The sequence below is a fragment of the Microbulbifer okhotskensis genome, assembly GCF_023895975.1.
Lineage (GTDB): Bacteria > Pseudomonadota > Gammaproteobacteria > Pseudomonadales > Cellvibrionaceae > Microbulbifer > Microbulbifer okhotskensis.
The window spans coordinates 1-57,671 of record NZ_JALBWM010000017.1; the positions used below are offsets into that span (position 1 = coordinate 1).

The window sequence follows — 57,671 nt, forward strand, 5'->3', positions numbered from 1 at the left end:
CCGCACCACAAATGACACCGCAAAACATGATAAGTAAAATATCGGGCAGGGCGTGCAACTTGCGCCGATCAACTCGAGGATCGTCCATGTCGTCAAAGTGATGTAAAAGGCTAACGCTATCCATTTTGTCTAAAAAACACTCTATGCTTCAAAAAAGATGGCTAGTCTAGGTCTATTTTGTTCGTTTTTACGCCGATTCATATGGGACAGCCCTGGTACTGAAACCCAACTAATTACCGTCCGGAAAAGCCTCAAACTCAGCTTTTTTGGATTTAAACCAAAGCTGCATCGCCTCAGGGTCTTTCATTAGGCTTTGCATTTTTTTCATCGCTTGAACGTGTTGGGCATCATTCTTTTGGTACATTTCTATTCCATGCTTCTTGCTAAGTTCTGCGATTTCCTCGAAATTACTTGCGCGAAATTCCAAATCACAAGCTCCTCCCAACTGCTTACAGGTCATCATTTTCATGATATCTCACACTCTTTTCAAATTGATAAATATAGGCCAGCTTGCCCACCCACCACCATCTCAAAACCCAAAACACAGATTGTTTTAATTTCTCCGCTAGCTTCTAACAATTCAAACTAAAAAGAAATACAAAGATGTCACAATGGCGCAGAATGATCTGCGTATTCATTGGGTAGATTTAACGTGCCGTTAAACAGGGGCACGATTGCCTCTTGAGAAAGTAACTGGCGGGCATACGGAAGTATAATTTCGCTTTCCTCCTCCTCAGTATAGAAATAAGCCCAGGGGAGAAGCTTACCCCTAGACCTGAATTCTTTAAACCTCCACCGCAACCCTCTGCAACTGACCTGCTTCTGGTAGGGCCCACTCTATTGGCTTTTCTCCGCGCTGCTGTAGCCAGTGATTGGCTTGGGAGAAAGGACGGGTGCCGAAGAACCCACGGTGGGCAGATAGAGGCGACGGGTGTGGGGCGCGCAATACCCGGTGCTTGTTACGGTCAATAAAACCACCCTTCTTCTGTGCGTAACTGCCCCAGAGGACAAATACTAGCCCCTCCCGCTGTTCCGCCAATTTGTGGATGGCCGTATCGGTAAATTGTTCCCAGCCTCGCTTCTGGTGCGCACCGGCCTTGCTATCTTCTACCGTGAGAGTCGCATTGAGCAACAGTACGCCCTGCTCAGCCCATGGCTGCAAACAACCGTGGTGAGCAGGGGGGATACCCATATCGGTATGCAATTCTTTATAAATATTTTGCAGGGACGGCGGAACGCGTACACCAGGCATGACGGAAAAACACAGTCCATGAGCCTGACCCATGCCATGGTATGGGTCCTGTCCTAGGATAACGACTTTTACTTGGTCAAACGGTGTGGAATTAAAAGCATTAAAAATCTGTCCGCTGGGTGGATATATCTTCTTACCCGCAACCTTCTCTCCCTTTAAAAACTGACGTAACTGCGCCATATAGGGCTGGTCAAATTCCTCAGCCAAGACATCGTACCAGGTTGGATGAATCTTAATTTTGTCCGGAACCGGCATTATTAAACCTTCAGTATCTTTTTAACGTGTTGTTGCAATTCGGGCACCATCTCTTGCTCAAACCAGGGCCTGCGGCGCAGCCATAAGGTATTGCGCGGACTGGGATGCGGTAGGGGAAAGTACCCGGCTGGCATAACGTCGCGGTAGTGGCGTACGTTCTCAGTAATGCTGCCATACCAGTGTGGTAGGTAGTGGCGCTGGGCGTATTGTCCCACCAACAGCGTCAGTTGCAAATTGGGAAGTTGCGCCAACAGGCGCTGGTGCCAAGTGGCGGCACACTCCGGGCGTGGCGGCAGGTCGCCCCCCTTGCCTCGACCGGGATAGCAAAAGCCCATGGGGATAATGGCAATCTGGGATTCGTCGTAGAAAGTGCCCCTATCAATCGAAAGCCAATTGCGCAGTCGATCCCCTGAGGGGTCATCCCAGGGAATCCCGGTGGCATGGACTTTGGTACCCGGTGCCTGGCCGATTATCAATAGGCGTGCCGACTCCGCAGCAGCTAAGACTGGGTTGGGACCTAGAGGGAGCTGCTCCTCGCAGAGACGACATGCGCGTATCTCTTCCAGTAACGCCGGTAACTTCTCAATTACCACCTACCGGGCCCCCTCAGGAAAAGCCAGTTGCAGCAGAAGCGCACGGCGGTCCTGAGGGTCTTGGATGCGACTGATATTGTCATTGTCGAACACGATGAAAATACCCTTCTCGCCGACAACCAAGCCGTCGCCCTTGCCCCCAGTCCGGGCTACCTCATACCCAAGCTCAGACGAATTCTCATGTTCCCTATAATCCAAGCACCACTCCGCTTTCAGACTAGGTAGAGCCCTTCGGCACACCGCGTAGGCATTGGGTTCCAGGGTGAACAAGGCTCCATCATAATAATCGAGGCCCGATAGGTTTTCCGGCTCCCCACGAAAGTCCAGCTCTGAAACTGAAGGGGGGGTAAATATCTGTATCTCCCCCTTAGGGCCGAGCTTTATCAGACCTCGGGGCTCACGCTCCAGAGCCACCCAAAAACTATCACCAACTTTTGCCAATCCGACGCCAGAGAGATTGTACCCCTGCAGGTAGCCCTGAGCCTTCGCAATGGGTGACCACATAACGTCCAACCAACGGCCTCGGCCTTGCATATCCACTTCAGCAATGCGGTTGTAGCGTTCACTCAAGATGTAGATAGCATTATCTCCACAGCTTATAGCTTCAAAATCCATTGCTGCTGCCGGCCGGGTTAAATCCAGGAGAAACTGCCAAAAATTCGTAGGCCTGCCCTTCTTTGGGACCGCTAGCCCCAAAATTTTCACATAAGTCTCTAGCTCAGCACGCCGCCCCTCCAACACAATCTTATAAATCTCTTTTGAGTCTTTATCGGAAACCGTCAGCAGGTTACCAGCGCAGAAACTCAACCCAGAGATACTCAATCCCGCACTGGCAGCCACCCAGTAATGCGTGACTTTTTTTGCAGGAATAATTTCAGCCGCCCCCCCTATGGATGACAGTAGTGCACCGGCAACACCCAAGAAAAAACGCTTAATCACGGCCAATCCAATTAATCGCGGCATTATTTATCCGTTGAAACCCTGAAGCTTCCATCCGGTTCTCGTGTCTCGATTCGACTGCCCAAGCAATCGCAGCACGATAAGTAAATACGGGTAAACGCATTGCCCTTTGCGTGTCAGACTGCAATATGAGATACACCAAAGCGCGCTGGAGCAAAGCATAGTCGCCTTGATCACTATCGGCCATTTTGGCCCCACCGCTAAAAAACATGACGTCCAGCGTTACTGCGGTTGAAACCTCAAGTTACTTATAGCCGTGGGAGCAATTGGAGGTAAGAGGTTTGACGCAGGAACCCACCAGGCCGGTCCACTTAAGTGTTACCGGCAAAGGACCCCCACTATCAGTCAGGTACTGACATACTTGTTCTGTGGTGCGAGTATCGCTATTCAGGTTAGCAGGCTACAGGTGGTACTGGATTGACGCCGGACTACAATTAGCGATCAATTTTTCTTAGGAAATCATCAGTTGAGCTTGTCGGTGTCCGCCGGCATAGCCAAGTGCAGCAACAGTGCGCGCCTGTCTTCTGGAGACTGGTCACGACCGACATTATTGTTGTCGAGCACCACAAATATCCCTGCATCACTGACTGCCAGGCCCTCGCCTTTGCCATAGCGGGTCTCCTGATAAACATACTCAGGGGACTCTTCTATGGCGCGGTATGTAAGGCACCATTCCGCCTCGAGGCTCGGCAGAGTACGGCGACACACAGCAGAGGCATTGCGTTCGAGAGTAAACAGGGCGCCATCGTGGTAGTCCAGCCCTGCCACGTCTTTAGAATCGCGACGGAAATCCAGCCCTCCCACTAGAGGAACCGGGAACACCTCTGCTTCGCCGGCTGCACTCAACCTCAGCAAACCGCGAGGCTCTCGCTCCATAGCCACCCAAAACTCATCGCCGGCCGCTACAAGCCCTTCGCTTGAGGCGTTCGGCTTTTGCAAGTAGCCCTGCAACTTGGCAGCGGGGGACCACAAATACTGGTGCCACTCCGCTTTACCACCCTGACCAATGCGAATAATGCGGTTGTAATGTTCACTGACTACATAGATCGAGCCGCCTGCACAGGTGATACCTTCAAAGTCGAGAGCATCATCGGGCCTAAACCATTCGACAATGGCTAACCACCAGCTATCGGGGTTCTGCTCTGGGGCACCCAGATCAGCCAGTTGCAGATATGGCACCAATTCAGCCTTATCAGAATCCAGTTTGAGCAGGTAAATTTCTTCAGAATTTTTGTCCGATACCGCCAGCAACTGATTGTTACAAAAACTCAGCCCGGAGATATCCAGCCCCTCACTGTGATCCACCCAATAACTCGCCATCAACTTAGCAGGCGCGAGCTCAACAGCCAACGCCACTGGGGACAACAGTAAGGCGGCAAAACAAAAAAGAAAAATCTTATTCAACTGGAAATACAACTCTTAATCGCGGAAATTATTGAACTGCAATGGCTGCTCCAGCGCCTTTGCCCTGAGCAAGGCGATTACCTGTTGCAAGTCATCGCGCTTCTTGCCGGTAACCCGCACTTGCTCGCCCTGAATAGCGGCCTGCACCTTGAGCTTTTCATCTTTGATCAGCTTAACAATCTTTTTTGACAGTTCTTTGTCAAGACCGTTTTTCAGGGTGATTGTCGTTTTCACCTGCTTGCCAGATTGCTCCGCCTCCCCCACATCCATAGCGAGCGGATCGATATCACACTTAACCAGTGCACTGCGCAGCATATCTACCATCTGGTCGACCTGAATATCCGCCTCTGCGCGCACGATCAGGGAGAAATCGCTCATCTCTACTTCCGCATCGACACCTTTGAAGTCAAAGCGATTGGTTACGGTACGGTTCACCTGATCCACGGCATTGGTGAGTTGGTGTTTATCCACTTCAGATACAATATCAAACGAAGGCATTAATTTATCTGCTCCTATTTCCAGATTTCCGGAGTAATCTCCGTGTTGTGGTCGCCGTCGGCCAACCAGATATGACCATCCTGAATAGTGACACTCAGGTCCATATTCCGCTCGGCCATGGCCGCCAGCTGCTCGGTGGCATCGGCGGCTAAATAATAGACGGTAAGATTATCAAAACGCTTTAACTGACTCTCTTGTTTCTGCCACCAGATTGGCGCAGCACGCCGTCCATAACTGTATACTCGCACTCGCTCCGATCGATTACAGGCTTTGCGAATGCGCTCCTCGGTGGGCAGCCCCACTTCGATCCAAAGGTCTATCTCACCGCTGAGGCTCTTCTGCCAGAGATCTGCTTCTTCATCAGAAGACAGCCCCCGAGTGAACTCCAGTGTATCGGATGCATTGTGCGCAAATGCCAAAAGGCGCACCATCATGCGCTCATCCGTTTCCGAAGGATGCCGCGCCAGAGTAAGTGTGTGCTCGACATAGTAATCCCGATCCATATCGGAAATCTGCAATTTGGCTTTAAAGATTGTTGCTTTTAGGGCCATTTTGGCTCCATGGTGATGCCTTCTCCAGCGCTAGGAGTCAGGCGGACTATTCTTGATGGGTTCGCGTGAGAATAAGGATATTCCGCATGACCTCTGCGCCCCTCTTGGGCCGGCCCCTCCGGCAGAGCGCCCTGTTACTGGTACTGGTATTCACCCTTAGCGGCTGTGGTGTCAATAATATCCCAGCCTATGATGAGCAGGTAAATGCCACCTGGGCCCAGGTACAAAACCAATACCAGCGCCGCGCCGACCTAGTTCCCAATTTGGTGCAAACCGTGAAAGCTTACACCTCCCACGAGCGCGAAACTCTGGAGGCTGTCACCGAGGCCAGGGCCAAAGTCAACTCTATGCAAGTTGATGGCAACCTTCTCAACGATCCAGCCAAGCTCAAGCAGTTCGCAGCGGCGCAGGGTCAACTGTCCAGTGCCCTGTCTCGACTGATGCTGGTAGTGGAACGCTATCCCGACTTAAAAGCAAACCAGAACTTCCTTACATTACAGTCGCAGCTGGAGGGTACCGAAAACCGCATCAGTGTCGCGCGCCGGGATTATATCCAGGCTGTGCAACGCTACAACCGGGAAATCCGAACTTTTCCCGGCAAGATATGGCACTCACTGCTCTATCGAGATATGCCGCTGCGAGACACCTTTGAAGCCACCAGCGAAGATGCCGACAAAGCACCCGAGGTTAACTTCCAATAGACAGGCGCTGACGACAATAAAATGAACCGCTCCAGTCTTGCCATGCTCTCTCTGATCGCCCTGCTCTGTACCTGGGGGGGTTCAGCTGAAGTACAGTTTCCTCCACTGTCCGGCCCAGTGGTGGATCAAGCAAAATTACTAAAAGCCGACGAACGTTATCAGCTCACCGAATTGATCCAGAAGTACGAACGGGACAGTGGCCACCAGTTAGTTGTGGCAACACTAGCCGAGCTGCAGGGTATCACTATTGAGGAGTATGCCAACCAACTGGCCCGTCAATGGAAGTTGGGGAAAAAAGACAAGGATAATGGGGTACTTTTTGTTATCGCGCCCAATGAAAAAAAAATCCGTATCGAAGTGGGATATGGCTTGGAAGGCGCCCTCACCGACGCCCTCGCAGCCAATATCATACAAACCAAAGTACTGCCGGAATTCCGTAATGGAAATTTTTCCGGAGGAATTAATGCCGGCGTGAACTCAATCATCGCTGCCACTAAAAAAGAATATGTCGCAGAACCCGTAGAAACCAAACAAGAGCAGCGCATCTCACTTTTGATTGGCATAGCGCTGCTGTTATTCATGCTTCACCTATTTGGCAGCGCCGTACTAGGATCACCGGTGAATGGTCGTATCTACAAGCGTGGTCGCTATGGTGGCTATTACGGAGGCGGTGGTTTTGGCGGCGGTATCTCTAGAGGGGGGGCAGGAGGAGGATTTAGCGGTGGCGGGGGTGGTTTTGGCGGAGGAGGCGCATCGGGAGGATGGTAATGCTCACCAATACTTATCAACGCCAAGTAGCCGAGGCTATCAAAGAGGTGGAATCCCACACCGATGCGGAAGTCATCGCAGTAGTCGCTCGCGAGGCGGATAACTATCTGTATATATCCACTCTCTGGGCGGCATTCATAACCCTGCTATTATCTCCATTAATTGATTTTTTACCTTTTTGGCTGAATCTACAACAGGTAATTACTTTGCAGTGGGTTCTATTTATTGCGCTAGCTGTTATCTTCCGCTGGCGGCCAATCACCATGCATTTAGTTCCGAAAAAAATAAAATTCTGGCGTGCTTCGAATCTTGCTAGACGACATTTTCTCGAACAAGACTTGCATAGCACTAAAGATCGGCTTGGCCTGCTGATATTCGTGTCAGAGTCCGAACACTATGTGGAAATATTGGCAGATCGCGGCATCTCCAAACTCATTACCAATGATAATTGGCAGAGAGTTATAGAGAGCTTCGTGCGAGAAATTAAACGAGGGAAATCCGGCGAAGCACTACTCTCCTGCATTGAGCAATGTGGCGATTTACTCCAACAGGCCATCCCCACCAGCACCATTAAGGATGAGCTTTCAAATCATTTAATTATCATTAATTAATGAGTCACTGAGTCAGGCGGGATCTGTTAAACATTCAACTTATCATTCGGATTGGGCAATGGATGTATTTATTCGGACCCGACATTTAAAAATACTACCCAGGTGGTTCAGAATGATGACTTTCTCGGTACAAGGCTCAGAAACCCATTAAACTGTAAATTATTACTTAAATACAAAACATACACCCTACTTATGGCCGATAGATCCGCGCCTCCACCACTAAACTGCAAAATCTTAATCAGCTCAACTCTGGTTTTACTACTTACCCTAGCCTCATCAATAAGCAACTCTGACGCTATCAGTTTAAGTGGCGCTGAAACAGCAGCCAATATTGCAGAAATTAAAATACAGAAAAATACCCTCCATATAAAATTCGAAATATCTGCAACTGATGCACATTTATTCTGGCCTGAAATCGTGCAGACAACAGACATTTACCTGCTGGCAAGTTCAGCCAACAAACAGCAGATCAGTGGGTTTCAGGTTTATTCCGCCAAACACCGCATTAAGCCCAGTAATGTGTCGATTCGAATAGCGCAGAGAAAACCCAGAATATCCCCTTTTGCCGGGCAAACCGACCCTCGTACGGGAATGAAAATCCCCAGCTTCCCTGCTGATAAAAAGATTCTTTTAACACAGCTCCAGTACCCTATTGGAAAAACAAAAGAAATAAAAATTAAGCCACTTATGGGAAAAGATGGTTTTGCATCCGCCAAGATTGGCTTTATCAGTTACCATGGGCAAACGCCAGTAAGTGAATTCCACTACCTGTCCCAACCAGAGACAATAATGATTGACTGGAAAGACCCCTGGAATACACACTTTAAAAACCCCAAAATCAGCCCCTACAATCGTCATCCCTTAATGTCCTTCCTATACGTAGAGCCACGTCAGATACGCCACGAAGTATTAATGCGAACAAAGGATCTAATGGAATGGACCAATCACCCTTTCGATGCCTGGCAACCGTTAACGCCGGAGCGTAAAAAGTTTCTACATCACACGGTCCGCAGCTACTTACTTAACAGGAATCCAACCACCATAGATCAAGCCCGCTCACTACCAAACAGTGTAGAAACACTCTTTCTCAAGACCAACGGTTCCGGGTATTCACAAATATCTGAGGATGAAGCTATTGAAATGGGCTCAGTGATGATTGGATACCGAGAGAAATTTTCAATCAAAGAACTCCCACAAAGTGTTACAGTAGACTGGAATATTTTTACCGACAGCATAAACTCAGTACCCACTTTGATCCAAGACCCCGCCGGCCCCTTCCCGACCCATGTTATTCCCGCCTTCCCGGATATCCAATGGCATAATTACCTATACGATTATCGACCACCAAACAGTGATCCACTCGTGATAGAAACTCCCAGCTTGGCAATACCCATGGCTATCTTATTTTCGTTTCTAATTATTACGATAATCGTACTGACGCTTTCCACAAAGCACTCACAGCTAAGTCGCAAAACTTCGACCATCATTTATACCACAATAATCATTTCAGCCAGTGGATTGTACTTTAACCTTCCTGAAGAGTATCGGATAAACCTTCCGGGAACCGCGAAAAAAAGTGATCTGGGCCAAGTGACTGAGCAATTGTTGTTGAAAATTGCTGCTGCATTTAAAGAGCCTTTGCCAGTGGACCTGGAGTTAAAATTAAAGAATCTAATTTTCATGGATGGATTCGACAACACCTATTCCAACTTGACACAAATCTACCAACCTAAAACCACTACCGGAAGCTTGGGCTCGGTCAGCGCAATCACTAATCTCAGAGTGGAATACTCCAGTCAAATCAACCTGAATGGAAATAAAGGTTTTCGCTTGATCACAAGCTGGCAAGCCGTAATAGAGGATCAAAGCTGGGGACACTTCGAGCAAAGGCCGCAAAAGACCCGTGCCCATATTGAAATTATCCAATCTGACAACCACTGGAAAATAGCCAGATTTACGCCCTTATCTGTGAGATAAGAAAATGAAAAGAAACTTAAAAATTATAGAAAACAGCCCCTTTTTACTGGCAGACTCCCTCAACCCGCCCCATATGCCAAGAGCTCCCAGGTTCAAAGTAACTTGGTGCACTATGTAGACTTTCAGAAAATGGAGCTAGACGCATATCGGCTGCGTAATATTACAGAAGATGCCACCTTTCCATGAAAGAATATCGTAGAATATCCAGAGTTCACCTTCTGGATATTCTGCCAAAACCAGCATCTATGCGAGCGTTTTTCAACCGCCTGTTAGATCTTCTTACCTTTAGAAATAACGGTCACGATGGCCGAAATCTCGAAACCATTTCGGTCACCTATATGAAACATCTTTAGTGGGGATCGAAGCTAAGGGCTGCAACCATTAAGGAAAATCTATTCCAGCTACCACCGCCAAGTCACGGCAATATAAGGCCCGTGCTGGGTTATATCATAAGCAAAGCGTCCATCAGAAAGTCGATCGGAATAGTCAATACTGTAATACAGATAACCAAAGCGTAGTGAGGTGGTATCCCAGACACGCCAGTCAAATCCGGCCAACAGATTCCATTGTAAATCGTTACCGCCAGCGCCGAAGCCACCCACTTCGCTGCGCGCAGCGAAGGTTAAGCAATCATTAATTTCAATGGCACCGCGCGCTGCCAGGGTGGGTTCCCACCAGCTCTGCTCACCTCCGAGGCGATTTCTGATTTCCGAGCCTAGGCCAACGTTAATTCCGGCTCTCGCTTTTACTTCTTGCTTTAACCGATTCCAGCGCAGCCCTGCTCCGGCGTCGAAGAAATAACGGCGACCACTCTTCTCCAGGCTTCCTTCAAAAATCCGGTAACCTGCCAGGGCATTAATCCAGCCCTGCCGAGTATCCACTTCCACACCAATATCTATATCGATATCCAATTGTGGGTTTCTCGGCGGTTTAACGATGGCGCCTTTATCGAGCCTGAGATGCACATAGTAGAAATCTGCCACCAGACCAAAGCGCCCTTTCCAGGCTTCCAGGCGCGCAGAGAAAGCAACATTGAGTAATTCCAGGGTCTTACTCAGGTTCAGGTCCACATCCACGGCGGTACCGGCAACGGTCGAGGTTCCCTGGGTGCGAAGAGGAAGAAAAAGATAAGGGGTGACCAGGAAGCGCCAGTCGTCGGGCGGGCTGATAGCTGGAGGGGCTTCTGTCGCCTGTGCACTGAGATTGCAGGAAGAGAAAACTAAGAGCGCCAACGCAGTAATTAGCACTCTACTTTTTCTTTGCAGCTGCCCTCTTCTCATATCCGTATACACCGAGTGGCTGAAAGCTCTAAAGAGCATTATCCAATAAGGATAGATAGGCCTGGGCAATGTTTCAGTGAGTAAAGGATGGAGGGGGAGAGATTTGAAAAGGAGGTTGTTGCCGGGCAGGTAATACTACCCGGCAACACAAGACAATTAGTCGTTCGCTTCAGGGCGCATATGCGGAAACAGCAGCACGTCGCGAATAGATGGGGAGTTGGTAAACAGCATTACCAAGCGGTCGATACCGATACCTTCACCGGCGGTGGGCGGCAGGCCGTATTCCAGCGCGCGGATATAGTCGGCGTCGTAGTGCATGGCTTCGTCATCACCAGCATCTTTTTCAGCGACCTGGGCCTTAAAGCGCTCAGCTTGGTCTTCGGCGTCATTCAGCTCGGAGAAACCGTTGGCAATCTCGCGGCCGCCGACAAAGAATTCAAAACGGTCGGTAACAAACGGATTATTATCGTTGCGGCGCGCCAGCGGAGAGACTTCGGTCGGGTACTCGGTGATAAAGGTCGGCTGGTCGAGGCGGTGCTCTACCGTCTTCTCGAAGATCTCGATCTGTACCTTGCCCAGACCCCAGCTGTCTTTCAGCGGTATACCCAACTTTTCTGCAACGGCACGGGCGGATTCGATCGTGTCGATATCACCCGCAGTCAGTTCCGGGTTGTACTGCAGAATGGAATCGAACACCGACAGGCGAATAAATGGCTGGGAAAAGTCGTAACTGCTGTCCTGGTATGCCACGGCGGTAGAGCCCAGTACGTCCTCACAGATACCGCGCAGCATCTTCTCTGTGAGATCCATCAGGTCGTTGTAATCCGCGTACGCCTGGTAGAACTCAAGCATGGTGAACTCGGGGTTGTGACGAGTGGACAGGCCTTCATTACGGAAATTACGGTTAATTTCGTAAACCCGCTCAAAACCACCCACGACCAGGCGTTTCAGGTACAGCTCGGGGGCGATACGCAGATACATATCGATATCCAGCGCGTTGTGGTGCGTCACGAACGGGCGCGCGCTGGCACCGCCGGGGATAACCTGCAGCATGGGCGTTTCCACTTCCATAAACTGCTGGCCATTCAGGAAATCGCGGATGTACTCGATAACTTTGGAGCGAATACGGAACACTTCGCGCGCTTCCGGCGTGGCGATCAGGTCCACGTAGCGCTGGCGGTAGCGCAGTTCTTGGTCGGCAATGCCGTGGAATTTTTCCGGCAGCGGGCGCAGCGCTTTGGTGAGCAGGGAATACTCTTCACAATTGACGTAGAGGTCACCCTTGCCAGACTTGTGTAAGGTGCCTTTAACGCCGACGATATCGCCGATATCCCAGGCACCGAAGCGTTCTTTAATATCTTTCTGTACTGCCTTATCGGCGTAAAGCTGGATGCGGTCAGACACATCCTGGATCACCATAAAGGGGCCGCGTTTCGCCAGGATACGCCCCGCTACACACGCCCGTTTTCCCAGCTCCTCCAGCTCCTCTTTCTGTTTATCGCCGAACTCAGCTTGCAGGTCGGCAGCGAGGTTTTCGCGGCGAAAACTGTTGGGGAAAGCATTGCCCTTCTCGCGCAGAGCAGAAAGCTTGGTGCGGCGCTCAGCGATCAGTTTGTTTTCGTCTTGCTGGATATCAGTCATGGTGATCTATCAGTTTTGTGATTGATATTGCCCCCCATCCCGTTAACGGAAGACGGAGGGCGCGGTGGGAGTGGAGACTTTAAATCAGAGACCGGCTTTGAGGCTGGCTTCGATAAACTGGTCTAGGTCTCCATCCAGTACTGCCTGGCAGTTGCTGGTCTGGACATTGGTGCGCAGGTCCTTGATACGCTGGTCGTCCAACACGTAGGAGCGGATTTGGCTGCCCCAGCCGATATCGGCCTTGCTATCTTCCATGGCCTGCTTCTCTGCGTTGCGTTTAAGCATTTCCTGCTCGTACATTTTTGCGCGCAACATTTTCCAGGCCTTATCGCGGTTTTGGTGTTGGGAGCGCTCACTCTGGCACTGCACCACAATATTGGTTTCCAAGTGGGTCAAGCGTACTGCAGAGTCGGTTTTATTGACGTGCTGGCCGCCGGCGCCGGAGGCGCGGTAGGTATCTTCGCGTACCTGGGATTTATCGATATCAATTTCAATATTGTCATCGATTTCCGGCGAGACAAATACCGAGCTGAAGGAGGTGTGACGGCGATTACCGGAATCAAACGGCGATTTGCGTACCAGCCGATGCACACCTGTCTCTGTGCGCAACCAGCCAAAGGCGTAATCTCCGGAAAAATGCACTGTGGCACTCTTAATACCGGCGACCTCACCCGCAGAGACCTCTTCTAAGGTGGTTTTAAAGCCGCGAGATTCACCCCAGCGCAGGTACATGCGCAATATCATTTCCGCCCAGTCCTGGGCCTCGGTGCCACCGGAGCCCGCTTGGATATCCAAGTAAGCATTGTTTTCATCGGTCTCGCCGGAGAACATGCGGCGGAACTCCAGAACTCCCAATTGCTGCTGGAGCCCCTCTATCTCTGTGGAGACTTCTTCAACGGAGTCCTCATCATTTTCCTCTACCGCCATCTCCAGCAGCTCGCGACAATCAGAGATGCCGGCATCGAGGTTTTCAATGGTGGTGACAACAGTTTCCAGCGAAGAGCGCTCGCGCCCCAATTCCTGTGCACGACTGGGGTCATCCCAGACGCTCGGCTCCGCCAGTTCCAGCTCGACTTCAGTCAGTCGTTCTTTCTTGCTGGCATAGTCAAAGGTACCCCCTAAGAACGTCGGTGCGCTCTTCGAGGTCTTTCAGTTGATTGAGAAGGGGGTTAATTTCCATGAATTCTCGGTGTCCGGACAAAATAAAAATCGGCGCGTATTCTACCGCAGCGCGCGGGGGTCCTTCCAGTCAGATAGGGGCCGATATAGCGGTAAATTCTGCACTAGGCCTTCTGCCCAGATAGTTTTTCCAGGATTGCGCAATCCGGGGACTCATTACCCGCACAGCTGTCGGCAAATGTCTGCAGAGTGGCGCGCATGCCCAGCAGGGTTTGCAACTGCTCTTCAAGCCGGGACAGCTTGTCACTCACCAGGGCCTTGGTCTCCCAACTGCGACGGTCCGGATTATCTCGCAATTCCAACAGAGCCCGAACCTCCCCTGTGGCAAAGCCGCAGGCCCGTGAATGGCTCACAAAGCACAGGGCCTCCACATCAGCAGGGCTGTAGTTGCGGTATCCATTGACCGCACGGGATGGCACCACTAAACCAATACTCTCGTAATGACGCAGGGCTTTGGCACTAAGGCCCGAGCTCTGCGCTGCCTGGGAAATATTCACACCCGCCCTCTTCAGCGATCAATCGGCGTTCCTAGGCACTATTGTCCCGGCACGCCGAAAACTGATATTGCACCTTTTCGGCAGGGTTGTACCCCAACTCCAAGGCAGCGTCTAGCGCATCCATGCCAACCAGGTGCATCAGTATGTCTCCTGTGGGAGCGCCACATACCGAGGCAAACATTCGGTCGGTACGCACGCCGCAACGGGACTCCTGCACCGCTACACCGCTTCCCCGTAACTTAGCCAGACTCTGTGGCAAAGTCATACCGCCGCCTTCACACTGCTTACTGCCACTACTGCGGTATACCCATACCATCTCCCCTGGGGGCGGGGGTGGCGTGGCAGTGGCTTCGGGTCCAACGGCGCCCGGTATATTCTCGACCTCGTTTTTCACTGCCGGCTCCTCCCTGGACTGACCGCAAGCAGCCACCGTGACAATCAATATCAATGCCCATAATAGGCAAAACAACCGTTTCTTTAGCATCGAGCTTTCTCCATAAAGCAACCATTTCCCGATTCAGGATAGCGCCAGCCAGGCGCCTACCGACAGCATCAATGTACCTGAAATACGGTTAATCAGGCGTACATTCTCAGCGCGCTCCAGCAGGCGGCTGAGCGCTTGGCCACCACCGGCGTAAATCAGTAGGCACAAGGCTTCCAAAAATAGTAAAACTGAGAGCAATATGGTGAACTGAGGGGCCAGGGGCAAGCTGTCATCAATAAAGGGCGGCAGTAGCGCGACAAAAAACGCCCAACCTTTGGGGTTGGCTATAGCGGTTACAAAACCCTGAACTGCCAGCGTGCGCGGCGACGGCAAAGTAAAACTGGACGACTGGCTCTGATCGAGGACCGCGAGCTGGCCGCGAGAGCGCCACATCTGCACCCCCATCCAGGCCAAATAGACAGCCCCACAGTATTTAAACAACTGAAACAGGGTCGGATACTTCACCATAACGACTGCGGCACCGAGTGTCGCGGCGAGCGCGACTAGGGCAACGCCAATCAGCTCACCCACCATCATCCACAGGGTGTGGCGTACCCCTATCGTAATCCCCAAACTCAGGGCCAGCATCATACACAACCCCGGTGTCACCGAGGCAAAGAAACTCGCGGGTACAAAAAGAGCAAGCGCCGATAATTCCATCGCAATTCCTAAGGTCTGATGATACTAATGATGAGTACCGCTGTGGTTCCCGTAATGACTGACCAGCATCCCCGCCAACATCAAACCACAGCCGATCAATTCCGTGGTATTGAGCATTTCATTGAGGAACAGCCAACCCGCGGCCAGGGCGAATACTGCTTCGAGGCTCATAATCACGGTGGCGTGGGAGGGTGCGGCGTAACGCTGGGCCAGCAATTGGAAGGTAAACGCCAGTGCGGTGGAGAAAATCATCATATAGGTAATGGGCCAGGCCGCATCAATCGCTGACTGCAATGTCGCCTCCTCGGTAAATACCGAGGCCACTGCGGATAACAGGCCACATATAAGGAACTGTATGCAGGCGAGTCGCAATGCATCGTAACGCTTCACCAACCGATCGGCGGTAAGCACCTGAATAGCAAAAACAAACGCACTGGCAAATACCATCAGGTCACCAACCAGCTGAGACTCCTCGCTAAAGTCTGCCAGCCAGTAGAGACCGAACAGAGCGAGGCCAATACCCACCCAGGTCCATCGATTGGTTTTATACCCCAAGGACAGACCAATCACCGGCACCAGTAACAGATAGAATCCGGTAATAAACCCGGCACGGCCAGCGGTGGTATACAGCAGACTCACCTGCTGCAGCGCCGATCCGAGAAACAGCCAAAAACCCAGCAAAGCACCACCGGGCAGACAGGCGCGCCAAACGTGAGTAACCTGCCGACCCTTCCCTTCACCGGGCTGGGCATCGCGACGGGAGGACAACCAATACACGATGGGGACCAGAATTAAACCACCGAGAATAAAGCGCCACGCGTTAAATGCCAGCGGCTCAATATCGGCCATGGCAATTTTTTGCGGCACAAATGCCACGCCCCAGAAAAGCGCGGCCAGTAACAACAGAATTTCAGCCTGAACCTGTTTACGTTTCACCAATTTCTACTTCCCACCAAGTTATTTAGCAGCTGCGCACAAGCTTCCTGCATTTCGCCACTGCCGGACAAAAAGTATCCCTATATCGCTTCCAGCAGACTCACCATTAACTGCAGGGATTCCCGCCCACGAAACTCATTCACATCGAGTTTAAAAGCCAGGCGCACCTTTTCTACGGGCTGAGGCCACTGCTCGATATCCACATTGAATGCGATGGCATCGAGGGGCGACTGCGGTGCCTGCGGCGAAGCCACCACCATTTTCAAGTGACGCTCACCGACAATACGCTGCTGTAGCAGTAAAAATTCACCGTCGAATATCGGTTCCGGGAAAGCCTGCCCCCAGGGTGCACAGGCCCGCAACATCGCTGCGGTCTGCAGGGTGTAGTCCGCAGTTTCCAGCTCACCATCGGAGTCGATAACCGCATGCAACTGATTTTCATCTAAGCGATTGCGCACCACCTGTTCAAAAGCCGCACGGAATCCGTCCAGATTTTCTTGTGGCAAGCTCAAACCTGCCGCCATCGCGTGTCCACCAAACTTGCTGATCAAGCCCGGATGGGCAGCCGCCACATCACTCAGTGCGTCGCGGATATGCAAACCGGGGATAGAGCGCGCAGACCCTTTAACCAAGCCATTGTCACCCTCGGCAAATGCGATAACCGGGCGGTGGAATTTTTCTTTAATACGACTGGCCAGAATTCCCACTACGCCCTGATGCCAGTTGGCATCGTAGAGACACAAACTCCAGGGAATCTCCCCCTCCAGGTGCAATTGATCCAGGGCCGCCAGCGCTTCGCGCTGCATCCCCTGCTCAATGGCCTTGCGATCCCGATTAAGAGCATCCAGCTCCCCCGCCAGTTCCCGCGCCTCACTGGGATCACGGGTGAGCAAGCAGCGAATACCAGTTCCAATATCATCGAGTCGCCCCGCAGCATTAATACGCGGTCCCAGGATAAATCCGATATCAGTGGTGGAAAGCCTGCGCTGGTCCCGCCCGGCGACCTCCATCAGCGCGGCAATTCCCGGTCGACAACGGCCAGCACGAATACGCGCGATGCCCTGGTGAACCAGAATACGGTTGTTGTGGTCCAGCGGGACCAAATCTGCCACCGTACCCAAAGCAACTAGATCGAGATACTCGGCCATATTCGGCGGCGAAATACCGCTCTGCTCAAACCAACCACTCTGCTGCAAAGCCGTGCGCAGGTGGCTCAGCAGATAAAAAATCACCCCCACACCAGCGAGATTTTTACTGGGGAAATCGCAACCCGCTTGGTTTGGGTTAACGATGGCATCCGCCTCCGGCAGCTCGCTACCGGGCAGGTGGTGGTCGGTAACAATTACCGTCATTCCGGCGGCTTTGGCTGCTGCCACCCCCTCGATGCTGCTGATGCCGTTGTCGACAGTAACCAGCACATCCGGGCGGTAGTTCTTGGCCACCTCGACAATTTCGGGAGTGAGACCGTAGCCGAAATCGAAGCGATTCGGCACCAAATAGTCGACCCCAGGTGCGCCCATAGCACCCAGCGCCAGTACTGCCAAGGTACTGCTGGTTGCCCCATCCGCATCAAAGTCCCCCACTATGAGGATCTTCTTCTGTTCGTGTACAGCATCTACCAACAGCGCGGCCGCTGCATCCAATCCGCGCATGGTTTGAGGCACCTGCAACCGAGAAAGGCTGTGGTCCAGCGCTTCTTCGCTGGCTATGCCCCGTCCCAACAACACACGCTGTAGTATTTTTGGCGTGTCAGAAGCAAAACGGCCAGTGGAGTAATCCACTGGCCGTCGCTGAATTTTTGTACTCAATGTGATTCTCAGCTAAATAAATATTTTCCGGCAGTCGACTGCCAGCTAACTGCCAGCGGACAACATCGTCGCCATATAGTCGTGTACCTGGGACAATTCGTTGGGCAGTATCTTACACCGCTCCTCGCGCTGCCAAAGGTCCTGCATATGAGCCGGCAGGGGAATCTCTTGTTTTGGTAGCGCCTGGGCTACCGCATCCGGGAATTTTGCCGGGTGCGCGGTGGATAAGCAAACCATTGGCTGCTCATCTGATCGGCGTACCTGGCGGGCGGCTTCGACACCAATGGCCGTGTGGGGGTCAAGCAGGTATTCACTAGAAGAAAAAGCCTCGCGAATCACTTCTATAGTACGACTGTCATCAATACGACAAGAGGAAAATACCTCTCTCGCTCGAGCCAGAACCGACTCACTCAGGTGCATAGGTACACTGCGATCCGCCAGCAGCTCTGCGACTGCTGCCCCATCGCGCCCATACAAATCAAATAACAAACGTTCAAAATTGCTCGACACCATAATATCCATACTGGGCGACAAGCTGTGCACCAGCGGCTTGGGTGTATGGTCGTTGCTGCTGATACAGCGGTGTAGAATATCGTTGGCGTTGGTGGCGATTATTAATTGGTCGATAGGTAACCCCATCTGCCGCGCTAGATAGCCAGCAAAAATATCGCCGAAATTGCCCGTAGGCACCGAGAAATTCACCATTTGGTTCGGGGCACCCAGGCGCAGAGCTGCGTAAAAGTAATACACAATTTGCGCCATGATACGCGCCCAGTTGATAGAGTTCACGGCCACCAAACGGCGTCCATCGGGCAGGAATGACTGATCAGCAAAGCTCGCTTTGACCATATTTTGGCAATCGTCAAAATTGCCTTCTAGTGCAATATTAAACACATTGCCAGACTGTACCGTCGTCATCTGTCGACGCTGGACTTCAGACACCCGATTGTGGGGGTGCAAAATAAAAATATCGATATTTTCGCATTGGCGACAGCCTTCAATAGCGGCGGACCCCGTGTCCCCGGAAGTGGCCCCCATGACCACCACTCTTTCACCGCGCTTTTTCAGTAGGTGATCAAAAAGCTGACCGAGGAGCTGCAAAGCAAAATCTTTAAAGGCCAGGGTGGGACCATGGAACAGCTCCAGTACCCACTCATTGGTATCGGTCTGCACCAGCGGGGCAATGGCCCTGTGGCGGAAATGTTTGTAAGAGCGCCCTATAATTTCGCGTAACTCGTCATCACTCAGATCGCCGCCGACAAACGGCTGAATAATACGAAATGCCAGCTGCTCATAATCGAGCCCAGCCATCGAGGCAATCTCTTCACGGGTAAACTTTGGCAATGTCTCGGGAACATAGAGGCCTCCGTCACTGGCTAGACCTGTAAGAACGGTATCCGCGAAGGATAGTGACGGCGCTTCGCCGCGGGTGCTGACAAATTTCACAGTATTTCTTAGCTCTTATAGCTGGCTGGGAGGAGTTGTTCACCGGGGCACCGCCTGAACGAAAATGCGACAATAAACGGTGCCAGGGAGGTTTAACCGAGACTTTCTACGCGAATTCTAACGACCTCTCCTTCGACAGTATCCAATGTTTCAATTTGGGAAACCGCTAAACGGAGGCTCGCTTCGTCGGCCCGACTGGTAAGAATCACGACGGGAACCAGCGCCTCCGCTGCAACCGGCTCATGTTGAATCAGAGCCTCAATACTAATGCCCTGATCGCTGCAGATAGTGGCAACCTGAGACATCACACCCGGCTTATCGTGAGCGGCTATACGCAGGTAATAGCTGGTAATGACATCTTCCTCAGGCAACACCTGGGTTCCCCCCTGCTCCGCCAGCGCCACGCCGGCGGCGGGTACTCTCTGCTCCGGTTTGGCTTCCAGAGTGCGCGCAACGTCGACGATATCGGCAATGACGGCCGATGCCGTAGCTTCATCGCCGGCACCCGCTCCGTAATATAAGGTCGGGCCCACTGCATCGCCTTCCACCAGCACCGCATTCATTACACCATTCACATTGGCGATCAGGCGACGCTCGGGGATCAGCGTTGGGTGTACTCGCAATTCCACACCCTTGTCGGTGCGACGAGCGATGCCCAGATGCTTAATCCGGTAACCCAGTTCCTCGGCATAGCGGATATCCTCACTACAGATACGACTGATTCCCTCCGTATAGACCTTGTCAAAAGCAAGTGGCATGGCAAACGCCAGTGACGCCATAATTACCAACTTGTGAGCAGCATCAATCCCCTCCACATCAAAAGTGGGATCCGCCTCGGCGTAACCCAAAGCTTGGGCTTGTGCCAGCGCCTGATCAAAACTGCGTCCCTTTTCCCGCATCTCGGTAAGGATATAATTTCCCGTACCGTTGATGATACCGGCTAGCCACTGCACCTGATTCCCCACCAAGCCCTCACGTAGAGACTTGATAATAGGAATGCCGCCAGCTACCGCTGCTTCGTAAGCAATAGTCACACCATGCTGCGCAGCTAGCTCAAAGAGTTCATTGCCGTGCTCGGCAATCAATGCCTTATTCGCAGTCACAATGTGTTTGCCATTTTCAATCGCTGTCCGTACCAATTCCTTCGCTACAGTCGTGCCACCGATCAGCTCCACCAGGATATCCACACTGGGATTGCTGGCGACATCGAAGATGTCCCGAGTCACGCTTAACTGGCTGGTATCGCAATTGGGGTTGTCGCGGCGCGCACCTATCTGCTCAATCACCAGAGCGCGGCCGCAGCGCGCTGCGACCTCCCGGCCGTTGCGCGCCAGTACATTGAGAGTGCCGCTGCCGACAGTCCCTAAACCACATATACCGATCCGCACTGCACGGGGTATTTTTTTTGCAGCCACCTGAGCCTCAACCTCCGCAGTCTCTTCAACTGTTGCGCTCACAATTTTCCTCCGCGCAATTACCCATGGCAGCCGGCTTTGCCGGGTATAAAACCCCAAGCCATTAGCAACGCTACTGTGGAAAACCACGCAATAAATGCATATAAAATTGACAAAAGATCAACAACTTTACCGAGCGTACCGTAAAAAAGTCAATATAATTGCGCCACGCTACCACTGCCAACCCCTCGGTGGCAGTCGAAACTCCTGTCACCCAAAAACACCTCTTGAAACGAACCCCATCCTCAGTAGATGCTATATAAGCATCTAGTAGCATCAGGTAACAACAACCTGCGAAATTGCATCCACCGCGCCTTTCCACACAATAGGGGCGCACAAAATCCAGACTCAGATAGTGGTCGAGCAATGAAGAAAACCTTAATTCTATATACCGGTGGAACTCTGGGAATGCGCCGTAGCCAATCGGGCTATGTGCCAGATCCCGACTTGGAAGGCGCTCTGGGCCGCCTCCTACAAGATGTGATCGGCCAACTCCCCCAGTACGACTTCCAGGCACTCGACCCTCTACTGGATAGCGCCAATATGCAACCACAGGACTGGTACCACATTGCCAGCCTGATACGCGACAACTATAGCCAGTACTCAGGCTTTTTGGTGTTGCACGGCACTGACACTATGGCCTATACGGCATCAGCCCTTTCCTTTGCCTTACAGGGAATCGAAAAGCCAGTCCTAGTAACCGGCTCACAAATTCCCCTGCGGGAAATGCGCAGTGATGCCTACAACAATTTGATTGCGGCGCTTTTGTTAAGCGGTTCTGACGAAATCAAAGAGATATGTTTGTATTTCAACGGCAAGTTGCTGCGCGGCAATCGCGCCGTAAAGGTGAGTTCTGGCTCTCTCAATGCTTTTGTCAGCCCCAATTATCCCTGCCTGGGAGAGGTGGGCATTCAGGTCAACATTGATCTCAAGGCCCTACTGACTCCCTCTGGCATACCAGAATTCCAGATTCCCGCCGACACCGATGGGGGCGTGGTTCTTTTGAAACTGTTCCCCGGCATTTCCCCGAACCTGATCGAAAAAATCCTGGAAAGCCACCCCAAAGGTCTGGTTATTGAAACTTATGGCACCGGCAACGCACCGACAAATAACAGCGCATTTACGGCCCAGCTGGAGAAAGCCTCACAGCTCGACACTATCTGCGTGGCCGTATCCCAATGCTTGGAACACCAAGTCGACCTGGGCAAATACGCGGCAGGATCGGCGCTACTGGATGCCGGTGTTATCGGCGGTCTGGATATGACTAGCGAAGCCTGCTTTGCAAAATTAAATCACTTACTGGCAATGGGACACCCCCCCTCAGAAATTAAATCCCTGATGGAAAATCCGCTATGTGGAGAGTGTAGCAACCCCGACCAATAATACGGGATTGGCTTGGCGAAGTACTGCAGCTTCGCCTTTCAAAAATGGATTGAATTAACAACAGGGATTATAGGGACAGCTTTCGACCCAGAAGCAAAATACTGATGAGCAACGACTTTCCACAAAACCTACGCCTTCTGTGTGGCTTCTATCCATCCATTGCCGAGGTGTGCCGGCGGATAGGGGTAAACCGTGCACAATTTAATAAATACCTCAACGGCAACACCCAGCCTTCGCAATATACTCTGGGGAAAATCTGTCACTTTTTTGGCGTTGAACCCCATGAAATTATGATGCCGCACGAACAGTTCAACCAAATTGTCCGTGTGCGCAGCAATCCGTCCTCTGACAGCGATCCAGTACGCCCATACAATCGTAACATTGATCTTCTGATACAAGAATCTCAGGGCCGGGCCGATAAATATCTGGGCTTCTATTTTGAATACCACTACTCCATGACTTTTCCCGATCATATTATTCGCAGCCTGCTGCATATTGAGTCTGATGGTGATAGTTATTATTTTCAGCGCTTTGAACGCATGCGCTACCCGGATAGGGATGAGTGGTATAAATCCCGCTACAAGGGCATGTTACTTTTTCTTGCTGACCGCATTTTTCTGATCGGTTATGAGGCGTTAACCCACAACGAAATCGCCCAAACTATTCTATACCCCACCTATAAAAGCCGTGTCAGCTACCTATCCGGATTAAAGTTGGGCGCATCGGCCAGTGACAGGCGTGAGCCTGTTTGCACAAAAGTTGTTCTCGAATCCCTAGGGAGGAAAATCAGTATTAAGAGCGCATTAAAACTATGCGGTGTCTTTGGCCCTGAGTCCGAGGAAATTAACAAAAACATTCGCGAAAATATTCGGGCCACTACCACAGAAGGGCCGCAAAGTTTCTTTGCCACACCCCTTTAATTACTCCAGACAACAATCAATTATTATACCAACTCGAGGTTTACGGGAGATTCGATCATCACTCCGCTTAACTCTACGCAAACCCAGACGATGAAGAAATGAGAAAAACATGACCAATGATTTCCACACACTCAAACCGATGCCGGTCTTCAATGCTGGCTCGGAGACTCGCCTGGAGCGCGACTTATTGGGTGAGCGCGAGGTGCCCACGGATGTCTATTTCGGTATTCAAACTCTACGCGCTTTGGAGAATTTCCAGATTACTGGTATCACGCTCAACCACTTTCCCAATCTGGTAAAAGCGCTAGCCATGGTTAAAAAAGCTGCGGCCAACGCCAATGGGCAACTCGGCTATCTCGAGCCTAAATTGCAAAGCGCCATCGCTGGCGCCTGCGACGAAATTATTGATGGAAAACTACTCGATCAGTTTCTGGTAGATATGATTCAGGGCGGTGCCGGCACCTCAACCAATATGAATGCCAACGAGGTTATTGCCAATCGTGCACTCGAATTATTGGGGCACAAAAAAGGCGAGTACAAAAAAGTACACCCCAACAACCACGTCAACCTTTCACAATCCACCAATGATGTCTATCCAACTTCGATAAACCTGGCAATTTTGCTCAGCTACAGCGACTTGGTGCAATCTATGGAGAGCCTGTGTGTCGAGTTTGACAAAAAGGCATCAGAATTCAACTCGGTCATTAAAATGGGGCGCACCCAATTACAAGATGCGGTTCCTATGACGCTCGGCCAGGAATTTGCGGCTTTTGCTGCTACTATGCGTGAGGATGTTGCTAGGGTAAAAGAGCTAGTAACTCTGTTCAAAGAAATCAATATGGGAGGCACTGCCATTGGTACGGGTATCAATACCGACCCAGAGTATCGTCAATTGGTCGTCAATGCCCTATCAAAAATTTCTTCTATTGATTTTGTCTGCGCCGAAAACCTAGTTGAAGCCACCTCTGATATGGGGGCCTTTGTTATGTTTTCCGGCGTAATGAAACGTATCGCCGTTAAAATCTCGAAAATTTGCAGCGATTTGCGTTTACTTTCCAGCGGCCCCCGCGCTGGCTTCAATGAGATTAACCTGCCACCCATGCAACCCGGTTCATCCATTATGCCCGGCAAGGTCAACCCGGTCATTCCCGAAGTGGTTAACCAAGTCGCTTATCAGGTTATTGGTAACGACCTCACCATTACCTTGGCCGCGGAATCTGGCCAGCTGCAGCTCAACGTTATGGAACCGGTAATCGCCTTTAACCTGCTTCAGTCTATGCGCCTGATGACCCAGGCCATGAACACCTTAGCCCAACGCTGCGTAAACGGAATTACTGCCAATGAAGAGCACTGTCTGCAAATGGTGGAAAATAGCATCGGCTTGATTACCGCCGTAAACCCGTTTATTGGCTACGAGAATGCGACACGCATTGCCAAGCAGGCACTCATTACCGGTGCGAGCGTCAAGCAATTGATCCTTGAGGAAGGATTACTCAACGAGGAAGAACTGAATGATATTCTCGCCCCAGAAAATATGACTCAGCCAAGAAAAGTGGCGATTAAAAACCTTGTGTAGGAATATCAACCGGCAGTAGCAATACTGCCGGTTAATCGAGCTTTAATAAGTGATTAAATTCCCAACTCACTCACCAGAGAGGCTGGCGGCAGGTAACCGGGAACTACCCGACCATCCTCCATGACAATCGTCGGTGTTCCACGAACATCAATTGCCTCGTTACCCAATTTGTACTGGGCGGCAACCGGATTCGTCTTACACACATCCAAAGGCACGTTTTCACGATTTTTCAGTGCTGTCAGGGTCTTATTGCTGTCCTCTGCGCACCAGGCCGTTGCCAGCTTACGGTACCCTAGAGAATTGAGCCCACCGCGCGGGAATGCCAGATAGCGCACTTCAATACCACGCTTGTTCAACTCTGGAACATCCTGATGAAGCTTGCGGCAATAGCCACAATCTACATCGGTGAATACGTAGACACTCGCCTTGGTTTCACCCTTGGGAGAAAAAACAATCATGTCCTCGGTATCCAGCGCACCCATTACCTTAGCACGATGGGTCGCCCTGCGTTGCTCGGAGAGATTGGCAACACCACTGCTTTTCACTTGATAGAGGTCGCCATAAACAAAATGGTTTCCGTCAGCGGAGACAAACAGTGTCGTATTACCGCCATCGACGTCCACTTCATAGAGGCCTTTGATCGGACTTTCACGAACCTCTCCATAGCTCGCCTTGGGATTACCTGCCTCAAGGCGTGTCTTGATAGTCTTCACAATATTTGCATCGACTTCGGCCAAGGCCGCAGAGCCCACCAGACTGAGTAGCGCGCCAGCGATTGCCAGTGGCTTCTTGATAAGCGTCATTACCAATTGCTCCTTAAATTCTCATTGGGCTTCGACTTAATCGTCGGCTTTGAGTTCCAGCCAGTATGGCAGCTGTTTACCGCTATGGACTTATATGGCGCGTTTTAACATATTCAGGCACCAGAGGCCACGCCAAACCCTATAGGACGTGAGCCGTGTAGCGAAATTAACCGCCTCTTGGTGTGCGATGTAGCCAGTACTGAAGATGGCACCCAAGCCCCCAGAACACCACCGGGAAACCAAGCAAGACTATAAATAATCCACAAACAAAAAGGCCGAAGCAATGCTTCGGCCTTTTTTATATCCAGAGAAAGCTTAGTTGAGCTTCTCTTTGATACGTGCAGCTTTACCTGTGAGGCTGCGCAAGTAGTACAGCTTAGCTTGGCGTACATCACCGCGACGCTTAACTTTAAGACTGTCCACAATCGGGCTGTGAGTCTGGAAAGTACGCTCAACACCAACACCGTGGGAAATTTTACGCACGGTGAAAGAGGAGTTTAGGCCGCGGTTGCGCTTGGCAATCACCACACCTTCGAACGCCTGCAGACGCTCACGGTTACCTTCCTTTACTTTTACCTGAACGATGACAGTATCGCCCGGTGCGAAAGGAGGCACTTCGCTCTTCAGCTGTTCCTGCTCCAGCTGCTGGATTATTTTATTAGTCATTTGGATTGCTCCCAAATACAGATTATGTAGCTTCTCAGCTAGTTCACCGAACTACTCTCGCCTCCCGGCGAATCCGGCATCAAATTTCTTTGAGCTTCCGCTCCTGCTGAATCTCATCCAACAGCAGCGTTTGCTCATCGCTCAACTCCAACCCTTTGAGTAAATCCGGGCGACGCTGCAGCGTGCGCGCCAGAGCCTGTTTCAGGCGCCAGCGGCGTATTCTTTCGTGGTTACCCGAAAGCAGAACTTCCGGTACCGCTACACCCCGATATTGCTCCGGTCGGGTATAGTGTGGACAGTCCAGCAAGCCAGAGGAGAAAGAGTCCTCAACCGCCGATTGGTTGTGCCCAAGCGCTCCGGGAATCAAGCGGGTAATAGTATCCACCATCACCATAGCAGCCAATTCACCACCACTTAGGACGTAATCACCAATTGACCATTCTTCGTCGATCAAAGACTCGACGATACGCTCATCTACACCTTCGTAGCGCCCCGCTAACAACACCAAGTTGTCAGTAATGGAGAGCTGTTCCACTCCACCCTGATCGAGCTGTCGTCCCTGGGGAGACATGTAGATACTGCGTACAGATTCACCACCTTCTCCAGCCCAAGTTCGAGCTGCCTCGAGGGCCTGATAAAGGGGTTCAGCCAACATCACCATTCCCGGTCCGCCGCCATAGGGACGGTCGTCAACAGTCCGGTGCCTGTCACCGGTAAAGTCCCGAGGGTTCCAGCAGCGTACTTCTAAAAGGCCATCTTTCACGGCCCTACCGCTGACACCGTACTCGGTCAATGCGGCAAACATTTCCGGAAAAATACTTACCAGAGCGATTCGTTTTACCATCGCCCTAACGCCTCAAAATGCCGGGTCCCAGTCGACGGTAATAATACCGGCTTCCAGGTCAATATTTGCAATAAACTGGCCCGGCAGATAAGGGATCAAGCGCTCGCGCCCGTCCGCACCTCCACGCACCACCAATACATCGTTGGCGCCAGTTTCCATCATGCGAGCGACAGTGCCAAAATCGTGCTCTTCGCCATCAAAGTGGCTGATAACCTGCAAACCCTGAAGCTGGTGCCAGTAATACTCACCTCGCTCAAGATCAGGCATAAAGTCACGTGTTATAGCAATATCGCGCTGGCAAAATTGAGCCGCCAAATCGCGGTCATCAATGCCCTTCACATGCACAATCAAGCCCTTGCCGTGACGCTTACCAGCGTCAATTTCGAGAGCTTCCCAGCCTTTCGGCCCCTGCAACCACCACTTGGGGAACTGCAGAATATTGTCCATCGGCTCGGTATAGGAGTGAACCTTCACCCAGCCACGCACACCATAAACGGTAGTTACGCGCCCAACCGTGACCAATTCTTCGGAAGGTCTTCCGCTATCTGTCACAGGCGCACCACTGACACGCAAATTAAGCGGAATCTTTCAGCAGCTTGCTGACGCGGTCAGAAACCTGTGCACCATGACCCAGCCAGTAGTCAACGCGCTCACGATCAACACGCAGACGCTCTTCCTGACCACGAGCAACCGGGTTGAAGAAACCGACACGCTCAATAAAACGACCGTCGCGAGATTTGCGGCTGTCGGTCACGGTCAGATGATAAAATGGGCGCTTCTTAGCACCACCACGAGCCAAACGAATGGTTACCATGTAACTTTCCTATAGGTTCAACACTAGATAACTGCACTAAGCAGTCACCAAAACAACTATGCCGGCAGCTCCCCCGGCGAAAGGCGGCGTATTCTAATGTACCGCCTCAGATTTGTATAGGGCCGCTAAGCCAAGCGGCCCCAGGGTAAATGCCGTTACTTTTTCTTCATACCGGGAGGAAGTCCTCCGGGTAGACCAGCCATACCGCCCCCGGCACCGCCTCCAGGCATGCCACCACCGCCCATACCAGGCAGGCCGCCCAGGCCGCGCATCATCTTACCCATGCCGCCGCCCTTGAGTTTTTTCATCATTTTGCCCATTTGCTTATGCTGCTTTAACAGGCGGTTGAGGTCTTGCAACTGGGTGCCGGAGCCCGCAACAATACGTCGCTTACGAGAGCCGTTCAGAACATCTGGATTGCGACGCTCAGCGGGCGTCATGGAGGAGATAATGGCATCCATACGCTTAAACTCCTTACCCATGTCCGCCTGCTGGGCGGCCTGGGCCAGGCCACCCATACCGGGCATCTTGTCTAGTAGAGAGCCGAACCCCCCCATATTCTGCATTTGCTGAAGCTGATCGCGCAGGTCTTCCAGGTCAAAACTCTTACCCTTCTGCACCTTCTTAACCAGCTTCTCGGCCTTCTCCTTGTCGATCTTTTGCTCTGCCTCTTCGATCAAAGACAGAATATCTCCCATCCCCAAAATACGGGAGGCAATACGATCGGGGTGGAAGGTCTCCAATGCATCAGTCTTTTCACCGACACCGATAAACTTGATCGGCTTGCCAGTAACATGGCGAACTGACAAGGCTGCACCACCGCGGGCATCACCGTCGGCCTTGGTAAGAATAACACCCGTCAATGGCAGCGCATCGTTAAAGGCACTCGCGGTATTGACCGCATCCTGACCAATCATCGCATCGATTACGAACAGCGTCTCTGCCGGATTCAGCTCACTGTGCAGCTCGCGAATCTCATCCATCAGCCGCGTATCCACATGCAGGCGGCCCGCAGTATCGACAATCAGCACATCGGCAAACTGTTTGCGGGCAGCATCTACCGCACCCTTGGCAATATCCAGGGGTTTCTGCTCGGCTGTGGAAGGGTAGAACTGCGCACCCACCTCGCCGGCAAGTGTTTCCAGCTGCTTGATGGCGGCAGGGCGGTAAACATCCGCACTCACCACCATCACCTTTTTCTTTTCTCGCTCTTGCAGGTACTTGGCCAACTTGGCAACACTGGTGGTTTTACCAGCACCCTGAAGGCCCGCCATCAGAATAACTGCAGGAGGCTGTACGGCAAGGTTGAGAGGCTCAGCTGCAGCGCCCATCACCTTGACCAGTTCATCCTGAACAATCTTGACGAACTGCTGCCCGGGATTGAGAGCCTTGCTAACCTTCTGCCCCACCGCAGCGGTACGTACCTGCTGAACAAATGCTTTTACTACAGGTAGGGCGACATCCGCCTCCAGCAGTGCTTTGCGAACTTCGCGCAGGGTATCGCGGACATTATCATCCGTTAGGCGCGCCTTACCGGTGACTTTTTTTAAGGCCGCCGATAAGCGGTCACTCAGGTTATCGAACATAAATTCGTCTCGACTTCTCCGTTTGCGGACCCAACCCCAGTGCGGAGGGGCGCGAAATTAAGGGCAGCTGACTACAACTCCCTCTATGAGGCGCGGCAGTATAGCTCAGGTATCGTCACAGCCGAAATATCGCCAAGTCTTCCTTGTTTCTACAGGCTGTGACACACTCCTGACCTATCGCAATAAATGAAGACACGGATTTATCAATGGCGGCTATCGCCCACTGGACAGCTATCGCTTTCTACCTGGCTACGACCGCAGTTGCAGCTGCGGCACTGACCCGAAAACAGCAGCCGGACTCCAAGTTACTTCTCAGCCTTCTGGCTGGCGCGCTTGTTACGCACGGAATATCCCTCGGACACACCCTTTTCTCCCCCGAAGGCTATCGCTTCGACTTATTGGCAATGCTCTCTTTGATATCCTGGGTGGTGAATTTTTTACTACTTATCCTTGCCCTGGGCCGACCTCTCACACTACTTATCCTTATATTTGCACCCATCGGGGCGGCCACCGAGTTCGCCGCTTCCCATACCTGGGGCCAGGTGACTCCTCACCAGCAGCTCTCTGCCGGCATTGCCGTACATGCGATGCTATCTATTTCTGCATACTCACTTTTAACCCTTGCTACCCTGCAAGCGGTCTACCTCTTCTATTTAAACCAGCAGCTGCACAATCACAGACCGGTGGGCGCCACTCGCCTTCTGCCACCGCTACAGAGCATGGAGTCTCTACTGTTTGGCCTGATCACTTTTGGCCAACTACTTCTGACCGCCTCACTAGCAACCGGCTTCGTTTTTGTCGGCAATCTCTTTGAAGAGGGGCCCATACACAAAACCGTACTCTCCATGGTGGCCTGGGTGCTCTATAGCATCCTCCTATGGGGGCACTGGCAATTGGGCTGGCGGGGAAATACTGCGGTGCGCTGGACTCTGAGCGCTTTTGCTGCGTTGATGCTGGCCTACTTTGGCAGCAAGCTGGTTATGGAGGTTATTCTTCCGCACGTCTAAATGAATTTACGACCACAAAACTTGCGGAGGTCGGCAATATGTTCCAATATCTCCGCCTCGAATTAAAAAGAGTTCCCCCTTGAACGAAATGCCCACGGGTCTGCTGTTCGGTCTGCTGGCCCTACTGATAGCGATATCCGCCTTCTTCTCCAGCTCCGAAACCAGCATGATGGCGCTGAATCGCTACCGCTTGCGTCACCAGGCCAAGAGCGGGCACCGCGGAGCCAAGCGCGCCACAGAGTTGCTTGCCCGTCCAGATAAGCTGATTGGCTCAATTCTGATCGGCAACAATCTCGTCAACGTGCTGGTTTCGGTGATCGCAGGCTCAGTATTCGCCCAGATTTACGGGGAAATTCTCACCACAATCGTGCTGACTCTCGCCCTGCTGATCTTTGCTGAAGTCACGCCCAAGACCATTGCTGCACTGCACCCGGAAAAAATAGCCTATCCTGCCTCACTCATATTGCGCCCACTACAATGGCTGCTAACCCCATTAGTGCTACTCATCGGAGGTATCTCCAATGGCCTTGCCCGCTTATTGGGGGTTGAGACTACGGCCAATAGTGACGCTGAACACTTGGCGCCAGAGGAGCTCAGAACTGTCGTTTTCGAATCCGGCGCCCTACTTCCCAGCAAGCACAAAGGGATGCTTCTCAATGTACTGGATCTGGACCAGGCAACCGTTGAAGATATTATGATCCCGCGCAATGAAGTCGTGGGCATAGACCTGGAAAATAATGCCGAGCAGATCCTGCAACAGTTAGCAGAAAGCTCCTACACCCGCCTTCCGGTTTTTAGGGGTGATATCAACCATGTGGTAGGCATCCTACATCTGCGCAAGGCCGCACAAATATTGCGGGACGGCCCGGAGAACCTGACCTCAGAGCAGCTCAACTCTTTTACTGATGACCCCTACTTTGTTCCAGAGGCAACACCACTGCCCACACTCCTGATGAATTTCCAGAAAACCAAGCGCCGCATGGGCCTGGTTGTAGATGAATACGGCGAGGTAATGGGTATTGTGACTCTGGAAGACCTGTTAGAGGAGATTGTCGGCGACTTTACCGCAAGTCCCGTCCCCAGTGACGATGAGGAAATCGTTGCTGCCGAAGATGGCTGGTACATGATCGAAGGTGGCACATCGATTCGGGATATCAATCGCACCCTAGGCTGGGAACTGCCCACCGACGGCCCCAAAACCTTTAATGGCCTGGCAATGGAGCACCTGGAAAGCATTCCCGATGGAAATATCAGCCTCTACATACTCAATTATCTGGTAGAAATTGAAGAGGTCTCGGACAAGATGATTACACGAGCCAAAATTAAAAAAATAAGCCATTAGGCTGCAGATTAAACAGCAGCCCAACAATTACTCAGCTTCAGCCAGTAAACGTTTTACCGGTGCAAAGCTCGCTCTATGCACCGGACTTGGCCCCAACTCCAATAATGCCTGCATATGCGCCTTAGTCGGATAGCCTTTATGCCCAGCCAAACCATACCCAGGATATTTTAAATCCAACTCAAACATCTCCCGATCCCGGGTCACCTTAGCCAGGATTGAGGCTGCCGCAATCGCCTCAACACGGCCATCTCCTTTTACAACCGTATCGCAACGATAATTCCAGTTCGGCTTTTTATTACCATCAACCAATACAAACTCAGGCTGAATATGCAAATGCTCAACGGCCCGGTGCATCGCTAGCAAGCTTGCCTGGAGAATATTGATTTGATCGATTTCCCCAACCGTCGCGCGAGCTACGGAGTAACTAAGTGCTCGCTCACAAATCTCATTAAAAAGCTGCTCCCGTTTTTTCTCACTGAGTTTCTTTGAGTCTGCCAGACCAACAATTGGTTTTCGCGGGTCAAGAATCACAGCAGCTGCAACTACATCTCCAGCAAGTGGACCACGCCCAACCTCGTCAACTCCCGCAAGCAGCCTGCCCTTATAGGGACAAATATAGGGCGGTAACTCTTTTTTACTACTCATAACTCTTTGCTGCTTGGATCAATCTTCTTTTCTAAAAGGTTCTGCACCGCTTCCGCTGCCCGCTTAGACGCATTGCGACGCAACTGCTGATGCAGCTCGTAAAATTCCCGTTCCAGATGATCCCCGAGCAACGGATCTTCAAAATACTGCATAATCGCCGCACCGAGATTTTCAGGAATCGCGTCATTCTGCAAAATTTCTGGCACCAGCTCTTTTTGAGCCAATAAGTTAGGCAGGGAAACCCAGGGGGTATGCAACATTCTGGCGACAATCATCGATGTCAGCCTTCCCATCTTATAGGTAACCACCATTGGCTTTTTCAGCAACATGGTTTCAAGCGTTGCTGTACCGGATGCAATAAGCACGCAATCTGCCGCGGCAACAGCCAGCCGGGACTGCTCCTCCAACAAGGTAACGGGAAGTTCAGAATAACCTTTTAGCTGCTCCTCAATTTCAGTAAAACGCTGCTGGTTAGCGGCGGGAAGCACAAACTTGATATTGGAGTGACGCTGATAGCACCAACGTGCTGTTTGCAGGAATAGAGGCCCGAGCATACGCACCTCACCTCCACGACTACCGGGCAAAAGCGCTATTACACGGTCATCGCTTTCAAAACCCAGCTCTTTACGCGCAGCCGAAACATCGATCTGCAGAGGAATATCATCAGCCAGTGGATGCCCGACAAAGGTCACCGGAACTTGGTTTTCACGATAAAAGCTTGCCTCAAAAGGAAGCAGTGTCAACATATGATCAACGGCCCGGCTGATTTTCTTGATCCTGCCCTGCCGCCATGCCCATACCGACGGACTGACATAGTGCACAGTCCGGATACCCGCTGCCTTCAGAGCAGCCTCCAAAGTGAGGGTGAAATCAGGGGAGTCGATACCAATAAACAAATCTGGGGGGTTATCGATAAAGTGTCGGCGCAGCGAACCTCGAATTTTCAATAACTCTGGCAAGCGCTTCAATGGCTCCACCAAACCCATCACCGATAAGCGCTCCATAGGAAATAGCGTTGTGGCGCCCAGCTCCAGCATCCGCGGCCCAGCAATTCCCTCAAACTGCACATCTGGAATCCGCTCTTTCAGGGCCTCCATCAAGCCAGCGCCAAGAATATCCCCCGACGCCTCACCGGCGACGATGCCTATACGTATCGGCCTACTTTCTTCTGACACGCCTATACCCCTCCTTTTGGGGGGCTGTTCATTTCAGAACCAACCGGGAAATTACAAAAAAGTGAAGTCGAGGCAAGCTAAACAGCAGCCCCGAAAAAGTTTAGACTAGCGAACAATGCCGCGACTTGAAGACCGCAAAGAGTCAATCCACGGCTGAATAACTGAGGACTGCTCACGCAGCTCCATCAAAGCCTGCAAGGCCTCCTGTAACGTAAGTCCACGGCGATAGACTATCTTGTAGGCTTTATTAATCAGAGAAATATCTTCCCGAGAAAAACCTCGCCGGCGAAGCCCCTCTGAATTAATCGTTTTCGCTTCAGCAGGATTTCCGGCAACCATCACATAAGCTGGAACATCCTTGCCAATCGCAGCGCCCATACCCAGGAAAGCGTGCTCGCCCACCGTACAGTGTTGATGAACCAAACTGTAGCCACTCAGGATTGCCCAGTCTTTAACGAAAACATGACCGGCCAAAGCTACGTTATTGACCAAGATAGCATGATTACCCACTACACAATCGTGACCGATATGCGCATAAGCCATAATCAAGTTATCATTGCCTATCGTGGTTTCACCACGATCCTGCACAGTACCGCGATGGATAGTGACACCCTCGCGAATTACATTGTTGTTACCTATAACGAGCCTTGTTTCCTCACCTTGATATTTTTTATCCGGGGTATCCTGCCCCACAGAGGCAAACTGGTAGATACGATTATTTTTTCCCAGCTTGGTCGGCCCGCTAAGCACTACGTGAGAAGCGATATCACATCCATCACCAACTTCCACCCGTGCTCCAATAATAGAGTAAGCACCGACACTCACCCCGGCACCAATCACTGCCGTAGGATCGACAATAGCTGTAGGGTGGATACTTGTCTGCATTCTGGAATCTACTCTTCCACATTAATCATGGAGGGTAGTTTTCTACCCCAATAAAACGTCGAAAGCCCGCAAAGCCCCAAAACAGAGCTTTTAAACGGGCCCCGTTTGCAGAATTACTGAACCTTTTTAACAGCGCACAGAATTTCTGCAGAAGCCGCCAATTCACCATCTACACTGGCTTTACATGCAAATTTCCAAATATTCCTGCGTACCGATACAGCTTCCGATTCAAGCTCAAGGCGATCTCCAGGAATCACCTGACGCTTAAAGCGCGCCTTATCGACCCCGCCAAATAAATACAAATAACCATCTTCTGGTTTTTTGCCAAAGGTTTTAAAACCGAGGATTCCGGAAACCTGCGCCAAAGCCTCAACAATCATCACACCCGGAAAAATAGGTACTTCTGGAAAGTGGCCATTAAAGACCTCCTCATTCACAGAAATATTTTTATAGCCTTTTATATATTTCCCTTCTTCGAGTTCAACAACACGGTCTACCAACAAAAAAGGGTAACGGTGCGGCAGGTACTCGCGAATTTCACGTACATCCATCATTCCAAATGCCCCCAGAAACCACTTCGGGGCGTAAAACGCCCCGAAAACAACAAAGCCAAATTTAATTAATCATTTAAGTTCAGTCGCCTGCCCTGCTCTCTCGGGACAGTTGCTGAAGCTGTTTTTCCATGTCCTTCAACCTGCGCGCCATTTGCTCCAACTGCCCAAAACGCACTGCATTGCGGCGCCAGACAGAGCTATCCGCAAAGGGTAAAGCCCCGGAATAATTACCCGACTGCTCAATCGACTTGGTAACAAATGTGTTGGCTGTCACCTGACAACCATCCGCAATCGTTACATGCCCAGCGATGCGGGCGCTGCCACCTAGAAGACAATGTTTGCCAATAACAGCACTACCGGCAATACCCGTGCAGGCCGCTATGGCTGAGTAGTCACCAATTTTGACATTGTGCGCGATTTGAACCAGATTGTCGATCTTGACTCCCCGGCCAATCACCGTATCTCCCAAAGCACCGCGATCTATGCAAGTGCTGGCTCCAATTTCCACCTCATCACCCAACTGAACGCCACCAAGCTGATGGATCTTTATCCAATCACCGTTATGGGGTGCAAAGCCAAAACCATCAGCACCGATGACAGCCTGACTGTGAATGATACTTTTTTCGCCAATAAAACAACCGTGATGCACTGTCGCATTAGCATATAGCTGTGTGCCAGCGCCAATCACACTGCCTTCACCGATAAAGCAGTTGGCGCCAATTATAGCACCAGCACCCAACTTTACTGATGCTTCAACCACAGCACCCGGGCCAATGCGAACACTGGCCTCCACTTGAGCTTCAGGGTGCACAACTGCGGAGGGATGAATTCCTGCAGCAGCCTCAGGAGCCGTGTTAAATAAAGCAGTAGCCCTGGCAAAAGCCAGATAGGGATTGGCAACACACAAAGCAGTCACCGGACACTCATTGGCACACTCTTCTGTAACCAGCACCGCTCCGGCCTTTGTCGACTTCAGGAAGCGCCGATACGTTGAGTTAGAGAGAAAAGCCAAGTGGCTCGCACCCGCATCCTGTAATGTATTCAGACCTTGAATTTCTTGACTGGCATCGACACCGGGTGCCAAACGCAGTTCGGCACCCAACTCTTGCGCCAAGCGAGCAAGGGACAAGCTATCTTTCATATCGGGCTATCGTTTATTTCGCAGCGTTCATACGCTTAACAACAGCCTCTGTCAGGTCGACGCTGGGGCTTACGAAATAAGCCGTATTGGAGTCCAGCACGATGTCCAGTTTCTGCTCTTTAATCAATGCATCCAGAGCACTCTTTGCCTTAGGGCCCATAGACGCCTGGATCTCCTGACCAACCTGTCCTTCTATGGCTCGCAACTTCTTCACAGTCGTTTCAAAATCAGAGCGCTTGAAGTTCATCTTGCGCTGATACTCAGCTTTTTGCTCATCAGACCAAGTCACACTGTTTTTTTGCGCATCTTCAGCCATCTTCTGCAACTCTGAACGAATTGATTCCGCGCTACTCTGCAGCTTGGAATACTCAGAACTGGTCTTAAGAGCATTAACCTTGGTTTTAGCCGCATCTGTGCTCATGATCGCAGCCTGCAGGTTGAATACTGCGACCTTGGTCTGCGCCAGCGCTGCGCCGGATAAGGTCATACCTGCAAGCAGGACTGCAATAATCTTTACATTCTTAAGCACGTTGGTCTCTCCAATTGATTTTATTTTAGTTGCGCCGTAAAACGCTAAATCCATTTTACAGGACGAAGTTAGAAGCTGTTACCCAGCGTGAACTGGAATACTTCCACATCGTCATCTTCATTTTTCTTAAGCGCCTTTGCCAGGCTGAATGTCAGGGGCCCAAAACCGGTAATCCAGGTCAAGCCAATCCCTGCAGAGACATTCATATTACCAAAGTCTACATCGTAACAGTTGAGCTGAGTGTCATCACAACTGGTATCAAAAACATTGCCTGCATCAACAAAGAAAGCGGTTTGCAGCGAGCGCTGATCCTTGATAAACGGGAGCGGGAAGATTACCTCAGCACTACCTTCAATCAGAATATTGCCTCCGAAAGGATCGGCGTCGTTATAACCTTCTATAATGAGATTTCCATCACTGTCCACTTCGTAACAATATTGTGTATATTCTTCTCCGTCAGTTGCACATGGTAAGCGGGTGTAGGATTCTGCTGGAGTAGATCTAGGGCCTAACGTGTTGCGCTCAAAGCCGCGTACAGAACCAAAACCACCCGCATAAAAATTCTTGAAGAAAGGCAATTCATCAAGCTCTCCATAGCCATCCCCATAACCCAGCCGAGTACGCAAACGCAGAGTTAAACTCTTGGTCAGTGGACGGAAATATTGGCCAGTATAGACAAATTTGTAATATTCTAGATCGCTGCCCGGAACCGTAAACTCCGCAGAAAAATTCTGCGATGCTCCACGAGTTGCCAGGATACCGCGATTCAGAGTCGAACGCGCATAAGACGCCGTTAGGCTCAAATTATTAAAGGCATCTCCATAGCGATCAATAAAGCCATCAGCCGAAGTGTTAAACTGGCTTGTATCTATTATCATCGCTAGATCTTCAGCCTCCCCCTCAGTTAAAGCATCATATATATCGGCCGCCTCCGCTGCAGTAATACCTTCCAGAGAGGTGTCATCAAAGAGGTTAGGACTGGACTGGATTTCCTGCACAGAGCTACTTGAGGCGGAAAGTTCCAGATGGCTAAAGTTAACATTCAATCCCACGCGGGAGATTTCTGACATCGGATAGCCAAAATTTACACCACCACCGTAAGTCGTAGTGTTGTAATCAGACAGATTTACTTTGGAGTAATCATTTTCCGTATAGAAAACATTAAACCCACGGCTCACCCCATCTGGCGTAAAGTAGGGATCGAGATAAGAAAAATTCAGCGAGGTCTGGTAAGTAGAAGCATTCAAGCCAATACCGACAGATTTCCCTGTCCCCAACCAGTTGTTTTCCTGGATATTGGCACCCAGTACCAAGCCACTACTTTGAGCCCAACCGACCGTACCACCAATAGAGCCTGAAGGTTGCTCCTCGACGGTATATTCAATATCGATCTGATCAGAGGTACCGGGCACCTCGGTAGTTTCCACCTCAACCTCTTTGAAGTAACCGAGACGCTCAAGGCGTACTTTGGACTGCTCTATACGTGCCGATGAGGCGGAGGAGGACTCCATCTGGCGCATTTCGCGGCGCAGTACTTCATCCGTGGTGCGAGTATTGCCGCGGAAATTGATTCGACGCACATAGGCCCGCTTGCCCGGGTCGATAAAGAAGGTAATTTTTACTGTCTTTTCTTCTTTATTGGGTTCAGGGATCCCGTTGACTTCGGCAAAGGTATAACCCTCGTTCCCCAAGCGTTTGGTAATATAGTCAGAGGTCGTCGTCATGCGTACCTGGGAGAAGGTTTGACCTTCACGAACCAGTAACAGGCGCTTAACCTCCTCCTCTGGAACAACAGGATCACCTGCCAAGTCCACTTCACTAATCGTGTAGACATCACCCTCAATCACGTTGACGGTAATAAATACACTCTCTTTATTTGGGCTCAGGGAAACCTGGGTGGAATCAATTTGAAAGTCCAGATAGCCACGGTCCAGATAATAGGATTCGAGGCGTTCCAAGTCACCGGTCAGCTTCTCGCGAGAGTACTTGTCATCACTGCGTAGCCAAGACAGCCAGCCCGAGGTCTGCAGCTCGAATATCTCTGCGAGTTCTTCGTCAGTAAATGCCTTATTGCCGACAATATTGATGTGTTTAATCGCCGCAACCGAGCCCTCATCCACAATCACCCGGAGCTCGACCTGGTTGCGCGGTAACTCTTTAACTTCTGTTTTTACGCTCGCATCGTAGCGACCCTGAGCGACATACTGGCGCTGCAGCTCCTGCGCCAACCCCTCTAGCGTTACACGCTTAAAAATCTGCCCTTCAGAAAGGCCATTGTCATGCATGCCCTTGAGTAGGTCTTCGGTAGCAATGGCTTTGTTGCCGGTGATCTCAATCTTGGAGATTGCGGGCCGCTCACGCACAGTGATAACCAGGACACCGTTTTCCTGGCCAATTTGGATATCCTCAAAATAACCGGTGCGAAATAGCGCTCGTGTGGCACCTTGAATTTCAAGTGTCTCTACTTCATCCCCGACACGCACAGGGAGAGCGGAAAATACGGTACCGGCTGAGACTCGCTGTAGTCCTTCCACGCGAATATCATCCACCACAAACGACTGTGCTAAAGCACTGAGAGGCAGCATCAGGCCGAGAGAGGCCGCTTTCAGAAAATGTTTCATCTACTAATCCGACTCTTTTTTATTCGCAACACAGGAGACCGGGCAAAGATATTGTCCCGCTTCCCAGCACAGTTTTCCTCTCGCACTCCGTGCAGTAGGAACAATACGATTCAACAAGCTATAAACGCAAAATATCGTTGTACAGGGCCAACCCCATAATACAGAGCACCAGGGCCATACCCACCTGTAAGCCAACCACCTGCACCCGCTCCGACACCGGAGATCCTTTGATCGCCTCAATACCGTAGTAAAGGAGGTGGCCACCGTCGAGTACCGGAATGGGCAACAGATTGAGTACACCGAGACTAATACTGAGCAGTGCCAATAGCGACAGGAAGGACTGCCATCCCGCCTCTGCGGAAGTACCCGCCACTTTAGCAATGGTAATTGGGCCGCTCAAGTTTTTGGTTGAAAGTTGACCAAATAATAGCTTCTTCAGGCTGTTGACAGTGAAAGCAGTTTTATCCCAAGTCTCCTGCAATCCTTTGACGAATGCACCTGCCAAGCCGTAGTGATAAACACGTATACGTTCCTCTGGCCAGGATTCAGATACGGGCTGTACGCCGATCTGCCCCACTCGCTTGCCGTTTTCAAGTTTTACTTCTGCGGGGGTTACAGGCAGTACAAGCGTTTCGCCACTGCGCTCTACGGCAACCGCCATAGACACACCCGCGCGGGCACGCACATAGTCTGTCCAGCTCTGCCAGGAGGAGAATTCTTGGTTATCAGTAGCGATGATCTTGTCTCCAGACTGGAGACCTGCTGAAGCAGCTGCACTACCTTCAACAACACGATAGAGGTTCATACTCGCAGGGGGGGTCCACAACTGCAGGCCTATCTCACCCAGAGGGTCAGGTACTTCTTTACCCGCAAGCCAACGGTCAATATCCGCCACCATATGGTACTCGAGGTTAGAATTCGGGTAGCGTACAGAGAATTCTATGGTACCGCTGTCACCTAGGCGGTTGGCAAGACGCCAGTTAAGAGCTTGCCAGGTCGGTGTGGCCTCGCCGTCAACTGCAACGATCTCCTGTCCCGGCTCCAGACCGGCGGATGCCGCAATACTGCCCTGTTTTACCGATTCAACCACGGGCACAGGGCCCGCAGTGCCACCGAGAAATACCGCCCAGAAAAATACAATCGCCAAAAGAAAGTTGGCCGCAGGACCAGCGGCAGCGATAGCCATTCTCGCCCACACACTCTTGCGATTAAACGCCTGATCCAATTCATTCGACGCTACCGGTCCCTCGCGCTCATCCAGCATTTTTACATAGCCACCGAGGGGAATCGCGGAAATAGTAAATTCGGTACCATGACGATCGTAACGGGAGATAAGGCGGCGACCGAAACCCACAGAAAAGCGCAACACCTTGACACCGCACAGACGTGCCACAAGGAAATGCCCAAACTCATGGAAAGATACCAGTACACCAAGAGCCACCAGGGCCCAGATTACCGTCTGAATTAGATCCATACTCAGCTACAACTTCTTGTCATACGCAATTTAGCGGCCATTATAAGCCGGGCGATATGTCTATAGGGCTCCAAGTGCCTGCCTAGCCAGTTCTCGCGCATTGAGATCAATGGCTTCGACTGTCTCCAGCCCCGACAGTTCAACAACGGGTGCCCTATTCATTACTTTTTCTATAACAGCAGCAATATTAGTAAATGCTAATCGCCCCTGAAGGAACGCCTCAACGGCAATTTCATTCGCTGCATTTAAGACTGTTGGAGAACTTTTTCCCTCATCAACAGCCTCTCGCGCCAAACGGAGGCAGGGAAAGCGACTGAAGTCTGGGGCCTCAAAATCCAAGCGACCCTGTGTGATCAGGTCCAGCGCCGGCACACCCGAATCCACCCTCAAGGGAAACGCCAGGGCATGGGCGATTGGCGTACGCATATCCGGATTCCCCATCTGTGCCAATAGAGAGCCATCACGGTACTGTACCATTGAGTGCACAATACTTTGCGGGTGCACCACGACTTCTATCTGTTCCGGGCGCGCTTTAAACAAATAACACGCCTCGATAAACTCAAGCCCCTTGTTCATCATTGTGGCGGAGTCCACAGAGATCTTCCGTCCCATCGACCAATTTGGATGAGCACAGGCCTCATCCGGGGTGACTGCGTGCAATTCAGCAACTGCTCGCGTGCGAAATGGCCCGCCGGAACCTGTCAGCAGTATCTTTTCTACACCCGCCGCCTCCAAATTCTCACAAGGATATGGCAGACACTGGAAAATTGCATTGTGCTCACTGTCAATTGGTAAAAGCTGCGCGCCACTCAGACTCAGCGCCTGCTGAAAGACAGGCCCCGCCATTACCAAAGCCTCTTTATTGGCAAGTAATACTTTCTTACCCGCATTAACTGCCGCAAGTGTCGGGCGCAAGCCCGCTGCCCCGACAATCGCTGCCATCACAATTTCCACTCGCGTATCAGCGGCGACCTGACACAAGCCGTCCACCCCGCTCAGCACCTGAGTATCCGATTCACCCAGCAAAAGGGCCCGCAACTCTTCGGCACGCTCGTCACTGGTAACTACGGCAAACTGCGGGTTGAAACGTCTACATTGCTGCGCCAGCTCAGCAATTCGTTCCCGAGCTGTTAAGGCAAAAATAGAATATTTTTCTGGATGACGCGCTAATACATCGAGCGTACTTCTCCCAATCGAACCGGTAGAGCCGAGGACGGTAATGTGCTGTGGAGATATTACTTGCATAGGCTCTTATCGTACCTCTGGGAGCATTACTGGCGCCACCAAGCTATTGAGTGCCCGACTTGAGCGGGCACTCGTTGCTGAAACATAGAGCATTGGCAGTAGGGGCGCTCTCTATAGATATTTTGGCAATTCACTGGCCAGCGCGGCCATCGTGAATACGGGGAGGGCTGCAGAAAGACTATCAATTCGATCGAGAATACCGCCGTGTCCCGGCAGCATATGGCTACTGTCTTTAATCCCCCGGTGCCGCTTGAACATACTCTCTACCAGATCACCGATAACGGAAGCCAGCGCGGTCACCAAGACACCGAAGGTGAAAAGGACGGTATTTTTTACCGGGAGTTCAAACAGGAAAGAAGTGACCAAAGCCAGGATTAAGCAAGCTGCCAATCCGCCAAAAAAGCCCTCCCACGACTTGCCGGGGCTGACTTCGCGAGCCAGCTTGCGCTTGCCGAACTTGCGCCCGACAAAATAGGCACCCACATCTGCCGCCGCCACAATCGCTACCACATAGAGCACCAGCCAGGCGCCGTGATCCAGGCCTCGCAGTATCACAAGGGACAACCAGGTTGGAACCAGTACCACCAGGCCTATCAAGCCGCGAACCCAGCGGTTCCCCCAAAGCGCGGCGCTCGAAGGGTAGCTTTGCACCCACAGAAAAGCGAGCGCCCACCAACCACAAGCTACAGCGAGAATTTGACGACCGCTATCGATATCCGGCTCAGAAAAATTCATCGCGAACACATACTGGGCCGTGGCCATCAAAGTGAGCCCGAGCGCAGCCAGAAAAACAAACCGAAGAGCTCGATTGAGATTAGAAAGATTGGCCCATTCCCACCCCCCCAGCAGCACAACCGCGACAAACACCAACGAGAACCACTGCATTGGAAGCAAAAACAAGACTCCAATAAACAGTGCCAGCAATACCAGCGCAGTAATTATTCTTTGTTTTAGCACCCCAAACCCCTTTTAAGTAGCTCGGCCACCCTGTCTGGTTAAACTACACAGATCAAGAGTACGCCGGCAAAGATTCCTAACGAACTTTTTTACAAGCAGGCTCTGGCAACAAAATCGATCAAGCCTGAGCGATCGTATCATCCCCGTCTGCCCGCCCGCCAAATCGGCGATCGCGTTGCCCAAACGCTGCAATTGCCTCATCCAGGGCAGCCTCATCAAAGTCGGGCCAGAGCGTATCGGTAAAATAGAACTCGCTATAGGCCGCCTGCCACAAAATAAAATTACTGATACGCTGCTCGCCGCTGGAGCGGATCAAGAGATCTACCGGGGGCAGATCTTCAAGCTGCATATATCCACTGAGTGCGTCTTCAGTAATAGAATCCGGGGAGCGCAGCCCCCCAGCAACCTCTTCGGCCAACTTACGAGCTGCTTGAGTAATATCCCAGCGCCCACCATAGTCAGCAGCAATCACCAGATCACCCTGAGCCCCCCCCCGGGTAAGCTCTTCTGCATCAGTAATCGCTCTCTGTAAACGGGACGAAAAACGATCCCGCCGGCCAATAATCCTGAGGCGCACCCCCTCCTCCCGCATACGTCGGGCCTCTTTGCGCAAATAGGAATTAAACAGGCTCATCAGCAACTCGACCTCTTTGGGCGGGCGCTGCCAATTTTCACTGGAAAAAGCAAAGAGAGTAAGCGCTGAAACACCGCGGGCCTTACAGGCCGAGAGCAAGTCGCGGATGCGCTCAACGCCGGCCTTATGGCCGGCTGAAGGGGAGAGTCCCCTTCGAGCAGCCCAGCGTCCATTGCCATCCATAATAATGGCAATATGGCACGGGCCGCCGGGAGCATGTAGCTCGGTACCACCGATGCTCATTAAATTTCCATTAAATCTTTTTCTTTCCCTGCCAGCGCTTTATCCACATCAGCGACAAACCGGTCGGTAATTTTCTGAATATCGTCACTTGCGCGGCGCTCGTCATCTTCAGAAATTGCCTTGTCCTTGACCAGGGATTTCACATCCGCAAGTACATCGCGACGAACATTACGGATAGAAACACGTGCAGTCTCCGCCTCGCTTCTTGCCTGGCGAATAAAGTTTTTACGGGTTTCCTCAGTCAGCATAGGCATAGGGATACGGATAACCGTTCCAGCGGTACTGGGATTTAAGCCCAGATCAGACTTCATAATAGCCTTTTCAATATCCGGGACCAGATTCTTCTCCCACGGGGTTACGGAGAGCGTTCGAGCATCGTCTACAACAACATTGGCAATCTGGGACAGCGGAGTGTCTGAACCATAATAAGAAACCTGAACACCGTCGAGGATACTCGGATGTGCACGGCCAGTACGGATCTTGTTGAAATTTCCAGCCAGAGCATCAAGCGCTTTTCCCATACGGGCTTTCGCATCTGTTTTTATATCTTCAATCACGATCTCAATTCCTCTTCGATTAAAGTGCCTTCCTCACCGCCAACCACAATATTCAGCAGTGCCCCGGTTTTATCCATACGAAATACCCTGACAGGCATATTGTGCTCGCGGCATAGGCAAATAGCGGTTAAATCCATTACACCAAGCTTTTTATCCAGGACCTCGTCATAGGTCAGCTGATCATAGCGGGTTGCTGTAGGGTCAAGTACGGGGTCAGCGGAGTAGACTCCATCGACCTTGGTTGCCTTCAAAACCAGCTCGGCCTCTATTTCGATACCGCGCAAACAAGCCGCTGAATCCGTTGTAAAAAACGGGTTGCCAGTGCCTGCGGCAAAAATTAGTACTTCTCCACGTTCCAGATGGCGAACAGCGGCACGACGGTCATAGTGGTCGACGATACCGCTCATTTGGATAGAGGACATGACCCTTGAGGAAATATCGGATCTCTCCAACGCGTCGCGCAAGGCAAGAGCGTTCATTACCGTGGCCAACATTCCCATATGGTCACCAGTGACCCGGTCGAGACCAGCGGCACTCAAAGCGGCACCGCGGAACAGGTTACCACCTCCGACCACCAGGCCTACCTGGACCCCGATACCCACCAACTGACCAATCTCCAGGGCCATCTTGTCCAGCACTTTGGGGCTGATACCAAAACCCTGATCACCCACCAGCTCCTCGCCACTGAGCTTTAACAGAATTCTCTTGTACTTGCGGTCTTTAATACCGGGCATTCGTTGGTCCCCTTCAATGTACCTGTCTAGTCGCCAGGCTTGCCGCTGAACATTACAACAATTTCAGCCATTTACACAGAGGGGCACCCCACCGAAGGTCGAAACCCCAGTAGAAGCACCCCACTGCGAATTGGTGCCTGCAGGCACCTTACAATATGCGATCAGGAAGAGGACTTAACCTGCGCGGCAACTTCTGCTGCGAAATCCACCTCTTCCTTCTCAATACCTTCACCCACTTCGTAGCGAGTAAAGGAAACCACATCGGCACCGGCATCTTTAACCAGTTTACCAATGCTAACATCCGGGTTTTTAACAAACGGCTGCTCTACCAAACTGTTCTCTTTCAGGAACTTCTTGATACGACCACCCATCATTTTCTCAACGATCTCGGCTGGCTTGCCTTCCATATCCGGTTGAGCTTTGATGATATCCTTTTCTTTTTCCAGGACATCAGCAGCCATATCTTCAGGCTTGTTTACCTGAGGGTTAACGGCAGTAACATGCATGGCTACATCTTTAGCCAGCTCAACGTCACCACCGCTCAAGGCTACAAGAGCAGCAATACGGTTGTTGGAGTGAACGTAAGCACCCACAACCGGTGCTTCAACCAATTCAATACGACGTACGCCGATATTTTCGCCAATTTTCTGCACCAGAGCTTCGCGAGCAGTTTCCAGCTCACCCTCCATCAGGGCTGCAACGTCCTGCTGGCGATCAGCGAAAGCCTTTTCTACAACTTTACCAACAAATGCCTGGAAATTTTCATCACGAGCAACGAAGTCGGTCTCGGAGTTCACTTCAATTAGAACGCCGTAACTGCCATCTTCCGCCACTTTAGCGGCAACAACACCATCAGCAGCGGTGCGGCCCGCTTTCTTGGCAGCCTTCAGGCCAGAGGCTTTGCGCAAATCTTCAATCGCTTTTTCGATATCGCCATCTGCCTCAGTCAGAGCTTTCTTACACTCCATCATCGGCAGGGCAGTGCGTTCGCGCAGTTCTTTTACCATAGACGCAGTAATCGCCATGATTCAATCCTCGGGGTTCGGTCACTATAAATTAGAAAAAAGGGGCCGTAATTCGGGCCCCTTTTTTAGTTCGTAATGTAACGCTACTCGGTTACACCACTTCGCCCTGCAACTTACTCTGCAGCGGCTTCGTCATCGTTAGCTTCGACGTACTCGTCTTTTGCCACTGCGTTACCCGCTTCTGCGGCGCCGGCAAGTACTGCGTCGGCTACAGCAGTGGTGTACAGCTTAATCGCGCGGATAGCATCATCGTTACCCGGGATTACGTAGTCAACACCAACCGGATCACTATTGGTGTCAACAATTCCGATTACGGGGATACCCAGCTTGTTCGCTTCCTGGATGGCGATGCGCTCGTGCTCAACGTCGATCACGAAGATCGCGTCAGGCAGGCCACCCATATTTTTAATACCACCGATGGAGCGCTCGAGCTTCTCCATGGAGCGAGTGCGCATCAGAGCTTCTTTTTTGGTCAGCTTTTCGAAAGTACCGTCTTGGGACTGACCTTCCAGCTCACGAAAACGCTTGATGGACGCGCGGATAGTTTTGTAGTTGGTGAGCATGCCACCTAACCAGCGGTTGCTGACGTAGGGCTGACCACAACGCTCCGCCTGCTCTTTGATAGATTTTTGAGCGGCGCGCTTGGTGCCGACAAACATAATCTTCTTTTTCTGAGCAGTCATCCCCTTGATTATCTGCAGGGCTTCATTGAAAGCCGGTACAGTGTGCTCCAAGTTGATGATGTGGATCTTGTTGCGGGCACCAAAGATGAATTGACCCATCTTCGGGTTCCAGTAGCGAGTCTGGTGACCAAAGTGAACTCCAGCTTGCAGCATATCGCGCATACTTACTTGCGGCATAATAAACCTCTATATAGTACGGGTTAGTCCTCCACATATCCCATGCGTCAACTCTTTGCAGAGCACCCAGACCCATGTGCCGATACGTGTGCGGCATTTACTCGCCCAGGGAGCATCCCCAGGCGGCGCGCTTTATACCACAACGACGCCCCAGAGTGAAGGATCGGCGCTAATTTCGCGCAAACAGCGGCGCCGAGACACTACTGCTGAAATACCTAATTCACCCACTTGCCCATACCGGCAAAGTGTGTCCTGGCGCCCGCAATCCGCTACAATGGCACGCCGAGTAGGCGTGACCCGCCTTTAATTTAGAAACAAAGGATACGCATGACCTCAGCCATTAAGACCCCAGAACAAATTGCCAAAATGCGCATCGCAGGGCGCCTCGCCGCAGAAGTGCTGGAGATGATCGGCGAGTATGTCGTTCCGGGGGTCACCACCGAAGAACTGGATCGACGCTGCCATGACCATATCGTCAATGTACAAAAAGCGATTCCGGCCTGCCTCGGTTACCGAGGCTTTCCCAAATCGATCTGTACTTCCGTCAACGAAGTGGTCTGCCACGGCATCCCTTCTGACAACAAGATTCTCAAAAAGGGTGACATCATCAATATCGATGTCACCGTTATCAAAGATGGCTGGTATGGCGATACCAGCAAAATGTACTTTGTGGGCAAACCGGCCGCACACGCAGAACGCCTGGTGAAGATCACCCAGGAGTGCATGTACAAAGCCATAGAGATTGTACGCCCCGGGACTACACTCGGCGATATCGGCCATGTGATTCAGCAGCACGCCGAGAAAAACTATTACTCAGTGGTTCGCGACTTTTGCGGCCACGGTATCGGCGATGTATTCCATGAAGACCCCCAGATCCTTCACTACGGTCAGCCGGGCACAGGGGCGGCTCTGGAGGAGGGAATGACCTTTACTATCGAGCCGATGATCAACGCAGGTAAAGCGGCCACCCGAGTACTGGGTGATGACTGGACGGCGGTAACCAAGGATCGTCGCCTCTCCGCTCAGTGGGAACACACGATGGCCGTGACCAGTGATGGCGTGGAAGTGCTCACCGCGCGTAGTGAAGAAAACTTCTAACCGGAAGAGGGGCGCTGCAATGGGCGGAACAGGTCGCAGGCAGCGCTCGATTCAACTTACTCCAGTGTGATCAGAACAAAAACCCCTGCATACCTTATGCTGGGGGGCACAGCCAAACGGACTCCCCATGCAGCCGCTCAGCATCCCCTATTTTGAACGCCCCTTATTTTTCTTCGATCAATCCCGGTTCCGCAGGGACTTAAACTCCGGCATTAAACCGACACTTGAGATTTTCAAAGATGCAGTCGGCGCAGCTGAGCACCAGATGGCTGAACGCTTCCGCGAGGGCGAAGATGTTGTCACTCTTGTGCATGAGCGCGCCCTGTTTGTGGACTGTCTATTGCACTATGCCTGGCACCAGTTTGAATGGCGTAAGGGTATTGGTCTCATGGCAGTAGGAGGATACGGGCGCAGCGAGCTACACCCCCACTCGGATATCGACCTACTGATTCTCACCAGCGGCCGAGCAGCTGTAGACACTATCGACAATATTGAACGACTGGTAGCATTTTTGTGGGACCTGGGGCTGGACATCGGCCACTCGGTACGCAGTATCGAGGACTGCCTGGACCTGGCAGCCAAAGATATCACGGTCGCCACTAATCTCACCGAGTCCCGCACTATCGTTGGCGACAGCACAGTGAGCGAGCAACTAACTGCGCTTATGGACAGTAAAAAACTGTGGCCCACCACAGATTTTTTCAAGGCCAAACTGGCAGAACAAAAAGAACGGCACAGCAACCAGCAAGCTGCGGAATATATTCTCGAGCCCAACATTAAGAATTCTCCCGGCGGTCTGCGCGATATCCAGACCATTGCCTGGGTGGCCAAGTACTTCTTTCAAGTCCGAACTTTGAAACAACTCCAGGGCAAAGCATTTTTTACGGAGGAAGAGTTCGCCATACTTCAATCTGGCGAGACCTTCCTGTGGCGAGTACGCTACGGCCTACACCTCCTAGCTGGTCGCGCGGAAGAGCGATTACTGTTCGACTATCAGAGAGAGCTGGCCAAGCAATTCGGCTATGTCGACAGTGACACCCAGCTTGCTGTCGAGCAGTTTATGCACAACTACTACCGCACCGTTATGGCCTTGCAGGAACTCAATGATGTACTTCTGCAGTATCTGGGCGAGGCCATTCTACAGCGCGACGGAAACCAGGTTGTCACACCTCTGAATGAGCGGTTCCAGCTGCGCGATGGCACCATTGAGGTCACCCAAGCACAGGTCTTCAACGAACAGCCCTCGGCACTGCTGGAGATTTTTGTGTTGATGGCCAACCACCCTGAAATCACCGGAGTGCGAGCCTCCACAATTCGTCTGATTCGCGAACACCGACATTTGATCGACGACCAGTTTCGTACCGATGAAAAGAACACCCAGCTATTTATACAGCTGCTCCGCTCTCCGCGCGGCCTGTCCACCCAATTATCTCGAATGACCCGCTATCGCATTCTCGGACGCTACCTACCAGAGTTTGGAAAGGTCACTGGACAGATGCAACACGACCTGTTCCATATCTACACGGTGGATGCTCACACCTTGCAAGTGGTGCGCAATATGCGCAGCTTCCGCAGCCCCGAGGCGCGGGAAAAATTTCCGATCGCGGCAGACATACTCGAACGCCTGCGCCAACCTGAGCTTCTGTATATTGCCGGCCTTTACCACGATATAGCCAAGGGGCGCGGCGGGGATCACTCAAAGCTGGGGATCGTGGATGCTGCTGAGTTCTGTCAGCGCCATCAGTTGCCCGCCCGTGATCGCCGCTTGGTCTGCTGGCTGGTGGAAAAGCACCTCCTTATGAGCCAGGTCTCGCAAAAACAGGACATCAGCGACCCAGAAGTCGTACACGCATTCGCTCGCGAGATGGGCGATCGCGAGCATCTGGATTACCTCTACGCACTCACGGTGGCCGATATCAACGCTACCAATCCGGAACTGTGGAATAGCTGGCGCGCAAGCCTGATGCGCCAACTCTACCAAGCTACGCAGCACGCCCTGCGCCGCGGCCTCGAAAACCCTATCGATCGCGAAGAAATTATCGAGGAAACCCGCAGCCTGGCACTGGATAAACTGAAAACTATGGGCCTTCCCGGTACCTCCGTGAAGAATATCTGGGCACAAATGGGGGAAGACTATTTTGTCCGTGAAACTGCCGACAATATCACCTGGCACACTTCTGCAATCCACGAGCTGCATAGCAACATCGATACCGCGCAAAATGACACTCTGGTTTTAACGCGGAATTCAGGCCCCGGCGAACACGATGGTGCAACTCAGGTATTTGTCTATACCCCGGACCGAGCCAATGTCTTTGCCGCAGCGGTCACCGGCCTGGATATGCTCAACCTCAGCGTGCACGACGCGCGCTTGTACAACTCCGCTTCGGGATACACGCTGGATACCTTTTACGTTCTCGACGAAGCGGGCCAACCCCTATTGGATGAGCCCCAGCGCCTAGCCCAAATCCGCGATACCCTGCGACAGGAGTTAGCCCTGGTTGAGGACTACTCAAAAGTCATTCAACGGCGCACCCCACGGCGCTTGAAAATGTTTGAACTCAAGAGCCGAGCCCACCTCTCCACCGAACCCGGCGACCACTACAGCACCCTTGAAATCACCAGTGCTGACAGACCCGGATTACTGGCGCGTATCGCGCGGATCTTTATTACCCACAATCTATGCCTGCACAATGCAAAAATTTCCACACTCGGCGAACGGGTCGAGGATACCTTCCATATCACCGATGCCGAAGGGGCTCCCCTTGACAACAGCGAGGTCAATCGCACGCTTGAAAAAGCCATCTGCCTGGAGCTGAACAACCAGGACGAACAAACCTAAGACCACGAACAAAGGCCCGGTTATCACCATGAATCCAAATCTGGAACAGCTGCAACCCTATCCTTTTACCAAGCTGCAAACTCTCAAAGAGGGACTGCAGACGGTAGATAAACCCCATATTGCGCTATCCATTGGTGAACCCAAACACGCGCCACCCGAGTTCGTAAGCTCAGAAATCACCCAGCACCTGGACAAACTCACCGCCTACCCGCTCACAAAAGGCATAGAGCCCCTGCGCCAAACTATTGCGAGCTGGCTATGCCAGCGCTTTCAACTTACTCAAGTCGATGCCGACACCCAGGTACTGCCGGTGAATGGGACTCGCGAGGCGCTGTTTGCCTTCGCCCAAGCGACGGTATCACCGGGCAGTAAGGTCCTGATGCCAAATCCTTTCTACCAGATTTATGAAGGCGCGGCACTGCTCGCCGGGGCGCAGCCGCACTTCATCAATTGCGTCGCAGCCAACGACTTTAAACCAGACTTCGCCTCAGTCCCGAGTTCGGTATGGCAGCAGTGTGAACTCCTATATATCTGTTCGCCGGGCAACCCCACAGGCGCCCTCTTGCACACAGACGACCTCAAACAACTGATTAAATTGGCGGATCGCTATAATTTCAACATCGCCTCTGACGAGTGTTACTCAGAACTGTACTTCGATGAAACATCGCCCCCGCTGGGCCTCTTGCAAGCCTGCGAGGAAATTGGCCGAACGGACTATCGCCGCTGCGTCGTATTCCACAGCCTCTCAAAGCGCTCGAACCTACCCGGCCTGCGCTCCGGTTTTGTTGCTGGGGATAGCGAGCTGCTGCAGAGATTTTTGCTCTATAGAACCTATCACGGCTGTGCAATGCCGCTGCCAACTCAGTACGCCTCTATCGCAGCCTGGCAAGACGAAAACCATGTTCAGAAAAACCGCGCGCTCTATCGGGAGAAGTTTTCCTCTGTTCTTGAGATTCTCAACGGCTGCCTTGAAGTCCAGCAACCGCAGGCGAGTTTCTATTTGTGGCCCAGAGTTGATGATGGTGAGCGTTTTGCCAAAGCGTTGTTTCAAGAGCAAAATATCACCGTACTTCCAGGCGCATTTCTCGCCCGTGATAACACAGGCTTAAACCCCGGACGCGCATATGTGCGAATAGCACTGGTAGCAACACTGCAAGAATGCCTTGATGCCGCACGACGTATCAGCGCTTTTTGCAGATAAACCTCACTCACGACTCGGGAACCGATTGAAATCCCATCCCAGGCAACCCTTAAAAATGGCAGTAAAGAATCTACTTAAACAAGAGCGCGTAAGTTATATCTTGGAGCGCCTGGAAGAACTCTACTCAGTAACCCCCATTCCTCTGGACCACAAAGACACCTACACCCTACTGGTTGCAGTTCTCCTTTCGGCCCAGTGCACCGATGAGAGGGTCAATCAGATCACCCCGGCCCTCTGGCAACTGGCGGACAACCCCCAGGATATGGCACAGGTCCCGGTAGACAAAATTCAACAGGTTATTCGCCCCTGCGGCCTCTCTCCGCAAAAATCAAAAGCGATCAGCCAACTTTCACAAATCCTGATCAACGAGTACCACGGCCAAGTGCCAGAAAATATGGCCGCCCTGGAAACTTTGCCCGGCGTCGGACACAAAACCGCCAGCGTGGTAATGTCTCAAGCTTTTGGGCACCCGGCATTTCCCGTAGACACACACATACACCGGCTGGCTCAGCGCTGGGGCCTGAGCAGCGGTAAAAATGTTACTCAAACTGAAAAAGACCTGAAACGGCTTTTCCCAAGGGACAAGTGGAATAAATTACACCTGCAGATTATTTTCTATGGCCGCGAGTTTTGCTCGGCACGAGGTTGTGATGGCACTGTCTGTGAGATCTGCACCACCTGCTATCCCAATCGTAAAAACCCCAAAAAAACCAAAAAGGCATAACCGTGATTACTCTGTACGGCATTAAAAATTGCGACACCGTAAAAAAAGCCCGCAAATGGCTGGAGAACAATGGGGTCGACTATCGCTTCCACGACTTTCGCGCAGATGGCATGTCAGATGTCCCCCTACAAACCTGGCTGGAGACGTTTGGCTGGCAAGAAGTGCTTAACCGCCGCTCAACCAGCTGGCGCGCATTGAGCGATACGCAAAAAAGTGAAATGGACAATGACCTTGCTCTTGAACTTGCCAACACAACGCCAACATTGATTAAGCGCCCGGTCACAACAACCGCTACCAACACCCTGCTCGGCTTTAAAGAAGCTGCCTTTGAACAATTAAAAAGCCCGTCGAATTAGGAGATAACCACTATGAGCAATATCTATAGCATCGGTTTTGGTATTGGCACCTGTAACAGCAAAGGTGATTGGCTGGAAGTCTACTATCCCAAACCCCTATTCCAGCCAAGCACTGAAGTCGCGAATGCAGTTACAGAGACTCTGGGTGTTACCGAGGGCAATCACAGCCTGCCACTGGACTCCACGCAACTGCACAAATTGGCCGATGCCCTTCACGGAGCGGGAGCGGCAGACCAAGCAGAAATCTTGCAGCAGCTCTCCAACACACAGAGACCTCTCGCCGTGGTTATCCTGGGTACAGATGATGCGCCGCAGACAGTACCCGAGGCCTACCTGAAACTGCACCTCCTTTCCCACCGCCTGGTCAAACCCCACGAAACCAAGCTGGATGGCATCTTTGGTAAACTGGTCAATGTTGCTTGGACCAACCAGGGAGCCATCGACCTCGAAGAGCTCCCTCAACGCCAGCTTGAAGCACGCCTTAAAGGCGAACACCTGGACGTCTCCTGCGTCGACAAATTCCCCAAAATGACCAACTACGTAGTGCCTACCGGGGTTCGTATTGCCCACACTGCACGTGTGCGCCTGGGCGCCTACCTCGGTGAAGGCACCACTATCATGCACGAGGGCTTCGTCAACTTTAATGCGGGCGCCCAAGGGCCCGGCATGATTGAAGGGCGTATTTCTGCAGGCGTTTTTGTCGGCGCTGGTTCCGACCTCGGCGGCAGCAGCTCCACCATGGGCACCCTCTCCGGTGGCGGCAATATTGTGATCTCCGTCGGCGACAACTGCCTACTCGGTGCCAATGCCGGTGTCGGTATCCCCCTCGGCGATCGCTGCACCGTAGAAGCGGGACTTTATATCACTGCCGGTACCAAGGTGGCGCTACTGGATGACAGTGGCAAACTGGTAGAGCACATCAAGGCACGGGAGCTGGCCGGTAAATCCGACCTACTATTCCGCCGCAACTCCACCAATGGCGCTGTTGAGTGCTTGACCAATAAGAGTGCTATCGAACTCAACGAAGCTCTTCACAGCAATTGATGTCTAGTTCTGCGGGGCGCAAGCCCCGCATGGCTACCCCTTACCTCAGCAAACACTTCCCCGCACGACTCACCCACCCAATACAAGGAAAGCCCCCGTGACTCCCACACTCCAACTTGCCTTTGACTTGATTCGCCGCCGATCTATCACTCCTGAAGATGCAGGCTGCATGGACCTGATGACCCAACGCCTGGAAAAAATAGGGTTCCAAATGACAAAGCTGCGCCGGGGAGACACCGATAATTTCTGGGCTGTGCGCAATGGGGCCAGCCAAGGCCCCCTGTTAGCCTTTGCTGGCCACACCGATGTCGTTCCCACTGGCCCCGAAGAAAACTGGAGCTACCCACCGTTCACACCAGAGATTCGCGACGGATTCCTGTATGGACGCGGCGCTGCGGACATGAAGGGATCACTGGCAGCCATGGTGGTAGCTTGCGAGGAATTTATTGCAGCAAATCCCAACCACAGCGGGCGCATAGCATTTCTGATCACCAGCGACGAAGAGGGGCCGGCAACCAACGGCACTGTCAAAGTGGTTGAATGGCTTGAGGAGCAGGGTGAGAAAATCGACTGCTGTATTGTCGGTGAACCTTCCAGCAGTGATCGCGTCGGCGATGTCATCAAAAACGGGCGCAGGGGTTCCCTGGGTTTAGAGCTAAAAATTCTCGGCATTCAGGGCCATGTGGCCTACCCACACCTAGCAGAAAACCCAATACACACACTCGCCCCAGCGCTTTCGGCGCTCGCCGCCGAAGAGTGGGATCAGGGAAACCAGTCCTTCCCCGCGACCAGCTTCCAGGTTTCCAATATCAATGGAGGCACAGGCGCAACCAATGTTATCCCAGGTGAGGTTGAGGTATTGTGCAACTGGCGCTTTTCAACCGAATTAACAGCCGGAGATCTGGAGACCAGAGCCCGTGCAATTCTGGACAAACACAACCTCAGGTACCAAGCGAATTTTAAATTATCCGGATTGCCCTTTCTCACCGCCGAGGGGCCCCTGGTTCAGGCAACCCAGCAGGCGATTCTTAGAATCACCGGGGAAAAAACGGAGCTTTCGACCGCCGGGGGTACTTCCGATGGCCGTTTTATCGCACCGACTGGAGCGCAAGTCGTAGAACTGGGACCCGTAAATGCCACCATCCACAAAGTGGATGAGAGGGTCAAAGCCGATCATCTGGATCTGCTTAAAGATATTTATCGAGAAGTACTAGGGGAACTACTTACCTAAAAACCTTGCACCCTCGCCAATAATTCAGCGGCTACTAGCTACACGCTCCATCCCGCCAAAAGTACAGGTCAGCTTATTAGACGCTCCCCAAAACTCGCCTGCGGTATGCTCTCTCTAACAACGACAATGGAGGAACTCGCAGGCCATGAACCACCTAATAAAACTCGTTACAGCGATGCTTGTCACCAGCCCGGCGCTAGCCAGCGATCAAATACCCAATTTCAGCTACGAAGACGTATTCAATCTGGAGTATGCCAGCAGCCCACAGTTCAGCGATGACGGAAAGAGGATTTACTACGTCCGCAATTCCATGAACAAAATGGCGGACGGCAAACGTGCAAATCTCTGGCGTATCGGTAGCGATGGAAAAGATCACCGCCCACTGACCTCTGGAGATGACTCAAATTATTCCCCACGATTATCGCCAGATGGCAAAACACTTGCCTTCATTAGTACCCGCAGCGGTAGTCCACAGATCCACTTGCTCTGGCTGGACAATGGCCAAAATCTGCAAATCACCCATTTGCCCAAATCACCATCAAATATCCAGTGGTCCGGAGATGGCAAGCAGATCGCCTTCACCATGTTTGTACCGGAAAGCAAACCCCTGCCAGTACAACTCCCCAGCACTCCGGAAGGTGCTGAGTGGGCTGAGCCACCCCAATTTATCGATAGCAGTATCTATCGCTCAGATGGGATGGGCTATTTAAAACAGGGACATGTACAGGTTTTTGTTATCCCCCGCGAGGGCGGCACCCCTCGCCAGCTCACCGATGGTGAATTCGATCATCACAGCAGCCTCGCTTGGAGCAAAGGTAACGACGCCGTTTATTTTTCTGCCAACCGTCACCCCGATCACGAGATCGAGTTGATGAACTCAGAAATTTACAAGGTGAGCCTGAAAGATGGCACTATCGAGCAAATCACTGAACGCTATGGCCCAGACCATCACCCGCAAATGTCCCCCGACGGCAAGCAGCTAGCCTATCTGGGCTTTGAAGACCAAAAACTCGGGTATCAGCAGCATTCCTTGCGTATCCTGGATCTCAATAGCGGCCAATCTCGCAAAGTGAAAACTGCTAAGGATCGCAGTATTTCAAGCTTTCACTGGCTTGGTGACAGCAAGCGTATCGCTTATAGCTATGATGATCACGGCTCCACTAAAATCGCTATTAAGAAAATTGGTGCAGGCGAAACCCTAATGGCCAGCGATGCGGGAGGCCTGTCTCTGGGGCGCCCTTATGCCGGAGCCAGTTTTGCGGTATCCAAACGCGGGGAAATTGCTTACACACGAACCAATACACAGCACCCGGCCGAACTGTCACTGGCCCGCAATGGCAAGGTCCAGGCATTAACCAACCTCAATGAGGATTTGATACCGCTGCGCCATATGGCGCATGTAGAAGAGATCAACTACAAATCCAGCTTTGACGGCCGCAATATCCAGGGCTGGGTTGCCTACCCGCCGAATTTTGACCCAGAGAAAAAATACCCCCTTTTACTGGAGATTCACGGAGGCCCCTTCTCTAATTATGGTCCCAGGTTTGCCGCTGAAGTCCAGCTATTTGCCGCTGCAGGCTATGTGGTTCTCTATACCAATCCCCGTGGCTCCACCAGTTATGGCCACGAGTTTGCCAATCTGATTCATCATAACTACCCAAGTCAGGATTACGATGACCTAATGGCTGGAGTCGATGCTGTCATTGCTCAAGGCTATATTGATGAGGATCAATTATTTGTAACCGGCGGCAGTGGCGGCGGCACTCTTACCGCATGGATTATCGGTAAAACTGACCGCTTCAGAGCTGCCGTTGTCGCTAAGCCAGTAATCAACTGGGAGAGTTTCGTTTTAACCGCTGATTACTCCAGGTTCTTTACCACATACTGGTTCTCGGGAATGCCCTGGGAAAAACCTGAAGAGTATCGTCGCCGTTCGCCGCTCACTTATGTTGGAAACGTAACCACCCCCACAATGCTGTTAACAGGGGTCGAGGATTACCGCA

At 51.9% G+C, this 57,671-nt stretch carries 57 protein-coding genes (1 of these 57 running past the window's edge); 17 read left to right on the forward strand and 40 right to left on the reverse strand.

From position 1 onward, the window contains the following. The 9 genes from MO867_RS23935 to MO867_RS06075 all read right to left on the reverse strand — a co-directional run. Positions 1-124: transposase family protein (locus MO867_RS23935; RefSeq protein ID WP_373565872.1), on the reverse strand; the 124-nt coding region annotated here is incomplete at its 3' end. Between the two features lie 105 nt (positions 125-229). Continuing rightward, positions 230-469, reverse strand: coding sequence for a DUF1059 domain-containing protein (locus MO867_RS06040; RefSeq protein ID WP_252465347.1), 240 nt, complete (start codon positions 467-469; stop codon positions 230-232). 315 nt (positions 470-784) lie between these two features. Next, the gene (ung, locus tag MO867_RS06045) at positions 785-1,507 is read right to left on the reverse strand and encodes a uracil-DNA glycosylase (protein WP_252465348.1); all 723 of its coding nucleotides are present in this window, start codon (positions 1,505-1,507) and stop codon (positions 785-787) included. Between the two features lie 2 nt (positions 1,508-1,509). Continuing rightward, positions 1,510-2,100 (reverse strand): uracil-DNA glycosylase family protein, encoded by a 591-nt coding sequence (locus MO867_RS06050; RefSeq protein WP_252465349.1) that lies wholly within the window; start codon positions 2,098-2,100, stop codon positions 1,510-1,512. Continuing rightward, positions 2,101-3,063 (reverse strand): SdiA-regulated/phytase-like domain-containing protein, encoded by a 963-nt coding sequence (locus MO867_RS06055; RefSeq protein WP_252465350.1) that lies wholly within the window; start codon positions 3,061-3,063, stop codon positions 2,101-2,103. Beyond that, positions 3,032-3,247 carry a hypothetical protein gene (locus MO867_RS06060; RefSeq protein WP_252465351.1) on the reverse strand — a complete coding sequence of 72 codons (216 nt, stop codon included), beginning with the start codon at positions 3,245-3,247 and terminating at the stop codon, positions 3,032-3,034. The genes MO867_RS06055 and MO867_RS06060 overlap by 32 nt, the downstream gene beginning before the upstream one ends. A 275-nt stretch (positions 3,248-3,522) precedes the next feature. After that, on the reverse strand, positions 3,523-4,464 hold the full coding sequence (locus MO867_RS06065) for an esterase-like activity of phytase family protein (protein ID WP_252465352.1): 942 nt from the start codon (positions 4,462-4,464) through the stop codon (positions 3,523-3,525). 15 nt (positions 4,465-4,479) lie between these two features. Next, positions 4,480-4,962: a YajQ family cyclic di-GMP-binding protein gene (locus MO867_RS06070; RefSeq protein ID WP_252465353.1), complete on the reverse strand. Its 483-nt coding sequence runs from the start codon at positions 4,960-4,962 to the stop codon at positions 4,480-4,482. A gap of 14 nt (positions 4,963-4,976) precedes the next feature. Further along, on the reverse strand, positions 4,977-5,513 hold the full coding sequence (locus MO867_RS06075) for a YaeQ family protein (protein ID WP_252465354.1): 537 nt from the start codon (positions 5,511-5,513) through the stop codon (positions 4,977-4,979). An 86-nt stretch (positions 5,514-5,599) separates the two neighbouring features. Between MO867_RS06075 and MO867_RS06080 the strand changes: the two genes are divergently transcribed. From MO867_RS06080 to MO867_RS06095, 4 genes are all read left to right on the forward strand, one after another. Then, entirely contained in the window at positions 5,600-6,214 is a 615-nt protein-coding gene (locus MO867_RS06080; protein WP_252465355.1) for a LemA family protein, read from the forward strand. Positions 6,215-6,235: 21 nt separating this feature from the next. Further along, positions 6,236-6,982, forward strand: coding sequence for a TPM domain-containing protein (locus MO867_RS06085; protein ID WP_252465356.1), 747 nt, complete (start codon positions 6,236-6,238; stop codon positions 6,980-6,982). After that, positions 6,982-7,593: a TPM domain-containing protein gene (locus tag MO867_RS06090; protein ID WP_252465357.1), complete on the forward strand. Its 612-nt coding sequence runs from the start codon at positions 6,982-6,984 to the stop codon at positions 7,591-7,593. Before MO867_RS06085 ends, MO867_RS06090 begins: the two co-directional genes overlap by 1 nt. Before the next feature lie 417 nt (positions 7,594-8,010). Next, positions 8,011-9,570, forward strand: coding sequence for a hypothetical protein (locus MO867_RS06095; protein ID WP_252465358.1), 1,560 nt, complete (start codon positions 8,011-8,013; stop codon positions 9,568-9,570). Between the two features lie 401 nt (positions 9,571-9,971). Here the strand turns inward: MO867_RS06095 and MO867_RS06100 are convergent, their stop codons facing one another. The 10 genes from MO867_RS06100 to MO867_RS06145 form a co-directional block, all read right to left on the reverse strand. Beyond that, positions 9,972-10,850: an outer membrane protein gene (locus MO867_RS06100; RefSeq protein WP_252465359.1), complete on the reverse strand. Its 879-nt coding sequence runs from the start codon at positions 10,848-10,850 to the stop codon at positions 9,972-9,974. A 156-nt stretch (positions 10,851-11,006) separates the two neighbouring features. Continuing rightward, on the reverse strand, positions 11,007-12,491 hold the full coding sequence (gene lysS, locus MO867_RS06105) for a lysine--tRNA ligase (RefSeq protein ID WP_252465360.1): 1,485 nt from the start codon (positions 12,489-12,491) through the stop codon (positions 11,007-11,009). 84 nt (positions 12,492-12,575) lie between these two features. Further along, positions 12,576-13,671 (reverse strand): peptide chain release factor 2 gene (prfB, locus tag MO867_RS06110; protein ID WP_252465361.1). Its coding sequence is split into 2 segments (ribosomal slippage): positions 12,576-13,598 and positions 13,600-13,671, totalling 1,095 coding nucleotides; the frame shifts between segments, so codons are not numbered across the junction. A gap of 103 nt (positions 13,672-13,774) precedes the next feature. Further along, complete coding sequence (locus MO867_RS06115; protein WP_252465362.1) at positions 13,775-14,167, reverse strand: MerR family transcriptional regulator; 393 nt, start codon at positions 14,165-14,167, stop codon at positions 13,775-13,777. A 31-nt stretch (positions 14,168-14,198) separates the two neighbouring features. Continuing rightward, positions 14,199-14,651: a hypothetical protein gene (locus tag MO867_RS06120; protein WP_252465363.1), complete on the reverse strand. Its 453-nt coding sequence runs from the start codon at positions 14,649-14,651 to the stop codon at positions 14,199-14,201. A gap of 33 nt (positions 14,652-14,684) precedes the next feature. Continuing rightward, positions 14,685-15,311 (reverse strand): LysE family translocator, encoded by a 627-nt coding sequence (locus MO867_RS06125; RefSeq protein ID WP_252465364.1) that lies wholly within the window; start codon positions 15,309-15,311, stop codon positions 14,685-14,687. Positions 15,312-15,335: 24 nt separating this feature from the next. Beyond that, the gene (locus MO867_RS06130) at positions 15,336-16,247 is read right to left on the reverse strand and encodes a DMT family transporter (RefSeq protein ID WP_252465408.1); all 912 of its coding nucleotides are present in this window, start codon (positions 16,245-16,247) and stop codon (positions 15,336-15,338) included. 80 nt (positions 16,248-16,327) lie between these two features. Then, entirely contained in the window at positions 16,328-18,055 is a 1,728-nt protein-coding gene (gene recJ, locus MO867_RS06135; protein WP_256473827.1) for a single-stranded-DNA-specific exonuclease RecJ, read from the reverse strand. Between the two features lie 45 nt (positions 18,056-18,100). Then, positions 18,101-19,501 (reverse strand): threonine synthase, encoded by a 1,401-nt coding sequence (thrC, locus tag MO867_RS06140; protein ID WP_252465365.1) that lies wholly within the window; start codon positions 19,499-19,501, stop codon positions 18,101-18,103. Positions 19,502-19,593: 92 nt separating this feature from the next. Continuing rightward, the gene (locus MO867_RS06145) at positions 19,594-20,901 is read right to left on the reverse strand and encodes a homoserine dehydrogenase (RefSeq protein ID WP_252465410.1); all 1,308 of its coding nucleotides are present in this window, start codon (positions 20,899-20,901) and stop codon (positions 19,594-19,596) included. Positions 20,902-21,321: 420 nt separating this feature from the next. Between MO867_RS06145 and MO867_RS06150 the strand changes: the two genes are divergently transcribed. The 3 genes from MO867_RS06150 to aspA all read left to right on the forward strand — a co-directional run bounded on the left by MO867_RS06150 (position 21,322) and on the right by aspA (position 24,834). Continuing rightward, positions 21,322-22,338 (forward strand): asparaginase, encoded by a 1,017-nt coding sequence (locus MO867_RS06150; RefSeq protein WP_252465366.1) that lies wholly within the window; start codon positions 21,322-21,324, stop codon positions 22,336-22,338. Positions 22,339-22,442: 104 nt separating this feature from the next. Continuing rightward, the gene (locus MO867_RS06155) at positions 22,443-23,258 is read left to right on the forward strand and encodes a helix-turn-helix domain-containing protein (protein ID WP_252465367.1); all 816 of its coding nucleotides are present in this window, start codon (positions 22,443-22,445) and stop codon (positions 23,256-23,258) included. A gap of 109 nt (positions 23,259-23,367) precedes the next feature. Next, positions 23,368-24,834 (forward strand): aspartate ammonia-lyase, encoded by a 1,467-nt coding sequence (aspA, locus tag MO867_RS06160; protein WP_252465368.1) that lies wholly within the window; start codon positions 23,368-23,370, stop codon positions 24,832-24,834. A 53-nt stretch (positions 24,835-24,887) separates the two neighbouring features. Here aspA and MO867_RS06165 read toward each other — a convergent pair whose 3' ends face one another. The 6 genes from MO867_RS06165 to ffh form a co-directional block, all read right to left on the reverse strand. Next, the gene (locus tag MO867_RS06165) at positions 24,888-25,637 is read right to left on the reverse strand and encodes a DsbC family protein (RefSeq protein ID WP_252465369.1); all 750 of its coding nucleotides are present in this window, start codon (positions 25,635-25,637) and stop codon (positions 24,888-24,890) included. A gap of 315 nt (positions 25,638-25,952) precedes the next feature. Beyond that, the gene (gene rplS / locus MO867_RS06170) at positions 25,953-26,309 is read right to left on the reverse strand and encodes a 50S ribosomal protein L19 (RefSeq protein ID WP_444875278.1); all 357 of its coding nucleotides are present in this window, start codon (positions 26,307-26,309) and stop codon (positions 25,953-25,955) included. A 73-nt stretch (positions 26,310-26,382) separates the two neighbouring features. After that, positions 26,383-27,147 (reverse strand): tRNA (guanosine(37)-N1)-methyltransferase TrmD, encoded by a 765-nt coding sequence (gene trmD, locus MO867_RS06175; RefSeq protein ID WP_252465371.1) that lies wholly within the window; start codon positions 27,145-27,147, stop codon positions 26,383-26,385. 12 nt (positions 27,148-27,159) lie between these two features. Beyond that, positions 27,160-27,699 carry a ribosome maturation factor RimM gene (gene rimM / locus MO867_RS06180; protein WP_252465372.1) on the reverse strand — a complete coding sequence of 180 codons (540 nt, stop codon included), beginning with the start codon at positions 27,697-27,699 and terminating at the stop codon, positions 27,160-27,162. 22 nt (positions 27,700-27,721) lie between these two features. Beyond that, positions 27,722-27,961 (reverse strand): 30S ribosomal protein S16, encoded by a 240-nt coding sequence (rpsP, locus tag MO867_RS06185; protein WP_252465373.1) that lies wholly within the window; start codon positions 27,959-27,961, stop codon positions 27,722-27,724. 155 nt (positions 27,962-28,116) lie between these two features. Next, positions 28,117-29,547 (reverse strand): signal recognition particle protein, encoded by a 1,431-nt coding sequence (gene ffh / locus MO867_RS06190; RefSeq protein WP_252465374.1) that lies wholly within the window; start codon positions 29,545-29,547, stop codon positions 28,117-28,119. Positions 29,548-29,753: 206 nt separating this feature from the next. Here ffh and MO867_RS06195 point away from each other — a divergent pair, with 206 nt between their 5' ends. Together MO867_RS06195 and MO867_RS06200 are read left to right on the forward strand one after the other, a co-directional pair. Next, the gene (locus MO867_RS06195) at positions 29,754-30,554 is read left to right on the forward strand and encodes a cytochrome C assembly family protein (protein WP_252465375.1); all 801 of its coding nucleotides are present in this window, start codon (positions 29,754-29,756) and stop codon (positions 30,552-30,554) included. A gap of 79 nt (positions 30,555-30,633) precedes the next feature. Continuing rightward, on the forward strand, positions 30,634-31,896 hold the full coding sequence (locus tag MO867_RS06200; RefSeq protein ID WP_252465377.1) for an HlyC/CorC family transporter: 1,263 nt from the start codon (positions 30,634-30,636) through the stop codon (positions 31,894-31,896). 27 nt (positions 31,897-31,923) lie between these two features. On the opposite strand, the gene rnhB is transcribed toward MO867_RS06200, so the two are convergent. From rnhB to rpsB, 15 genes are all read right to left on the reverse strand, one after another. Continuing rightward, complete coding sequence (gene rnhB, locus MO867_RS06205; RefSeq protein WP_252465379.1) at positions 31,924-32,541, reverse strand: ribonuclease HII; 618 nt, start codon at positions 32,539-32,541, stop codon at positions 31,924-31,926. Continuing rightward, entirely contained in the window at positions 32,538-33,716 is a 1,179-nt protein-coding gene (gene lpxB, locus MO867_RS06210) for a lipid-A-disaccharide synthase (protein WP_252465381.1), read from the reverse strand. Before lpxB ends, rnhB begins: the two co-directional genes overlap by 4 nt. Positions 33,717-33,821: 105 nt before the next feature. Continuing rightward, positions 33,822-34,601: an acyl-ACP--UDP-N-acetylglucosamine O-acyltransferase gene (lpxA, locus tag MO867_RS06215; RefSeq protein ID WP_252465383.1), complete on the reverse strand. Its 780-nt coding sequence runs from the start codon at positions 34,599-34,601 to the stop codon at positions 33,822-33,824. A 113-nt stretch (positions 34,602-34,714) separates the two neighbouring features. Beyond that, a complete protein-coding gene (gene fabZ / locus MO867_RS06220) occupies positions 34,715-35,155 on the reverse strand; it encodes a 3-hydroxyacyl-ACP dehydratase FabZ (RefSeq protein WP_252465385.1) in 441 nt (146 codons plus the stop codon). Positions 35,156-35,234: 79 nt separating this feature from the next. Further along, complete coding sequence (gene lpxD / locus MO867_RS06225) at positions 35,235-36,296, reverse strand: UDP-3-O-(3-hydroxymyristoyl)glucosamine N-acyltransferase (protein ID WP_252465386.1); 1,062 nt, start codon at positions 36,294-36,296, stop codon at positions 35,235-35,237. A 13-nt stretch (positions 36,297-36,309) separates the two neighbouring features. Continuing rightward, on the reverse strand, positions 36,310-36,825 hold the full coding sequence (locus tag MO867_RS06230; RefSeq protein WP_252465387.1) for an OmpH/Skp family outer membrane protein: 516 nt from the start codon (positions 36,823-36,825) through the stop codon (positions 36,310-36,312). Positions 36,826-36,893: 68 nt separating this feature from the next. Then, complete coding sequence (bamA, locus tag MO867_RS06235; protein WP_252465388.1) at positions 36,894-39,446, reverse strand: outer membrane protein assembly factor BamA; 2,553 nt, start codon at positions 39,444-39,446, stop codon at positions 36,894-36,896. A gap of 118 nt (positions 39,447-39,564) precedes the next feature. Beyond that, positions 39,565-40,920 (reverse strand): RIP metalloprotease RseP, encoded by a 1,356-nt coding sequence (rseP, locus tag MO867_RS06240; protein ID WP_252465389.1) that lies wholly within the window; start codon positions 40,918-40,920, stop codon positions 39,565-39,567. Positions 40,921-40,980: 60 nt separating this feature from the next. Beyond that, the gene (gene ispC, locus MO867_RS06245; RefSeq protein WP_252465390.1) at positions 40,981-42,165 is read right to left on the reverse strand and encodes a 1-deoxy-D-xylulose-5-phosphate reductoisomerase; all 1,185 of its coding nucleotides are present in this window, start codon (positions 42,163-42,165) and stop codon (positions 40,981-40,983) included. A gap of 111 nt (positions 42,166-42,276) precedes the next feature. After that, positions 42,277-43,122 (reverse strand): phosphatidate cytidylyltransferase, encoded by an 846-nt coding sequence (locus MO867_RS06250; protein WP_252465391.1) that lies wholly within the window; start codon positions 43,120-43,122, stop codon positions 42,277-42,279. Positions 43,123-43,240: 118 nt separating this feature from the next. After that, entirely contained in the window at positions 43,241-43,999 is a 759-nt protein-coding gene (gene uppS / locus MO867_RS06255; protein ID WP_252465392.1) for a polyprenyl diphosphate synthase, read from the reverse strand. Further along, positions 43,999-44,556 carry a ribosome recycling factor gene (frr, locus tag MO867_RS06260; protein ID WP_252465393.1) on the reverse strand — a complete coding sequence of 186 codons (558 nt, stop codon included), beginning with the start codon at positions 44,554-44,556 and terminating at the stop codon, positions 43,999-44,001. The genes uppS and frr overlap by 1 nt, the downstream gene beginning before the upstream one ends. After that, positions 44,553-45,290: a UMP kinase gene (gene pyrH, locus MO867_RS06265; RefSeq protein WP_252465394.1), complete on the reverse strand. Its 738-nt coding sequence runs from the start codon at positions 45,288-45,290 to the stop codon at positions 44,553-44,555. The genes frr and pyrH overlap by 4 nt, the downstream gene beginning before the upstream one ends. 161 nt (positions 45,291-45,451) lie before the next feature. Next, the gene (gene tsf / locus MO867_RS06270; protein WP_252465395.1) at positions 45,452-46,315 is read right to left on the reverse strand and encodes a translation elongation factor Ts; all 864 of its coding nucleotides are present in this window, start codon (positions 46,313-46,315) and stop codon (positions 45,452-45,454) included. Positions 46,316-46,428: 113 nt separating this feature from the next. Beyond that, the gene (gene rpsB / locus MO867_RS06275) at positions 46,429-47,175 is read right to left on the reverse strand and encodes a 30S ribosomal protein S2 (RefSeq protein ID WP_252465396.1); all 747 of its coding nucleotides are present in this window, start codon (positions 47,173-47,175) and stop codon (positions 46,429-46,431) included. 327 nt (positions 47,176-47,502) lie between these two features. Here rpsB and map point away from each other — a divergent pair, with 327 nt between their 5' ends. The 8 genes from map to MO867_RS06315 all read left to right on the forward strand — a co-directional run. Then, positions 47,503-48,273, forward strand: coding sequence for a type I methionyl aminopeptidase (map, locus tag MO867_RS06280; RefSeq protein WP_252465397.1), 771 nt, complete (start codon positions 47,503-47,505; stop codon positions 48,271-48,273). Between the two features lie 127 nt (positions 48,274-48,400). Beyond that, positions 48,401-51,112 carry a [protein-PII] uridylyltransferase gene (locus MO867_RS06285; RefSeq protein WP_252465398.1) on the forward strand — a complete coding sequence of 904 codons (2,712 nt, stop codon included), beginning with the start codon at positions 48,401-48,403 and terminating at the stop codon, positions 51,110-51,112. 28 nt (positions 51,113-51,140) lie between these two features. After that, positions 51,141-52,313, forward strand: a complete 1,173-nt coding sequence (gene dapC / locus MO867_RS06290; protein ID WP_252465399.1) for a succinyldiaminopimelate transaminase — start codon at positions 51,141-51,143, stop codon at positions 52,311-52,313. A gap of 55 nt (positions 52,314-52,368) precedes the next feature. Beyond that, positions 52,369-53,037, forward strand: a complete 669-nt coding sequence (nth, locus tag MO867_RS06295; protein ID WP_252465400.1) for an endonuclease III — start codon at positions 52,369-52,371, stop codon at positions 53,035-53,037. Between the two features lie 2 nt (positions 53,038-53,039). Beyond that, positions 53,040-53,393, forward strand: coding sequence for an ArsC family reductase (locus MO867_RS06300; protein ID WP_252465401.1), 354 nt, complete (start codon positions 53,040-53,042; stop codon positions 53,391-53,393). A 12-nt stretch (positions 53,394-53,405) separates the two neighbouring features. Then, positions 53,406-54,437 carry a 2,3,4,5-tetrahydropyridine-2,6-dicarboxylate N-succinyltransferase gene (gene dapD / locus MO867_RS06305; protein WP_252465402.1) on the forward strand — a complete coding sequence of 344 codons (1,032 nt, stop codon included), beginning with the start codon at positions 53,406-53,408 and terminating at the stop codon, positions 54,435-54,437. 97 nt (positions 54,438-54,534) lie between these two features. Further along, positions 54,535-55,668, forward strand: a complete 1,134-nt coding sequence (gene dapE, locus MO867_RS06310) for a succinyl-diaminopimelate desuccinylase (protein ID WP_252465403.1) — start codon at positions 54,535-54,537, stop codon at positions 55,666-55,668. Positions 55,669-55,813: 145 nt separating this feature from the next. Beyond that, positions 55,814-57,671 carry the 5' portion of a S9 family peptidase gene (locus tag MO867_RS06315; protein ID WP_252465404.1) on the forward strand. It continues 197 nt past the right edge of the window, so 1,858 of the gene's 2,055 nt are visible here — the first part of the coding sequence; it begins with the start codon at positions 55,814-55,816; the stop codon falls past the right edge of the window.

Coding starts and splice junctions, on each gene's coding strand:
- lpxD (WP_252465386.1), bottom strand. CDS start 36,296: ATGAAAGATAGCTTGTCCCTTGCTCGCTTGGCGCAAGAGTTGGGTGCC.
- rpsB (WP_252465396.1), bottom strand. CDS start 47,175: ATGCCGCAAGTAAGTATGCGCGATATGCTGCAAGCTGGAGTTCACTTT.
- fabZ (WP_252465385.1), bottom strand. CDS start 35,155: ATGATGGATGTACGTGAAATTCGCGAGTACCTGCCGCACCGTTACCCT.
- lpxA (WP_252465383.1), bottom strand. CDS start 34,601: ATGCAGACAAGTATCCACCCTACAGCTATTGTCGATCCTACGGCAGTG.
- MO867_RS06090 (WP_252465357.1), top strand. CDS start 6,982: ATGCTCACCAATACTTATCAACGCCAAGTAGCCGAGGCTATCAAAGAG.
- dapC (WP_252465399.1), top strand. CDS start 51,141: ATGAATCCAAATCTGGAACAGCTGCAACCCTATCCTTTTACCAAGCTG.
- MO867_RS06165 (WP_252465369.1), bottom strand. CDS start 25,637: ATGACGCTTATCAAGAAGCCACTGGCAATCGCTGGCGCGCTACTCAGT.
- bamA (WP_252465388.1), bottom strand. CDS start 39,446: ATGAAACATTTTCTGAAAGCGGCCTCTCTCGGCCTGATGCTGCCTCTC.
- MO867_RS06195 (WP_252465375.1), top strand. CDS start 29,754: ATGGCGGCTATCGCCCACTGGACAGCTATCGCTTTCTACCTGGCTACG.
- MO867_RS06060 (WP_252465351.1), bottom strand. CDS start 3,247: ATGGCCGATAGTGATCAAGGCGACTATGCTTTGCTCCAGCGCGCTTTG.
- rpsP (WP_252465373.1), bottom strand. CDS start 27,961: ATGGTAACCATTCGTTTGGCTCGTGGTGGTGCTAAGAAGCGCCCATTT.
- dapD (WP_252465402.1), top strand. CDS start 53,406: ATGAGCAATATCTATAGCATCGGTTTTGGTATTGGCACCTGTAACAGC.
- trmD (WP_252465371.1), bottom strand. CDS start 27,147: ATGGTAAAACGAATCGCTCTGGTAAGTATTTTTCCGGAAATGTTTGCC.
- pyrH (WP_252465394.1), bottom strand. CDS start 45,290: ATGCCCGGTATTAAAGACCGCAAGTACAAGAGAATTCTGTTAAAGCTC.
- MO867_RS06040 (WP_252465347.1), bottom strand. CDS start 469: ATGAAAATGATGACCTGTAAGCAGTTGGGAGGAGCTTGTGATTTGGAA.
- rnhB (WP_252465379.1), bottom strand. CDS start 32,541: ATGAGTAGTAAAAAAGAGTTACCGCCCTATATTTGTCCCTATAAGGGC.
- MO867_RS06100 (WP_252465359.1), bottom strand. CDS start 10,850: ATGAGAAGAGGGCAGCTGCAAAGAAAAAGTAGAGTGCTAATTACTGCG.
- ung (WP_252465348.1), bottom strand. CDS start 1,507: ATGCCGGTTCCGGACAAAATTAAGATTCATCCAACCTGGTACGATGTC.
- MO867_RS06125 (WP_252465364.1), bottom strand. CDS start 15,311: ATGGAATTATCGGCGCTTGCTCTTTTTGTACCCGCGAGTTTCTTTGCC.
- MO867_RS06070 (WP_252465353.1), bottom strand. CDS start 4,962: ATGCCTTCGTTTGATATTGTATCTGAAGTGGATAAACACCAACTCACC.
- MO867_RS06120 (WP_252465363.1), bottom strand. CDS start 14,651: ATGCTAAAGAAACGGTTGTTTTGCCTATTATGGGCATTGATATTGATT.
- tsf (WP_252465395.1), bottom strand. CDS start 46,315: ATGGCGATTACTGCGTCTATGGTAAAAGAACTGCGCGAACGCACTGCC.
- ffh (WP_252465374.1), bottom strand. CDS start 29,547: ATGTTCGATAACCTGAGTGACCGCTTATCGGCGGCCTTAAAAAAAGTC.
- aspA (WP_252465368.1), top strand. CDS start 23,368: ATGACCAATGATTTCCACACACTCAAACCGATGCCGGTCTTCAATGCT.
- MO867_RS06150 (WP_252465366.1), top strand. CDS start 21,322: ATGAAGAAAACCTTAATTCTATATACCGGTGGAACTCTGGGAATGCGC.
- MO867_RS06155 (WP_252465367.1), top strand. CDS start 22,443: ATGAGCAACGACTTTCCACAAAACCTACGCCTTCTGTGTGGCTTCTAT.
- ispC (WP_252465390.1), bottom strand. CDS start 42,165: ATGCAAGTAATATCTCCACAGCACATTACCGTCCTCGGCTCTACCGGT.
- nth (WP_252465400.1), top strand. CDS start 52,369: ATGGCAGTAAAGAATCTACTTAAACAAGAGCGCGTAAGTTATATCTTG.
- lysS (WP_252465360.1), bottom strand. CDS start 12,491: ATGACTGATATCCAGCAAGACGAAAACAAACTGATCGCTGAGCGCCGC.
- MO867_RS06055 (WP_252465350.1), bottom strand. CDS start 3,063: ATGCCGCGATTAATTGGATTGGCCGTGATTAAGCGTTTTTTCTTGGGT.
- MO867_RS06075 (WP_252465354.1), bottom strand. CDS start 5,513: ATGGCCCTAAAAGCAACAATCTTTAAAGCCAAATTGCAGATTTCCGAT.
- MO867_RS06285 (WP_252465398.1), top strand. CDS start 48,401: ATGCAGCCGCTCAGCATCCCCTATTTTGAACGCCCCTTATTTTTCTTC.
- rseP (WP_252465389.1), bottom strand. CDS start 40,920: ATGGATCTAATTCAGACGGTAATCTGGGCCCTGGTGGCTCTTGGTGTA.
- MO867_RS06085 (WP_252465356.1), top strand. CDS start 6,236: ATGAACCGCTCCAGTCTTGCCATGCTCTCTCTGATCGCCCTGCTCTGT.
- uppS (WP_252465392.1), bottom strand. CDS start 43,999: ATGAGCATCGGTGGTACCGAGCTACATGCTCCCGGCGGCCCGTGCCAT.
- map (WP_252465397.1), top strand. CDS start 47,503: ATGACCTCAGCCATTAAGACCCCAGAACAAATTGCCAAAATGCGCATC.
- MO867_RS06080 (WP_252465355.1), top strand. CDS start 5,600: ATGACCTCTGCGCCCCTCTTGGGCCGGCCCCTCCGGCAGAGCGCCCTG.